The sequence below is a fragment of the Diaphorobacter sp. B2A2W2 genome, assembly GCF_056730635.1.
Genome location: NZ_JBWZOR010000004.1, coordinates 168568 through 226238 on the forward strand (window position 1 = coordinate 168568; position 57671 = coordinate 226238).

Below are 57671 nucleotides of genomic sequence, written 5' to 3' on the forward strand. Positions count from 1 at the left end.
GCGCAGGGCAGGCCGGCCGCCCGCGTGGCAGCGTCTGGGGCATGCGCAGGCTTCGCTTCCATACTGATAGCTGCTAGCGCCCGTATTTATTGGGCTAGGGGCCAAAAACACCTTTAAACCCGTCGCAACACCTCTGTGACGGGATGGAGCCCCTGCGCGCCCAAAAAGCTGAACTCGTTCAAGGACAGGCCGGTTTTTGCCGAATAACATTACGTTACACGTCCTTGACATCTCTTTGTCTCGCCCGCCCACTAGGCGGTCTCGCGGACAAGGAAAGGTTCCCGCTATGACCTCGCTTTCTCAGCGCCTGCCGCTGCTTTACAAATTCCTCATCCTGGGCCTCGCCGGCATCCTCATGAGCGCCGTGCCCACCTGGCTGTTCGTGAGCGGCGCGCTCGACGACCTGGCGCGCGCCCGCCACGAGGCCCGTGGCGCCCCGCCGCTGCTGGCGCTGCACAAGGTGGTGCAGGGGCTGCAGGTGCACCGCGGCCTGTCCAACGGCATGCTGGGCGGCGACGAGACGCTGGCCGCCCGGCGCCCGGCCGCCCGCGATGCGGTGAACAAAGCCTTCACCGAGGCCACCGCCCGCTTGGACGCGGCGCAAGTGCCCGCGGCCCAGCGCGACGCCTGGCAGCGCGCCCAGCAGGCCTGGCAGCAGCTGGAGCCGGCCGTGGCCGCGCGCTCGCTGCCGGCCGCGCAAAGCACGGCGCAGCACACGGCGCTGATCACGTCGCTGCTGCAGACCGGCGAGCAGCTGCTGCACAGCTACGAGCTGCAGCTGGACCCCGACTTCGCCACCAACGCGCTGATCCAGGCCTCGCTGGTGCATGCGCCGCAGCTGGGTGAGAAGCTGGGCGTGATGCGCGCCCAGGGCGCGGGCTTCCTGGGCCGCGGCGGCGAGCTGCCGCTGGAGGCCAAGGGGCTGCTGCAGTCGCTGCGCCAGCGCGTGGTGGAGCTGCAGGGCGACACGCTGCGCAACCTGGCGCGCGCCACCGAGGCGAGCCCTGCCTTTGCGGCCACCCTGGGCGCGCCCGCGCGCACGCTGGACGCGCAAATCACGGCCACGCTGGCCCTGGCCGACAAGGCCCTGCTGCAGGCCGACACGCTGACGCTGCCCGCGCAGGAGTATTTCGACACCTACACCCGCACCATCGACGCGCTGTACGCACTGAACGCCCAGGCCATGCAGGGCGTGGACGAGGCCCTGCAGGCGCGCATCGACCGCCTGCGCGCCACGCTGGCGTGGCAGGCGCTGGCGCTGCTGGGCACGCTGGCGGGCGCCACGGTGCTGATGCTGGTCTTCGTGCGCTCCATCACGCAGCCGGTGGCGCAGGCCGTGGAGCTGGCCCGCGCCGTGGCGCGCGGTGACCTGTCGGGCAGCGACATCGCCCACGGCAGCAACGAGATGGGCCGCCTGATCGCCGCGCTGTTACAGATGCGCCGCCAGCTCACCGAGGTGGTGGGCCGCGTGCGCCAGGGCGCGGAGGGCGTGGCCACGGCCAGCGCGCAGATCGCGCAGGGCAACACCGACCTGGCAGCCCGCACCGAAAGCCAGGCCAGCGCCCTGGAAGAGACCGCCGCATCGATGGAGCAGATGACCGCGACCGTGCGCCAGAACGCCGACAGCGCCGCGCGTGCCAGCGAGCTGGCCACCAGCGCCAGCGGCGTGGCCGCGCAGGGTGGCGAGGTGGTGGCGCAGGTGGTGCAGACCATGCACGGCATCCACAGCTCGTCCGGCAAGATCGCGGACATCATCGGGGTGATCGATTCCATCGCGTTCCAGACCAACATCCTGGCGCTGAACGCCGCCGTGGAGGCCGCACGCGCCGGCGAGCAGGGCCGCGGCTTTGCCGTGGTGGCCAGCGAGGTGCGCAGCCTGGCGCAGCGCAGCGCGGGCGCTGCGCGCGAGATCAAGGAGCTGATCTCCGCCAGCGTGCATGACGTGGAACGCGGCAATGCGCTGGTGGAGCGCGCCGGCAAGACCATGGAGGATGTGGTGACCGCCGTGCGCCGCGTCAACGACATCATGGGCGAGATCAGCAACGCCAGCCGCGAACAGTCGCTGGGCGTGGCCCAGGTGGGCGAGGCCGTGAGCCAGATGGACCAGACCACGCAGCAGAACGCCGCGCTGGTCGAAGAGATGGCCGCCGCCGCCGCCAGCCTGCGCAGCCAGGCGCAGGAGCTGGTGGAGGGCGTGGCGGTGTTCAAGCTGGGCGAACGACCGCACGCCGTTGCGCTACCCAATTAATAGCTGTTAGCGCTTATCCAGAAAGGGTTTGAGGCCACTTTGCCTCAAACCCGCAATCGCCTCAGGCTTGCAGACGCGCCATCTCGGCGTCCACCGCGTCGTGGCGCTGCAGCATGGCGGGCGAGGGTTGCTTGCCCAGCTTGCTCACCAGCACCACGGCCAGCGCGCCCAGAACGAAGCCGGGCACGATCTCGTACAGCCCCAGCCAGCCGCCCTGCTTCCACACCACCACCGTCACGGCACCGACCACGATGCCGGCCAGCGCGCCGTTGCGCGTCATGCCGCGCCAGAACAGCGACAGCAGGATGACCGGCCCGAATGCCGCGCCGAAGCCCGCCCAGGCGTAGCTCACCATCGACAGCACGCGGCTGTTGGGGTTGCCCGCGATGACGATCGCCACCACGGCGATGGCGAACACCATCGCCCGGCCCACCCACACCAGCTCGCGCTGCGTGGCGTTCTTGCGCAGGAACACGCGGTAGATGTCCTCGGTCAGCGCGCTGGAGCACACCAGCAGCTGGCACGACAGCGTGCTCATCACCGCCGCCAGAATGGCCGCCAGCAGCAGGCCGGCGATCCAGGGGTTGAAGAGCTGGCGCGCGATCTCGATGAACACCGTCTCGGCATTGGCCTGCACGCCGGCGGCCTGCTGCGTGTGCACCGCGAAGTACGGGATGCCGACCAGGCCCACGGCCACCGCGCCGCCCAGGCACAGCACCATCCAGGTCATGCCGATGCGGCGCGCGCGCGGGATGGAGGCCACCGAATCCGCCGCCATGAAGCGCACCAGGATGTGCGGCTGGCCGAAGTAGCCCAGGCCCCAGGCCATGAGCGAGACCACGCCGATCACGCTGGCGTTGTGCATCAGGTCGAGCTTCTGCGCACCGATCATCTCGGTGAGGCTCTGGCCGGCCTGCAGCTCGCCGGTGACGGCAAAGTAGGCCACCACGGGCGCCAGGATCAGCGCGGTGATCATCAGCGAGGCCTGGATGGTGTCCGTCCAGCTCACCGCCAGGAAGCCGCCGATGAACACGTAGGCGATGGTGCACAGCGCCCCGACCCACAGGGCTGTCTGGTAGGGCAGGCCGAACATGCTCTCGAACAGGCGCGCACCCGCCACCACGCCCGAGGCGCAGTAGATGGTGAAGAACACCAGGATCACCGCCGTGGTCACCAGGCGCAGCACGTTGGCGCCGTCCTCGAAGCGCGAGGCCAGGTAGTCGGGCAGCGTGAGGGCGTTGTTGGTGCGCTCGGTGTACAGGCGCAGCCGCGCGGCCACGAGGCGCCAGTTGAGGTAGGCGCCGATGGTCAGGCCGATGGCGATCCACGCCTCGCTCAGCCCGCTCAGGTACACCGCGCCGGGCAGGCCCATGAGCAGCCAGCCGCTCATGTCGGACGCGCCGGCCGACAGCGCGGTGACGAAGCTGCCCAGGCTGCGCCCGCCCAGGATGTAGTCGGAGAGGTCGGTCGTCGCGCGGTAGCCCAGCCAGCCGATGAACAGCATGGCCAGCAGGTAGATGCCGAAGGTGATGACGGTCGGGTCTAGCAGGTTCATGAAACGTCCAGGCCCGCGGGGCGCGCTGCGCGCCGCGAAGTCCTGCCAAAAAAAGTGGAGGAGAAGCCGGCGCGGAGGCCGGGGGCTGCCGTGCCGACAAGCGCCGGCCAGCGAAGTGGCGCGATGATTCCAGAGCCCGCGCCCAATCATTCGCCATAAAGCCGCGCTGGCGTAGTGAAACACTCCGCCGCGGCGCGCAACTGTAACTGCCGGCGGCGCAAAACCTCAGGGTTACTACTGATTTTGGGCGGCAGACAGGTATGGCGCCAGGTAGCGGCCCGTGTGGCTGGCCGCATTGTGGGCCACCTGCTCGGGCGTGCCCTCGGCCACAACGGTGCCGCCGCCGGCCCCGCCCTCGGGGCCCATGTCGATGACCCAGTCGGCGGTCTTGATGACGTCCAGGTTGTGCTCGATGACGATGATGGTGTTGCCCGCGTCGCGCAGCTGCAGCAGTACCTTGAGCAGCAGGGCGATGTCGGCGAAATGCAGGCCGGTGGTGGGCTCGTCCAGGATGTAGAGCGTGCGGCCGGTGTCGCGCTTGGAGAGTTCCTGCGCCAGCTTCACGCGCTGCGCCTCGCCGCCCGAGAGCGTGGTGGCGCTCTGGCCCAGGCGGATATAGGACAAGCCCACGTCCAGCAGCGTCTGCAGCTTGCGCGCGATCGTGGGCACGTCCTTGAAGAAGGCGTGGGCGTCCTCCACCGTCAGGTCCAGGATCTGGGCGATGTTCTTGCCCTTCCACTGCACCTCCAGCGTCTCGCGGTTGTAGCGCTGGCCGTGGCACACGTCGCAGGGCACGTACACGTCGGGCAGGAAGTGCATTTCCACCTTCACCACGCCATCGCCCTGGCAGGCCTCGCAGCGCCCGCCCCCCGAGCCCTGCGCCACGTTGAAGGAGAAGCGCCCGGGGCCGTAGCCGCGCTCCTTGGCGGTGGTGGTCTCGGCCATCAGTTCGCGGATCGGCGTGAACAGGCCCGTGTAGGTGGCCGGGTTGCTGCGCGGCGTGCGGCCGATGGGGCTTTGGTCGACATTGATGACCTTGTCGAAATACTCCAGCCCCTCGATGGTTTCGTGCGCTTCGGGCTCTTCGTGCGCGCGGTAGAGCTGGCGCGCCACGGCCTTGTGCAGCGTGTCGTTGACCAGCGTGCTCTTACCCGAGCCGGACACGCCCGTCACGCAGGTGAACAGCCCCACCGGGAACTGCACGCTCACGCCCTTCAGGTTGTGCCCCGTGGCGCCCACCACGCGCAGCGCCTGCAATTGCCCTTGCGTGGCGCGGTGCGCGGCCAGGCGCTCTTTCTTGCGCAGGCTGGCAGCCGTCTCGGGAAAGCGCGACTTGGGCTTCTTTTCGGGTTCTGGCGCTGCGGCGCTCTGTCGCAACACGGGCAGCCAGGGCGTGCGCCGCGCAGGCACCGGCAGGGTCTTGGCGCCGCTCAGGTACTGTCCGGTGAGCGATTGCGGGTTGGCGCACAGCTCGTCGTAGGTGCCCTGCGCCATCACGCGACCGCCATGCACGCCCGCGCCGGGCCCCATGTCCACGCAGTGGTCGGCGGCGCGGATCATGTCCTCGTCATGCTCCACCACGATCACGCTGTTGCCCAGGTCGCGCAGCCGGGTGAGGGTGGCAATCAGCCGGTCGTTGTCGCGCTGGTGCAGGCCGATGCTGGGCTCGTCCAGCACGTACATCACGCCGGTCAGGCCGCTGCCGATCTGCGAGGCCAGGCGAATGCGCTGCGCCTCGCCGCCCGAGAGCGTCTCGGCGCTGCGGTCCAGGCTCAGGTAGGACAGGCCCACGTCGTTCAGGAAGGTGAGGCGCGCGGCGATCTCGCGCACGATCTTGCCGGCAATCTCGGCCTTGGCGCCGGCCAGCTGCAGCGACGCGAACCACTGCAGCGCGTCCGCCAGCGTGCGGTGGCTCACGTCGTAGATGCCCAGCGCGGCCTCGCCCTCGCCCACCTTCACATGGCGCGCTTCGCGGCGCAGGCGTGCGCCGTGGCATTCGGGGCAGGGCTGGGCGCTGCGGTAGCGCGCGAGGTCTTCGCGCACCACGGCCGAGTCCGTGTCACGGTAGCGCCGCGCCATGTTGGGCAGGATGCCCTCGAAGGGGTGCTTCTTGACGATGGGCTTGCCCTTGTTCGGGCCGCTGTCCAGCAGGTAGCTGAAGGCGATCTCTTCCTCACCCGAGCCGTGCAGGATGACCTCGCGCACGCGTTCGGGCAACTCCTCGAAGGGCGTCTCCACATCAAAGCCGTAATGCCGCGCCAGGCTCTCCAGCATGGCGAAGTAGTAGCCGTTGCGCCGATCCCAGCCCTTGATGGCGCCGCTGGCGAGGCTGATGGCCGGGAAAGCCACCACGCGCGCGGGGTCGAACACCTCCTGCTGGCCCAGGCCGTCGCACGCGGGGCAGGCGCCCGTGGGCGAGTTGAACGAGAACAGGCGCGGCTCCAGCTCGGGCAGCGAGTAGCTGCACACCGGGCAGGCGAACTTGCTGGAAAACAGGTGCTCCTGGCCCGAGTCCATCTCCAGCGCCAGTACCCGGCCGTTGCCCTCGTGCCCGCCCACCCGCAGGGCGGCCTCGATGCTCTCGGCCAGGCGCTGCTGGGCGTCGGGGCGCACCTTCAAGCGGTCGATCACCACGTCGATGTCGTGCTTCTCGGTCTTCTTGAGCTGCGGCAGGCTTTCGTGCTCGTAGATCTGCCCGTCCACGCGAAAGCGCACGTAGCCCAGCGCCTGCATCTGCATGAACAGCTCGGTGAACTCACCCTTCTTCTGGCGCGCCACGGGCGCCAGCAACATGAGCTTGGTGTCCTCGGGCAAGGCCAGCACCGCATCCACCATCTGGCTCACGGTCTGCGACGACAGCGGCAGGCCGTGGTCCGGGCAGTAAGGCGTGCCCGCGCGCGCGAACAGCAGGCGCAGGTAGTCGTGGATCTCGGTCACCGTGCCCACGGTGGAGCGCGGGTTGTGGCTGGTGGCCTTCTGCTCGATGGAAATGGCCGGCGACAGACCCTCGATCAGGTCCACATCAGGCTTGTCCAGCCGCCCCAGGAACTGCCGCGCATAGGCCGACAGGCTCTCCACATAGCGGCGCTGCCCTTCGGCATACAGCGTGTCGAACGCCAGGCTGGACTTGCCCGAGCCCGACAGCCCGGTGATCACCACGAGCTGGTTGCGCGGGATGTCCAGGTCGATGTTCTTGAGGTTGTGCGTGCGCGCCCCGCGGATGCTGATGCGCTGCTCGCGCAGGGCGCGGGCGAGGTAGGAGTCATCGGCCGGAGGGGTGGGTTCGTCGGTGCGGGTCACGGGCGAGAAGGCGGAAGGGAAACCTTACATCATAGGCGGCGCCCTGCCCGGCGGGGCCTGGTCCGTGCATGGGTGGCAGAAAGTGGCGACCCTGCACCGCAGGCATGCACTTGCGCGACCCTGAGCGTACGCGCCATCCTTTTTACTTGTGTTACATCAAGTTTTCTCGGATATTTGAACAGCCCCCGCCACGAGGCGCCTCCTCCACCTGCCGTCGCTGCTCCGGCAACCCACAGCCCAAGCCGCTCTCGATGCATTTCAGCCATCAAGCTCTGCGTGATGCTGTCTCTCTGAAAACTGCCCCATGAACGCTGCCCTTTTCTTACGTCAATGCCTTCACCGCATTTCCACGCGATGGCTGGTTGCGTTCGCCATGGTTGCCACCATGCCGGCTTTCGGGGTCGGTTTGACCGCACACGCGGCGGAAACTCGCGCGGCCAACCCATCGCAGCTTGAAGGACGTAAAGAAGTGGCCCTGGTGGATACCTCGGTAAAGGACTATCAAGACCTAGCACGGGGCATTGGCGCGGGCATCGGCATTGTGGAATTCGACGGCAGCAAGGACGGATTGGCGCAGATCGCGCAATGGGCCGCCACCGCAAGCGGCTATGACGCCATCCATATCCTGTCACATGGCTCCGCCGGGGTGGTGCGGCTGGGCACAGCAGTGCTCACTCAGGAATCGCTGGCTGACGCCACTACACAAGCAGAGCTGTCCGCACTAGGGCGAGCATTGGTTACGGGTGGCGATGTGTTGCTGTATAGCTGCGACGTAGCGTCGGGCATTTCAGACCGGGCCTTTGTCAAAAGTCTGTCCGCCACCATGGGGGTCGATGTCGCGGCTTCCAGTGACGCCACGGGCGACGCCGCACAAGGCGGCAACTGGGTGCTGGAATACCAAACGGGCGCCATCGAAACCGCCAAGCTGACAGTGCGCGGGTATCCGCACCTGCTGGCCAGCACGACTTTCGACTTTGAAAGCGTCGCTCCGGGTAGTAATAGCAAAACGATTACCCAAACAATCGGTTCTGACACGATGGTGATCACGTCGACCGATAGCAACATGTTGGTTGACTCCGAGTCAAATGCGTTCGGATTCGATGTCCCCGATGCAAGCGGCAATGTCATGGCGACGGGAGCAGGCGGTTTTTACACAGAGTCACGCCTTGTCTTGACGATGTCCGGCGGAAAAACATTCGACTTGACCTCTTTCACGCTGGCCCAAGTGGGGTTTGATGGAGCGACCATCACTCTCACCACTAGTAAGGGTAGCGAAACTTTCACTGCCAATTTTGTAGGCAACTCGTGGGTGCTCAACCTTTCAACTGCGGTACATCCTGGATACTTCGTCGGGGTGAGCAGCGTGGTCATAACCACAGCTGATTCTGGGGGCATCTTTGAATGGGGCTTCGACAACATTGTTCTGAGCAACATCGTAGGACCGCCGAGCACCACCGTAGTTACCGCCGCTCTGTCGCAAGATTCTGGGCAAAGCAGCACCGACTTCATCACCAACGTTGCAGCGCAAACCATCAGTGGAACCCTGTCGGCCAATCTGGTGGCGGGCGAAAGCGTCCAGGTGTCCTTTGATAACGGCTCCACTTGGAGCAATGCCACCAGCGCTGTCGGCAACAGCACGTGGAGCACGAACGCCACGCTGGCTGGGAGCAACACCTTTCAAGCCCGGGTGGCCAACGCCAACGGCAGTAGCGCTGCTTACACCCACACCTACACTCTCGACACCACCGCCCCCTCCATCACCTTCAGCAATCTCGGGCTGTCTGCAGACACGGGCCTCAGCGCCACCGACTTCATCACCAACGCCGCCAGCCAGACCATCAGTGCCACGCTGAGCAGTACGCGAGCCGTTGGCGATATCGTCAACGGTTCGCTGGACGGCGGTGCCACCTGGTTCGATGTCAGCAGTAAGGTCAGCGGCACAACGCTGGCTTGGAGCGGCGCTACGCTGGTAAACGGCTCCAACAACTTGCGCTTCTGGGTTACTGATGCCGCGGGAAACATCGGCCCTGTCACCAACCAGAGCTACACGCTTGACACCACGGCGCCCACCACCATCATCGCCAACGCCAGCTTTTCTAACGACAACGGTTTTTCGAGCAGCGACTTCATCACCAACATCGCATTTCAGACCGTCAGCGGCACGCTGTCGGCCAATCTGGCTGCGGGGGAAACGGTCTATGTCTCGCTCAACAACGGTGCCACCTGGACCACTGCCAATGCCGCCGTGGGCAGCAACAACTGGTCACTGACTGGCGTCACGCTGTCCTCCAGCAGTACGCTGAAGATCAAGCTCACCGACACTGCGGGCAATGACGGCACTGTGTATGCGCAAGCTTATGTCTACGACACCACCGCACCCGCCACCACATTCAGCAACCTGACACTCAGCAGTGACACGGGCGCCAGCAGCAGCGATTTCATTACCAGCGCGGCCAGCCAGACGTTGGCGGCAACGCTCAGCACGGCCCTGTCTGTGGGCGACACCGTTTGGGGCTCACTGGACGGCAGTGGTACTTGGGCCAACGTCACGAGCAGTGTTACAGGCACCGTGTTGACCTGGAGTGGCATCACGCTGCTGCCGGGTGGCAACACGCTGCAGCTAAAGGTGGTAGACATGGCCGGCAACTCTGGCGCAGTGAAAAGCCAGGCCTATGTGCTGGACACCACGGCACCCGCAGCGCCGAGCACGCCCGTCCTGAGCAACGACAGTGGCGCATCCAGCAACGATGGCATCACCAATGTCGTCACCCCCCAGTTGACCGGTACTGCCGAACCGGGGAGCACCGTAAATGTGTATGAGGGCGCCGCGTTGCTCGGCAGCATTACCGCAACAGGGGGCGCGTGGAGCTTTACGGCGGGCGCTCTGGCTGAAGGCCCGCACACGATCACTGCCCGTGCGACGGACTTGGCGGGCAACGTCTCGCCGGCCTCCAACGCCCTGGTGGTCACGATCGACATCACGGCACCTGCCGTGACCTCCGTGGCGCCTCCGCCCAATGCCACCTACTACGCTGGAGATTCGCTGGACTTCACGGTGAACTTCAACGAATCAGTCCACGTCGATACCAGCGGCGGCACCCCGCGTATCGCCATCGTGGTCGGAGCCACTACCCGCTACGCCACTTATGTAAGCGGCTCGGGCACCAGCGCGCTGGTGTTTCGCCATACCGTGGTCAACGGCGACGTCGATGCCAATGGCATCACCGTCGGAGCCCTCAACGCCAATGGCAGCACGCTCAGCGACCTCGCCGGCAACAATGCCGTACTCACATTGAACGGCTTGGGCAGCACTGCTGGCGTGCTGGTCAACGGTTCACAACCCAGCATTACCAGCGTCAGCTCCAGCAACGCCAATGGCAGCTACGGCGCCGGCCAGGCCATCGCCATCACCGTCGGTTTCAGCAGCGCTGTTGTCGTGGACACCAGTGGCGGCACCCCGACGCTGGCACTCAACTCCGGCGGTACCGCAGCGTACACAAGTGGCTCCGGTACTGGCACCCTGACTTTCAGCTACACCGTTGCCGCCGGCCACACCAGCGCCGACCTCGACTACAGCAGCACTGGCGCACTGGCACTGAATGGCGCCACCATCAAGGACAGTGGTGGCATCCATGTGAATGCCTCGCTCCAACTGAGCGCGCCGGGTACGGCCGGTTCGCTGGGTGCCAACAAAAACATCGTGATTGACACCACGGCCCCAACGACCACCGTCGCCACCGCGGCGTTTTCTGCCGACACGGGCGCCAGCAGCACCGACTTGATCACCAAAGTGGCAGCGCAAACGATCAGCGGTACGCTGTCGGCCAACCTGGCCAGTGGTGAAACCGTGCAGGTATCTCTGGACAACGGCGCCACCTGGGCCACTGCGACCGCCAGTGTGGGTTCCAACGTCTGGTCGTTGTCGGGAGTAACGCTCACCGGCAGCAACACGCTCAAAGCCCGCGTCAGTGATGCCGCAGGCAACAGCGGCGCCGTCTGGTCGAGCGCTTATGTACTGGACACCATCGCGCCGATCGTTCCCACCGTGAACACTCTGGCGGCGAACAGCACCGCGCCCACGCTCACCGGCACGGCTACCTTGACCGCTGGCGAAACGCTGAGCGTTTCCGTCGGCGGCGCCACGTACGCCGTGGTACCCACGGGAGGCAACTGGAGCCTGAACCTGGCATCGGCCACGCCGGCCAGCGGCACCCTGGCGCTGGCCTACAGCAGCACCCACAGCGTCACCGCCACGGCGACTGACCTTGCCGGCAATGCGTCCACCGACACCACCACCAACGAGCTGGTGATTGGCGCTGCCCCGACCGCCCCCGCCGCCCCCTCCTTCACGAGCGTCACCGCGGGCGATCGTTCCGTCTCGCTGGTATGGAGCGCACCGGCGTCCAATGGCAGCCCCATCACGGGCTACCAGGTCACGGGCACGCCCTCGGGCAGTTGCTTTACCACAGGGGCGACTTCCTGCACCGTGACGGGGCTGACCAACGGCACGTCGTACACCTTCACGATGACAGCCACCAACAGCGTTGGCACCAGTGCGCCATCGGCAGCTTCCAGCGCCGTGATCCCACGTCTGCTGACCGTCAGCGGCAGCGCGCCGGACATGCCGGGTATCGCAACGGCAACGCTCAGCGGAGGCGGCGCAAGCTGCACGCTCGATCCGACCAGTGGCTTCGCCAGCCTCTCGAACCCCGCCCCGGCAGGCAAAACCATGCTGTATGGGGAATACGCATTCCAGGCCAGCGGGTGCACGGCATCGGTGACGATGACGCTCGAATACCCCCAGCCCTTGCCGCAGGGAGTGCAGTTCTGGAAATATGGCCCCGCCACGGTCGGGACAACCAGTTCCACCTGGTTCCCGTTGGCGGGAGTGACACTGAGTGTCGATCGCAAGACCGTGAGCTACACCATCACCGACAACGGAGTGGGTGATTCAGACCCCGTGGCAGGGGCCATCCGAGATCCGTTTGCGCTCGTTGCTGGCCCTGTCGTGAGCGACCCCGCCTCCATTCCGGTGGATGCGCCTTGGGCGCTGGGGCTGCTGTCGGCCGCGCTGGGTGCGCTGGGCTGGCGCAGACAGCGCCGCTTGGCGCGGCGGTGTTGAGACACGCGCCAGTAGCAGAAATGGGTCGAAACGGTACGCTCTCAAAAACATAGCTACTACCGCTTATCCATCAAGCGCTACAGGCATTTTTACTTGCATCTTTCGAAAAGGCCCGGCCCAGCGGGGGTGCCGTTGGGCAGCCCCCTTGGCCCCTGGCTTTCACAGGTTCAGGCATGCAGGACGCCAATCGGTGAAAATCGCCTTTTGCTTTACTGGCCTCAGTGCACGCCGTGCCGGATTCTTCTTTTTCCCAGTCGGATGCTGCTGCAGCCCGATCGACGCCCGCCCCTCAGCGCATGACCCCACTCGAGCGCCGCGCCAGCGTGAGCCTGGCGCTGATCTTCGCGCTGCGCATGCTGGGCCTGTTCCTGGTGCTGCCCGTGTTCGCGCTGGAGGCACGCAAGTACCCGGGCGGCGACGACCCCGCCCTGGTGGGGCTGGCCATGGGGATCTACGGGCTCACGCAGGCGGTGCTGCAGCTGCCGCTGGGCATGGCGTCGGACCGCTTCGGGCGCAAGCGTGTCATCGTCCTGGGGCTGCTGGTCTTTGCCGCGGGCAGCCTGCTCGCCGCGCTGGCCGATTCGGTGATGGGGCTGCTGGTGGGGCGCGCGCTGCAGGGTGCGGGCGCGGTGTCCGCCGCCGTCACGGCGCTGCTGGCCGACCAGACACGCGACGCGGTGCGCACCAAGGCCATGGCACTGGTGGGCGCCAGCATCGGGCTGATGTTCGCCATCGCCCTGGTGGCGGCGCCGCTGCTGGCCGCGCACATCGGCCTGGCCGGCCTCTTCGGCCTGACCTGCGCGCTGGCGCTGGGCGGCGTGGCCGTGGTGCTGTGGATGGTGCCGCCCGAGCCGGTGCAGCATGCCGACGCACCGCGCGGGCGCCTGGCCGACGTGTGGCGCCATGCCGACCTGCTGCGCCTGAACCTGGGCGTGTTCGTGCTGCACACGGTGCAGATGGCCATGTGGGTGGCCGTGCCGGCCCTGCTGGTGCAGGCCGGCTTGCCCAAGGACGCGCACTGGCAGGTGTACCTGCCGGCCGTGGTGCTGTCCTTCGTCGCCATGGGCGGGCTGTTTGCCATGGAGCGGCGCGGGCGGCTGCGCGCGGCGCTGCTGGTCGCCATTGGGCTGGTGCTGGTGGTGCAGATGGGCTTTGGCCTGCTGGCGGCCGGAGGGGCTGCGCCATCGCTGATGCCGGTGGCGGCGCTGCTGTTCATCTTCTTCTGCGGCTTCAACGCGCTGGAGGCCACGCAGCCCAGTCTGGTGTCGCGCATGGCGCCGGCCAACCTGCGCGGCGCGGCGCTGGGCGCCTACAACACGCTGCAGTCGCTGGGCCTGTTCGCGGGCGGCGCGCTGGGCGGCGCGCTGGCGAAGTGGGCGGGCGCGCCGGGATTGTTCACCGCCACCGCCGTGCTCACGGCCCTGTGGTTGCTCATCACCTGGCCGCTGCGGCCGGTGGGACGCGGCGGCGGCCACTGATTTTTTCACCCTCCGGCGCACCGGCGGCGTGCAAGCCGCTATGCTGCGCACCTGCGGCCTCGCAGGGGTCGCCTGTTGGACTCATCTGGCCCGGAACCCTTCCCTGCCGTCCGGGCTAAGCACAAGGATTTTTCATGGCATCCGTGAACAAAGTCATCATCGTCGGCAACCTGGGGCGCGACCCCGAGATGCGCACCTTCCCCAGCGGCGACCAGGTCGCCAACGTGCGCATCGCCACGACGGACCGCTGGCGCGACAAGAACACCGGCGAGAACAAGGAAGCCACCGAATGGCACAGCGTGGTCTTCAACGGCCGCCTGGCCGAGATCGTGGGCCAGTACCTGCGCAAGGGCTCCCAGGTCTACGTGGAAGGCAGCCTGCGCACCCGCAAATGGACCGACCAGAGCGGCCAGGAGCGCTACACCACCGAAATCCGCGCCGACACCATGCAGATGCTGGGCAGCCGCCAGGGCATGGGCGGCGGCCAGGGCGGCGGCTATGACGACAGCGGCTACGGCGACAACGGCGGCGGTGGTGGCGGCTACGAGGCCCCGCGCCGCGCCGCACCCGCGCCGCGCCCCGCCCCCCCCGCGGCCCGCCCCGCCCCCGCGCCCGTGGCACAGCCGCCGCGCGCCGCATCGGGCTTTGACGACATGGACGACGACATTCCGTTCTGATTCGGCCTCGCACCAAGCACAACGGGCGCCCCAGGGCGCCCGTTTGCTATTGCAGTGATAGCTGCTCGCGCTGGATGGACAAGCGCTGCAGCCCAAAAACACTCAAATCAGTGCACCACCATGAGCGAGAACGGCCAGACATAGGCCTGCATCGTCACGTACAGGCCCACCAGGCAGGCCAGCGCGATGGAGTGGAAGAACACGTAGCGCAGGATGTCGCCCTCGTGGTCGAACCAGCGGGTGGCGGTGGAGGCCACGACGATGGACTGCGCGTCGATCATCTTGCCCATCACGCCGCCCGAGCTGTTGGCTGCGCCCATCAGGTTGGCCGACAGGCCCAATTGCTCGGCTGCCACCTTCTGCATGCCACCGAAGAGCACGTTGGAGGCCGTGTCCGATCCCGTGAGCGCCACGCCGATCCAGCCCATGAGCGTGCCAAAGAACGGGTACAGCACGCCGGTGTTGGCAAAAGCCAGGCCCAGCGTGGTGTCGGTGCCCGAATAGCGCGTGAGCGTACCCAGCGCCAGCATCAGCACGATGGTGAGCAGCGAGTAGCGCACCAGCCAGAAGGTGCGGAAGAACGTGGTGACGATGGCCACCGGGTTGTACTTCATGACCAGCGCGCTCACCACGGCCGACAGCAGGATGCCAGTGCCGGTGGCCGACAGCAGGTTCAGTGTGTAGACGGCGGCCTCCTTGTGCGGCGCGGGCACCACGGGCGGCACCTTCTCGATCAGGTTGTGCAGCCCGGCCATGGGGAAGGCCGGCGCGAAGATGCCATTGAGCCAGGCCTTGACCGAGGGCAGGCCCCAGATGAACACGAACACCGACAGGATGACCCAGGGGGTCCAGGCGGCCACCAGCGCCTGGGTGCTGTGGCGCTTGACCGACTGCGGCGGCTTGGCTTCTGCGGCGCTGGGGTCATGCCCGCGCAGCGAGGGCGACGTCCACACCGTCTTGGGCTTCCACACGCGCAGGAAGGCCACCAGGCAGACCATGGAGACGATGGCGGCGATGATGTCCACCAGTTCCGGCCCGATGTAGTTGGACACCAGGAACTGAGGAACGGCGAAGGACACACCCGTCACCAGGATGGCCGGCCAGATTTCCATCATGCCCTTGCGGCCGGCGAAGGCCCAGATCAGCCAGAACGGCACCAGCAGCGAGAAGAAGGGCAGCTGGCGGCCGATCATGGCCGTCACCTCCATCAGGTCGTAGCCGTGCACCTTGGCCAGCGTGATCACCGGCGTGCCCAGGGCGCCAAAGGCCACCGGCGCCGTATTGGCGATCAGCGACAGGCCCGAGGCCGCCAGCGGCGAGAAGCCCAGCCCGATGAGGATGGCCGCCGTCACCGCCACGGGGGTGCCGAAGCCGGCCGCGCCTTCAAAGAACGCGCCGAAGCAAAAGGCGATCAGCAAGAGCTGGATGCGGCGGTCTTCCGTGATGCCCGACAGCGAGTCCTGCAGCACGGCGAAGCTGCCGTTCTGCTCGGTGAGCTGGTGCAGGAAGATGATGTTCAGCACGATCCAGCCAATGGGCAGCAGGCCGGTGAAACCACCGAACAGCGCCGCACGGCCGGCCATGTCGCCCGGCATGCCGTAGACGAAGACCGCCACGAGCAGCGCCGTGATCAGGCCCATGCCTGCCGCGATATGCGCCTTGATGTGGAAAAAGCCCAAGGCCGCGAGCATGACCACCACCGGCAGCGCGGCCAGTGCGGTGGAGATGACCATATTGCCCAGTGGGTCGTAGATTTGTTGCCAGACCATAGCCTGTGCCCCCTGTTGTTGTCCCGGTTTTGGAAGGAGAAATGCCTCGCACGCCCAGTACCGGAGGTCAACCGGCTGGAGCGGCGCGGACGAGACTGTAGAAAGCCCGCCCGCGACGCAGCGTGAAAAAACCGGAGACCGGTGCTGAAGCAATTTCACACCATAGCAAGGACGCAGGTCCGGCATCCCGGCTATTCGGGTATCCCCTGATGCCGCCTACGCCCCCCGGGCGGGCTTTCAGCCGTTCACGGCCGCAATCACCCCACCGCCCAGGCACACCTCACCGTCGTACAGCACGGCCGACTGGCCCGGCGTCACGGCCCACTGCGCCTCAGGGAAGTGCAGGCTGAAGGCGTCGCCCTGTGCGGCCAGCACCGTGCAGGCGGCGTCCTGCTGGCGGTAGCGCGTCTTGGCGGCGCAGGCGCCTGCTGCGGGCGGATGGCCGGCAATCCAGCTCGCGTCCTGCGCATCCAGGCGGTGCGACAGCAGCCACGGGTGATCGTGGCCCTGCACCACGCGCAGGGTGTTCGTCTCCAGCTCCTTGCGGGCCACGAACCAGGGCGCATGGTCGCCCGCGCCGCGCTGCGCGCCTTTTTCCTTGACACCGCCGATCCCCAAGCCCTGCCGCTGCCCCAGCGTGTAGAACGACAGGCCCACGTGGCGGCCCAGCTTGCGCCCGCGGTCGTCCAGGATGGGGCCGGGCGCATGCTGGATGTAGCGGTTGAGGAACTCGCGGAATGGCCGCTCGCCGATGAAGCAGATGCCGGTGGAATCCTTCTTCTTGGCGTTGGGCAGGCCGATGTCGGCAGCGATGCGGCGCACCTCGGTCTTGTGCAGCTCGCCCACGGGGAACAGCGTCTTGGACAGCTGCGCCTGGTTCAGGCGGTGCAGAAAGTAGCTCTGGTCCTTGGATGGGTCCAGCCCCTTGAGCAGCTCGAACAGGCCCGTGGCCGGGTTCTGACGCACGCGCGCGTAGTGGCCGGTAGCGATCTTCTCGGCGCCCAGGCGCATGGCGTGGTCCAGGAAGGCCTTGAACTTGATCTCGGCGTTGCACAGCACGTCCGGGTTGGGCGTGCGGCCGGCCTGGTACTCGCGCAGGAACTCGGCAAACACCCGGTCCTTGTACTCGGCGGCAAAGTTGACGTGCTCGATCTCGATGCCGATCACGTCGGCCACGCTGGCCGCGTCCAGGAAGTCCTGGCGGCTGGAGCAGAACTCGCTGTCGTCGTCATCTTCCCAGTTCTTCATGAAGATGCCGACCACCTCGTGGCCCTGTTGCTTGAGAAGATGCGCCGTGACGGCGGAGTCCACGCCCCCCGACAGGCCCACCACGACCCGGTGTTTTTTCATCGCCGGGCCGCCCCAAGATGAAAAGCGGCCCCCTTGGGGGGCAGCGACCACACGAAGTGGGGAGCGTGGGGGGCATGTTTCATAGGTGTGCGATTATCCCAGCCCCCCCCGGCCGGGCGGCGCCTGGGGTCAACCGGGTGTTGGAGACGATGGAACTGCGGCAATTGCGATATTTCGTGCGGGTGGTGGAGCTGGGCTCCATGAGCCGCGCCGCGCTCGACCTGAACCTGGTGCAGTCCGCGCTGAGCCAGCAGATCACGCGGCTGGAGGGTGAGCTGGCCACGCGCCTGCTGCACCGCACGCCGCGCGGCGTGGCCCCCACCGAGGCCGGGGCCGCGTTCTTCCGCGAGGCGCAGCTCACCCTGCGCCATGCCGAGCAGGCCGTGCGCGCCGCCCAGCAGGCGCGGCTGTCGGGCACCGTCACCGTCGGCCTGGCGCCCACCACCTCGGCGCTGTTGGGGCTGCCGCTGATGCAGGCCATGCGCGCGCGCTACCCCGACGTGCGGCTGCACATGGTGGAGGGCATGTCGGGCCACCTCTCGGCCATGCTGCATGCGCGCGAGCTGGACCTGGCCGTGCTGTTCGACTCGCGCCTGCACCAGGCGCAGCTGGCCGGGCGCACCCAGCGCTGGCAGGTCCAGCCGCTGCTGGAGGAAGACCTGTTCCTGATGCGCGGCGCCGCCGCCCCGCGCTTGGCCGCCGAGGTGGCGATCACCGAGCTACGCGAGGAGCCGCTCATCCTGCCCACCGGCCCGCACGGCCTGCGCAGCACGCTGGACACGGCCTTTGCCAGCGCGGGCATCGCCCCGCATGTGGTGCTGGAAGTGGACTCGCTGGCCATGGTGATGGCCGCGGTGGACGCCGGCCTGGGCTCCACGCTGCAGCCCTGGGCGGCGCTGGGCCGCTACCCGGACGCGGCCACGCGCTTTCAGTGCGCGCGCCTCACGGGCGCGCCGGCGCGGCGCGTGAACCTGCTGTGCAGCCTGCCGGACGAAGAGCTGTCCCCCGCCGCACTGGCTGCGCGCGTGGTGCTGCTGGACTGTGCCCGCGGTCTGGTCACCGAGGGCCGCTGGATCGGCACCTCACTGCTGGCGCAGGCACCGGCAGGGGTTCCCGCCCCGTAGCGGCTGCTTCCGTGCGTCGCGCCCGGGCGCGCAGCCATCACCGTTCGTGATACCCCCATACCCGCCCGCGGCTGCACGGCTGGCGGGCCGCTGCCTACAGTCCACGCTCGACTGCTGCGCCCCTCGCCCCGGGGTGCGCCCCCACGAGCGAAATCTATGCAATCTCCCCCGATGGACACCGATGTCCTGGTCATCGGCGGCGGCAACGCCGCCCTGTGCGCCGCGCTGATGGCCCGCGAGGCCGGCAGCCGCGTGCTGCTGCTGGAATCGGCCCCGCGCGCCTGGCGCGGCGGCAACTCCGCCCACACCCGCAACCTGCGCTGCATGCACGACGCGCCGCAGGACGTGCTGGTCGATGCCTACCCTGAAGAGGAGTACTGGCAGGACCTGCTGAAGGTGACCGGCGGCCAGACCAACGAGCACCTGGCGCGCCTGGTGATCCGCGCGTCCAGCACCTGCCGCCCCTGGATGCGCCGCCACGGGGTGCACTTTCAGCCCGCGCTGGCCGGCACGCTGCACGTGGCGCGCACCAATGCCTTCTTCATGGGCGGCGGCAAGGCGTTGGTGAATGCCTACTACCGCAGCGCCGAGGCGCTGGGCGTGCAGGTGCGCTACGAATCGCCCGTGGAGCGCATCGAGATCGAGAACGGCACCTTCCAGGCCGCTTGGGTGAAGGGCCAGCGCATCACCGCCAAGAGTTGCGTGCTGGCCGCCGGCGGCTTCGAGTCCAACCGCGAATGGCTGCGCGAGGCCTGGGGCCAGAACGCGCGCGGCGAGTGGCCGGCGGACAACTTCCTGATCCGTGGCACGGCCTACAACAAGGGGGTGCTGCTCAAGCACCTGCTCGACGACCACGGCGCCGACCGCATTGGCGACCCCACGCAGGCGCACATGGTGGCCATCGACGCACGTGCGCCGCTGTACGACGGCGGCATCTGCACGCGCATCGACTGCGTGTCGCTGGGCGTGGTGGTGAACCGTGATGGTGAGCGCTTCTACGACGAGGGCGAGGACTTCTGGCCCAAGCGCTATGCCATCTGGGGCCGCCTGGTGGCGCAGCAGCCGGGGCAGATTGGCTACTCCATCATCGACAGCAAGGCCATCGGCCGCTTCATGCCACCGGTGTTCCCCGGGGTGAAGGCGGACAGCCTGCCCGCGCTGGCCGAAAAGCTCGGCCTGCCCGCAGAGACCTTCATGCGGACGCTGAACGCCTACAACGCCGCCTGCCGCGTGGGCCAGTTCGACCACACCACGCTGGACGACTGCCATACCGAGGGCCTGACGCCCGCCAAGACTCACTGGGCGCGGCCCATCGACACCGCGCCGTTCTACGGCTACGCGCTCAAGCCCGGCGTCACCTTCACCTACCTGGGCCTGCACACCGACGACACCGCCGCCGTGCGCTTCGCCGACCAACCCAGCCGCAACCTGTTCGTGGCGGGCGAAATGATGGCCGGCAACGTGCTGGGCAAGGGCTACACCGCGGGCGTGGGCATGTCGATCGGCACGGCCTTCGGTCGCATCGCCGGGCGCAACGCCGCGCTGGCCGCCGCGGGCCAGGCTGCCGCGCACGGCGCGGTGAACGACGAGGGCTGAACACCATGCAAACCCTGAAATCCCTGACCGACGAAGCGATAGGCCTGGCCCAGGGCGGGCCCACCCGCGTGATTCCCATCGTGCCCGCGCCGGCGCAGAGCGCCGCCGAGACCGAGGTGGCGCGGCAGATGCAGATCTGCAACGCCTGCCGCTACTGCGAGGGCTTTTGCGCCGTGTTCCCGGCCATGACGCGCCGCCTGGACTTCACCCAGGCCGACGTGCACTACCTGGCCAACCTGTGCCACAACTGCGGCGCCTGCCTGCACGCCTGCCAGTACGCGCCGCCGCACGAATTCGCCGTGAACATCCCGCAGGCCATGGCCCAGGTGCGCGGCCAGACCTACGCCGACTACGCCTGGCCGCCCGCGCTGGGCCGGCTGTACCGCCGCAACGGCCTCACGCTGTCGCTGGCCCTCGTGGCCGCGCTCACGCTGTTCCTGGTGCTGGGCGCCGCGCTGCAGGGCGGCGGGCTCGGCGCGCTGTGGGGCGCGGACCTGGGCGGCAACTTCTACCGCCTGTTCCCGCACAACCTGCTGGTGGGCCTGTTCGCGCCGGTGTTCCTGTTCGTGGTGTTGGCCTTGTCCATGGGCGTGCGCCGCTTCTGGAAGGACGTGAAGCCCGCCACCAGCGGCGCCGACGTGAGCGCCCCCGCCGCCACCGAGGCCGCGCACGACGTGCTGCGCCTGAAGTACCTGGACGGCGGCCATGGCGACGGCTGCCACAACGAGGACGACGCCTACACCCTCAAGCGCCGCCGCGCGCACCACCTCACGTTCTACGGCTTCCTGCTGTGCTTTGCCGCGACCTCGCTGGCCACGGTGTACCACTACGTTTTCGGCTGGCCGGCGCCCTACGAGGCACCCAGCATTCCCAAACTGCTGGGCGTGGCGGGCGGCGTGATGCTGGTGCTGGGCACGATCGGCCTGTGGTACCTGAACCGCACACGCCACCCCGCGCACGGCGACGCCGCGCAAAAGCCCATGGACCTGGGCTTCATCGCCCTGCTGTTCCTGGTGGCCGCCAGCGGCCTGGCGCTGTGGCTGGTGCGCATCACCCCGTCGGCCGCGCCCGCGCTGGCCCTGGTGCTGTGCCTGCACCTGGGCGCGGTGATGGCCCTCTTTGCCACGCTGCCCTACGGCAAGTTCGCCCACGGCGTGTTCCGCACTGCCGCGCTGCTGCGCCACACCACCGAAAAGCGCCAGCCCAACCCGATCGGGTTGGGCAGCGATTGATTGCTTCTAAAACCATAGCTGCTAGCGCTTGATGGATAAGCGCTAGAGCACCATTTGACCTACAACTAAAGGAGCCTCGCCATGAAAAAACGCACCCTGATCCAGGCCGCCGCCGTGGCCCTCACCTCCATCGCCTGGGCCGGCCCGGCACTGGCGCAGGACTTTCCGCCGGCCAAGCCGGTCACGCTGGTCGTGGGCTTTGCGCCCGGGGGCGCAGCCGACGCGGCGGCCCGCCTGATCGCCAAGAAGCTGGCCGAGAACATCGGCCAGTCCGTGGTGGTGGAGAACAAGGGCGGCGCGGGCGGCAACATCGCCCACCAGCAGGTGGCCGCGGGCGCATCGGATGGCACGGTGCTGCTGTTCGGCTCGGTGGGTCCGCTGACCATCGCGCCGCACCTCATGAAGCTGCCCTACGACCCGTTCAAGGACCTGGCGCCCATTTCCGGCGGCGTGTACTTCCCCAACGTGCTGGTGGTGCACAAGGGCGCGGGCGTGAAGACCCTGGCCGAGTTCGTGCAGCTGTCCAAGGCCAAGCCCGGCAGCGTGGACTATGCCTCCACCGGCGCGGGCTCGGCCTCGCACCTGGCGGGCGAGCTGTTCAACCAGCGCGCCGGCATCGACATGGTCCACGTGCCCTACAAGGGCGGCGCACCCGCGCTGCAGGACCTGCTGGGCGAGCGCGTGACCAGCTACTTCGCCGCGCCGCCCACCGCCATGCCGCACGTGGAGGCGGGCAAGCTGATTCCGCTGGCCACCACCGGCCTGACGCGCCCGGCCTACCTGCCGAACATCCCCACGGTGGCGGAATCGGGCTTCCCGGGCTTTCAGGCACTGAACTGGTATGCCTTCGTGGCCTCGGGCAAGACGCCCGCGCCGCTGCTGGACCGCTGGAACAAGGAGATCGTGAAGGCGCTCAACGACGCCGGCGTGAAGGAGGCCCTGAACAAGCACGGCCTGTCGCCCCACCCCACCACGCGCGCCGAGCTCGCCAGCTTCATGAAGAAGGAATACGACCAGTGGGGCGCCATCGTGCGCGAGCGCAAGATCACGGCGCAGTGAGCGCCGCTGCCACGCACTGACGGCTTCTGGACTCAGCCGCCCGCCAATACCTTGTAGAGGTAGGAGCGCGAGATGCCCAGCTCCTGTGCCGCACGCTTCTTGTTGCCGCCATGGCGCGCAATGGCGTCGAGGATGGCCGCGTGCTCCAGGCTCCTCAAAGGCATCGCCGCAGGCGCAGGCGGCGCCATGGGCGGCTGCGCCGGCCGGGCCGGCAGATCCTGGTGGCGGGCAAAGTTCTCGACGCTCAGCAGCTGGCCGTCGCAGAACACCAGCGCCTCCTCGACGCGCTGGCGCAGCTGGCGCACATTGCCCGGCCAGCTCTGCTGCGCCAGGTAGCTGATGACGCCCGGCGCTATGCGCGGCAGGGCGAGGCCATTGCGCTCGCAGAACGACTCAGCGAAGCGCTGCATCAGGGCCGGAATATCCTCCACGCGCTGGCGCAGCGCCGGCACCTGCAGCACGACGCCGCTCAAGCGGTAGTACAGATCCAGCCGGAAGCGCCCGCTGTCGATCAGTGCGCGCAGGTCGCGGTGCGTGGCGGCGACGATGCGGAAGTTCACGCGCCGCCCTTCGCTTGCGCCCAGGCGCTGCACCTGCCGGTCCTCCAGCACGCGCAGCAGCTTGACCTGGATCTCCATCGGTATGTCGGCGACCTCGTCGAGGAACAGCGTGCCGCCCTCGGCCTGCTCCAGCTTGCCGGGCTGGCCCTGCCTCTTGGCGCCGGTGAAGGCGCCGGCCTCGTAGCCGAAGAGCTCGGCCTCGATCAGCGTCGCAGGCAGCGCGGCCAGGTTCAGGCTCACCAGCGGCGCCTGGGCATCGCGCCCGCGCGCATGCAGGGCCTGGGCCACCAGCTCCTTGCCGCTGCCGCTTTCGCCGAGGATCAGCACGGGCACGTCCAGCGGCGCCACGGCGTCGATCTCGCGCGCCAGGCGCTGCATGGGCGCGCTGCTGCCCACCATGGCACCAGGGGAGGGCGTGCGCTTGAGCTGGTGCAGTTCGCGCTTGTAATGCTGCACCTCATCGTGCAGCTGGTTCAGGCGCTGCTGCATGCGGTTGAGCGCCGGCATGCCGCTGAAGCTGACCTGGCCCACCGCGCCCACCAGCGCGCCGCCCTCGAAGACCGGCATGCGGTTGACGATGCGCGTCACGCCGGGGCCGAGCTGCAGCATTTCGCCGATCTCGGCCTTGCCGCTGCGGGCCACCTGCGGCAGGCGCGAGTTGGGGATCACCTCCTCGGCCCTGCGGCCCATGGCCGCGCCCGGCGCCAGCCCGAGGAACTTCTCGTGCACCGGGCTGATGTAGCGCATCAGGCCCTCGTGGTCGGCCACGGTGATGGCCTGGTACGGGTTGGTGAGGAACATGTTCAGGATGGCGAATGCAAACGGCACGGACGCCACGAAGTCGAGCAGCGCGGCCGATGCGTCGGCCGGGCGCACCAGGGCGACTTCCACGGCCTCGTCGCCCAGCGCCACCACCGCGTAGCGTGCGCTGGCGCCGCGCCCACCGGGCACATCGACATGGAACAGTGTGCCCGGCCCCGGCTCGCGCGCGGCCCGCTTCTCAGTCACGGCGGCGCACAGCAGCGGATCGCGCGCCAGCCCAAGCCGCGCCACGGGTGCGGGCTCACCGCGCTGCCAGACGAGGACGCCAAGCCGCTGCTCGGAAAGAAAGACTGTCTGCATCGGTATCGGTAGTGTGTTTTTGGCGGACACATTGTCCTCGGCGTCCACTGTTTGTGTCCACAAAAAGGACACTTATTCTGGCCACCAAAAAAACCCAATAAAAATCAATCATTTGCGAACTGGCATGGGTTGTGCTTTGTCTTGTGCACAGGAGGCAATGACATGAGTTGGCAACCCGAAGTGGATGAGATCGCATACCGCCATGCGCTGGCGGCGAAGATGGGCGGAGACGACAAGGTGGCGCGCCACAAGGCCGCGGGCAAGCTGACGGTGCGCGAGCGCATCAGCGCCTGCACGGACCCGGATTCCTTCACGGAAGTGGGCTCGCTCACCGGCTCGGGCCAGTACGACAGCCTGGGCCGCTTGGTGGAGTTCACCCCGTCCAACCTGGTGATGGGACGCGCACGCATCGGCGGGCGCCCCGTGGTGGTGGTGGGCGACGACTTCACCGTACGCGGCGGCGCCAACGACGGCGCCGTGGGCGACAAGCTGATCTTTGCCGAAAAGATGGCGCACGACCTGCGCCTGCCCATGGTGCGTCTGGTGGACGGCACGGGCGGCGGCGGCTCGGTGCGCAACATCGAGACCAAGGGCTATACCAGCGTGCCGACCATGAAGGTCTGGAGCCAGGTGGTCGAAAACCTCTCCACCGTGCCCGTGGTGTCGCTGGCGCTGGGCTCGGTGGCCGGCATGGGCGCGGCGCGCGTGGCGTCCAGCCACTACTCGCTGATGGTCAAGGGCACGGCCCAGCTGTTCAACGCCGGGCCGCCGGTGGTGGCGCGCATCGGTCAGAACGTGACCAAGGAGGAGCTGGGCGGCAGCCAGATCCACACGCGCAACGGCGTGGTGGACGACGAGGTGGCCAGCGAGGAGGAGGCCTTCGAGCGCGTGCGCCGTTTCCTGTCCTACCTGCCGCCGTCGGTGCACGAGCTGCCCGCGCGCGGCGAGGTGCGGGACGATGCCGCGCGCCGCGACGAATGGCTGCTCTCGGCCATTCCGCGCGACGGCCGCAAGGTCTACAAGATCCGGCCCATCGTCGAATGCCTGGTGGACCAGGGCTCGTTTCTGGAGATGGGCCGCCAGTGGGGCCGCGCCATCGTCACGGGCCTGGCACGCATCGACGGCTGGCCCGTGGCCGTGGTGGCCAGCGACCCGTATTTCTACGGCGGCGGCTGGGACGGCCCCTCGGCCGAGAAGTTCACGCGCTTCGTCGACCTGGCCCAGACCTTCCACCTGCCGGTGCTGAACCTGGTGGACATCGCCGGCTTCCAGATCGGCGTCGAGGCCGAGCGGGCCGGCATCATGCGCTACGGCGCGCGCGCGCTGGCCGCCGTCTACCAGGCCACGGTGCCCTGGTGCAGCATCATCGTGCGCCGCGCCTATGGGGTGGCCGCCGCCGGCCACCAGCACATGGGGCGCTTCAATTTCCGCTATGCCTGGCCCTCGGCCAACTGGGGCTCGCTGCCCATAGAGGGCGGGCTCGAGGTGGCCTACAAGGCCGAGATCGAAGGCGCCGACGACCCGATGCAAAAGCGCGCCGAGATCGAGCAGCGCGTGCGCAGCCTGACCTCGCCGTTCCGCACGGCCGAGGCCTTCGGCATCGACGAGGTGATCGACCCGCGCGACACGCGCCGGCTGCTGTGCGAGTTCGCCAACCTGGCCGCGCCGCTGCGCGAGGCCGGGGCGCCGCGCTTTGGCCTGCGCCCCTGATCCATACCAAAAACCATAGCTGTCAGCGCTTGATATGCAAGCGTTGGAGGCCGATTCCACTAAAACCCCAAGGAGACACAATGACCGCAAAACACTGGCAACCGACACGCCGCGCCACCCTGGCGCTGTGCCTGGCCGCATCGTGGCTGGCCGCCGCGCCCGCACATGCTCAGGCTGACAACTGGCCCGCCAAGCCCATCCGCATCGTGGTGGGCTTTCCGGCAGGCTCGTTCACCGACACCATTGCCCGCGCCGTGTCGGATCAGCTCAGCAAGCAGCTCGGCCAGCCAGTGATCGTGGATAACAAGCCCGGCGCCAACGGCGCCATCGGCGTGGGCGAGGTGGCCCGCTCCGCGCCCGATGGCTACACGCTGCTGGTCACCAACTCCAGCAGCATCACCATCAACCCGCAGATCTACAAGAAGATCACCTACCAGCCCAAGGACTTCGCGCCCGTCACCATGCTGCTGGACGCGCCCTTCATCCTCACCGCCAACCCGGACTGGGCCAGCAAGCACCAGATCCGCAGCGCGCAGGACGTGATCGCCTACGCCAAGCGCAACCCCGACAAGATCAGCTACGGCTCGGCCGGCCCCGGCAACATCGCCCATCTGGCGTTTGCACAGTGGAGCAACCGTACCGGCGTCAAGACCACGCATGTGCCGTACAAGAGCGCCTCGCAGGCGCAGCTGGCGGTGCTCAGCGGCGAGCTGGACACCCAGTTCGACACCTGGAGCGCGCTGCCGCAAATCGCCGCCAGCAAGCTGCTGCCGCTGGCCGTCACCGCGCCCCAGCGCATGAAGCAGCTGCCCAACGTGCCCACCATGGCCGAGGCCGGCTACGCCGACTTCAACGTCACCTTCTGGGCCGGGCTGTTCGCGCCGGCCGGCACGCCGCCGGCCATCGTGGACAAGCTCTACGAGGCAACGAAAAGCATGCTCCAGAACGAGCATGCGCGCAACGTGCTCAGCAAACAGGGCGACATGGTGATGCTGGCGCCCGAGCCCTTCGGCCAGCGCATCGCCAAGGAGGTGGCGGACTGGAAGCAGGTGATCCAGCGCGAAGCCATCGCGCTGGATTGAAAAGGAGCCAGGCATGTCTGTGCTGTACGCACTGAGCCCCCGCGCCGTGGCCATCCTCGGCGCGTCGGACAACCCCATCAAGGCCGGTGGCCGGCCCATCGATTACATGCGCCGCCACGGCTACGCGGGCCGCATCTTCCCGATCAACCCGAACCGCAGCGAGGTGCAGGGCCTGCCCGCCTACGCATCGCTGCGGGCGCTGCCCGAGGCGCCCGACGCCGTGGTCATCAGCCTGCCCAGCGAAGACGTGGCCGCCGCCATCGACGACTGCGTGGCCGTGGGCGCCAAGGCGGCGGTGATCTACTCGTCCGGCTTTGCCGAACTGGGCGATGCGGGCCGCGCGCAACAGGCCGATCTGCTAGCCCGCGCCCGGCGTGGCGGGCTACGCCTGTTTGGCCCCAATTGCCAGGGCGTGGCCAACTTCGCCAGCGGCGCCATCCTCAACTTCTCGACCATGATCAACGAGAGCCCGCCGGGCGACGGCCCCGTGGCCATCGTCAGCCAGAGCGGCGCGGGCGCGGCCATTCTCTACGGCGGGCTGCGCCGTGCGGGCATAGGCGTGCGCTACATGGTCTCCACCGGCAACGAGGCCGACATCTGCGCCGCCGAGGCCGTGCGCGCCGTGGTGCAGGACGAGCGCATCCGCCTCGTCGTGCTCTACGTCGAGACCTTGCGCCAAAGTGCCTACCTGGCCGAGGCCGCGCGGCTGGCGCGCGAGCGCGGCGTCACCATCCTGGCCGTCAAGGCCGGGCGCACCAGCGCCGGCCAGGCCACGGCCAGCTCGCACACCGGCGCGCTGGCGGCCGAGGACGCGCTGGCCGATGCCTTCTTGCGCCAGCACGGCATACCGCGCCTGGCGGACTTCCGCGAGCTGATCGACTACGCGCCGCTGTTTCTCTCGCAACCCGCCGCGCGCGGCCCCCGGGTGGTCAGCATCAGCAATTCCGGCGCCACCTGCGTGCTCGCGGCGGATGCGGCCGAGGAGTTCGGCCTGGCCGTGGAGCAGTTCGACGCCGCCACGCTCGCAGGGCTCCAGCAGGCCCTGCCGTCCTACGTGACGGCGCGTAACCCCATCGACATGACCACGGCCCTGCTGGGCAAGCCCGAGACCTTCGGCAACACGCTGCGGGCGCTGTCCGGCAGCGGCGCGGCCGACCTGGTGCATGTGGGTTTTCCGATCGGCGGCGAGGGCTACGACTTTGCCGATTTCGCCGCCCAGGCCAGCCGCTTCGCACAGGACAGCGGCATGCCGATCGCCGTCAGCGTGAACCAGGACTGGGTGGCCCAGGCCTTCCAGGCCCAGGGCGTGCCTACCTTCTGGAGCGAGCGCGCCGCCATGCGCGGCCTGGCGCTGCTGGCCGAGCAGGCGGGCGCTGCCGCCCAGCCCCCGGCCATTTCCGCACCCAAGGCAGCCGCATCCACCACGCTGAACGAACCTTCCAGCCTGGCCCGGCTGCAAGCCGCCGGCCTGCCGGTGATGCGCCATACGGTCGCCACCAGCGAGGAGCAGGTGCGCGCCGCCTTCGGCACGCTGTCCGCGCCGCTGGTGGCCAAGGGCGTGTCGGCCGACCTGGCGCACAAGTCCGAGCATGGCCTGGTACGGCTGAACCTGCGCGAGGCGGACCAGGCCGTGCAGGCCTTGCACGACTTCGCGGCCACGCTGCGCGGCCTGGGCGCGCAGGACGGCGGCCTGCTGCTGGGCGCGCAGCACAAGGCGGATTTCGAGCTGGCGCTGGGCGCGCATGTCGATGCCGAATTCGGTGTGGCCGTGATGATCGGCCAGGGCGGCGTGTTGGTCGAGACGCTCAGGGACGTGCAATTCCTGGTCGCGCCCTTCGGCCGCGCGCAGGCGCTGGCCGCCATCGAGCGCCTGGCCATCGCGCCCGCGTTCGCCGCCGTGCGCGGCATGCCCGCGGTGGCATTGGAGCCGCTGGCCGACATGATGGTGCGCCTGGGCGACTGGATGCTGTCCCAGGCGGGCCAGGTGCAGTCGGTCGATGCCAACCCGGTGCTGGTGGCGCGCGGCGCGCAGGCGCCCGTGATCGTCGATGCCGTCGTCGCCATGGCGCTGGAGGGTGCCGTATGACCGAGGCTCGCCTGCCCCGCCGCGTGCTCGTCGCCAACCGGGGCGCCGTGGCCGCGCGCGTGATCCGCACGCTGCGCCACATGGGTATCGAATCGGTGGCCGTGTATTCCGAGGCCGATGCCGGCCTGCCTTATGTGGGCGCCGCCGACCGGGCCGTGGCCATCGGCCCCGCGCCCGCCCAGCAGAGCTATCTGAACCAGGCGCGCCTGCTCGACGTGGCGCGCGAGAGCGGCGCCGACGCGGTGCATCCGGGCTACGGTTTTCTGTCCGAGAACGCCGGCTTCGCCGAGGCCGTGCAGCGGCAGGGCCTGTGCTTCATCGGCCCATCGCCGCGCTGGATACGCGAACTGGGCCACAAGACGCAGGCGCGCGCCTTCATGGCCGGGCAAGGCATGCCCCAGGCCGCCAGCTCGCCGGTGCTGGCGAGCAGCGATGAGGCGCTGGCCGCGGCCGCGCGCATCGGCTACCCGGTGCTGGTCAAGCCCGCCGGCGGTGGTGGCGGCATCGGCATGCTGCCCGCGCGCGATGCGCAGGCGCTGGCCGCCGCCTGGGCCAAGGCCAGCGGCATCGCCGCCAAGTTCTTCGGCTCGGCCGAGTTGTACCTGGAAAGGCTGATCGAGGCGCCGCGCCACATCGAATTCCAGGTGCTGGCCGACCGCCACGGCGAGGTGCGCATCCTGTTCGAGCGTGACTGCTCGGTGCAGCGCCGCCACCAAAAGGTGCTGGAGGAAGCCCGCCCCGTGGGCATTCCCGAGGCGCAGCTGGCCGACATGCGCTTGCTGCTGTCGGGCCTACTGGCGCGCATCGGCTACGACGTGATCGGCACGGTGGAAATGCTCTACACACCGCAAGACGGCTTCGTGTTCCTGGAAATGAATACCCGCCTGCAGGTCGAGCATGCAGTGACCGAGGAGATCACCGGCATCGACATCGTCGAAGCCCAGATCCGCCTGGCTGCCGGCATGCACATGCGCCAGGTGCTGCCCGGCCCGATGCAGGCCAGCGGCCATGCCATCGAGGCGCGCATCTATGCCGAAGACCCGGTGCGCTTCCTGCCCTCGCCGGGGCCGCTGGCACGCTTCGAACTGCCCACGGGCGACGGTATCCGCGTGGAGACCGGCTATGCCCAGGGCGCGTCCGTCACGCCGTTCTACGACCCCATGATCGCCAAGCTCGTGGCCCATGGCCACGACCGCAGGGACGCCATCGCGCGCCTGCAGGCGGCGCTGGCACAGACCCGCATCGAGGGCGTGAAGACGAACATCCCGTTCATCCAGCGCATCCTGGCCCACGCCGACTTCGTGGCTGGCCGCATCGACACCGGCATCGCCCAGCGCGTGCTGAGCCCCCAACCTTGAAGGAACCCGCCATGACCACCATTGCAAGCCCCATCGCCGGCCTGGTCGCCGCCATCGAAGCCGCCGAAGGCGCCGCCATCGACGCCGGTGCCACCCTCATCATCGTCGAGTCGATGAAGATGGAAATCCCCGTCGAGGCCGAGGCCGCCGGCATCGTGCGCAAGCTGCTCGTCGCCGTAGGCGAGCAGATCGCCGAAGGCCAGGCCGTTGCGGAGATCGAATGAGCGCCACCGCACCGCCTGACGAGCTGCAGGCCGCCGCGCTGGCGCGCGGCTACTTCGGCATCGACGTGCCGTTCATGCGCCACATCGGCCTCACGCCTGTGAGCCTGGCACCCGGCCTGGCGCGCACGCGCCTGCCGCTGCGGCCGGAACTGGCCAACAGCCGCGGCCATGGCCACGGCGGCGCGATGATGAGCGCGCTGGACTTCACGCTGAGTGCCGCCGCGCGCTCGCACGACCCGCTGGGACTGGGCGTCATCACCATCGAGATGAACACCCACTTTCTCGCCACGGCCACGACCGACCTGCTGATCGAGGCCCGCATCCTGCGCGGCGGCGCGCGCACCGTGTTCTGCGAGGGCAACGTCATCGACACCGCCGGCAATGTGGTCTGCACGGCGCGCGCGGTGTTCAAGCTGGTGGCGCTGGGCTGATCCCGCTCATTGAAGCGCCGCCAGACGCCATCAGCGCGGCGGCTGCAGCACGCTGGCATCCGTGTGGATGAGCTCCAGCGGCGCGCGCCGGCCGGCCAGGTAATCCTCGACGGACTGCAGCACCAGCGGGCTGCGGTGGCGCGCGCTGCAGCTGCGCAGCTCGTCGGGCGTGAGCCACACGGCGCGCAGGATGCCGTCGTCCAGCGACCGCCAGGCGTGGTGCGCGCCCACATTGCCCGCAAACGCAAAGCGCAGGTAGGTGATGTCATCCCCCGTGCGCGTGCGCGTGAAGCGGTTCAGGTACACGCCCACCAGCGCCGTGGGCTCGAAGTCGTAGGCCGTCTCCTCCAGCACCTCGCGCACGCAGGCCTGGATGGGCGACTCGCCCGGGTCCAGGTGGCCCGCGGGGTTGTTCAGCCGCAGCCCGTCGGCCGTGTCTTCCTCGACGAACAGAAAGCGGCCCTCGCGCTCGACGATGGCGGCCACGGTGACGTTGGGTTTCCAGCGGTTTGGCATGGCCGCGATTATCACCAGCGCATGTGGACACTTTCTGACGGCTTGCGCTGGGTCAAGTTCCGGCGCGCCCCGAACGCGCAGCGCTCGGGATAATCCCCACCCCATGCTGCAGCGCATTCGCCACCACCGACGCCTGGGCTCCGCGGTCCTCGCGGTGTTCGTGTGTGCGTGGCTGGTGGCGCTGTGGGCCAACGTGCAGGTGCGCCAGGCGCTGCCGGCAGTCGACCTGGCGCACCTGGACGTCTGCTTCGCCGCACCTGCGGGTGGCCCCGCGCCACACGCCGACCCGGCTGCGCACGACAGCCACCATGCCGACCCCGGCTGCCTGCTGTGCATTGCCCTGGCCACGCCGCCGGCGCTGACGCTGGCCGCCCTGCGCCCGCCCGCCCCGCGCGTGCACCCCGCACAGCGCAGCCGCGCGCCGGCCGTGGCGGCCTGGCGCGCCCAGGCGCCGCTGCCCCCGCGCGGCCCGCCTTCCACCCACGCCTGACTGCAACCACCCGCCGGCCCGTGGGGCTGGCGCCTTCCGTTGTTTGCCTGCGCGCTGATCTGCCGCCCCGCGGCCGAGCAGCGCCGGGCGTGGATTTCTCATGACTGCACATTCCTTCCGCGCGCCTGCCTTGCGGTGCGCGCCCCTGTCCTCGCACCTCACCCCCTGCGCGCTGGCCTGCGCGCTGCTGCTGGCCGGCCCGGCCCTGGCCGCGAACGACGCCGTGAACAACGCGGCTGCGGCCCCCGAGCACACGCTGCGCGACGTGGTCGTCACGGCCGTGCACGACCACTCGCCCGTGCAGGTGGTGGCCGACCCCAAGCAGCCGCGCCAGCCCGTGCCGGCCAGCGACGCGGCCGACTACCTCAAGACCATCCCGGGCTTCTCGGCCATCCGCAGCGGTGGCTCCAACGGCGACCCGGTGTTCCGCGGCCAGTTCGGCTCGCGCCTGCCGCTGCTGACCAACGGCACGCAGCTGCTGGGCGCCTGCCCGGGGCGCATGGACGCGCCCAGCTCCTACATCTCGCCCGAGACCTACGACACGCTCACCGTCGTCAAGGGGCCGCAGACCGTCGTCTGGGGGCCGGGCACCTCGGCCGGCGTGGTGCGCTTTGACCGCGAGCGCCCTGACTTCACCGAACCCGGCGTGCGCCTCAGCGCCAGCGTGCTGGGCGCCAGCGCCGGGCGCAACGACCAGAACGTGGACTTTCAGGCCGGCAACGCGCAGGTGTACGTGCGCGTGACCGCCAACCATTCCCACGGCCAGGACTACAAGGACGGCGACGGCCGGCGCGTGCCCTCGGCCTGGGACAAATGGAACACCGACGTGGCGCTGGGCTTCACGCCCGACGCCGACACGCTGCTGGAGCTGAGCGCCGGCACGGGCGACGGCGAGGCGCGCTACGGCGGGCGCGGCATGGACGGCACGCAGTTCAAGCGCGAAAGCTGGGGCCTGCGCTTCGAGAAGCGCCACCTCACACCCTGGCTGGCCAAGCTGCAGGCACAGGTCTACGGCAATCGCGCCGACCACGTGATGGACAACTTCACGCTGCGCACCTTCCAGCCCGGCGGCAGCATGTCCATGCCCATGGCCAGCAACGTGCGGCGCACCACTGAGGGCGCGCGCGTGGCCGCCACGCTGCAGTGGCAGCCCGACTGGCAGCTGGAGACGGGCCTGGACGCACAGCGCAGCCCGCACGACAAGCGCAGCGGCACGCCCAGCGTGCCCTACGACAGCAAGCCCTGGATGCGCGACGCCAAGTTCGAGAACCCGGGCGCATTTGCCGAGCTGTCATGGCAGGCCCAGGCCGACACGCGCTGGGTGGGCGGCCTGCGCCTGGACCGCGCCGAAGCCTGGCGCTACCCTGCCCCGAGCGGCATGGGCGACATGGCCCCGGCGGCCGGCGCGGACCACCGCACGCGCTCGGCCATGCCCAGCGGCTTCGTGCGCTGGGAACGCACGCTGGCGCCGCAGGGCGCGCTGGTCTACGCGGGCCTGGGGCACGTGCAGCGCTTTCCGGACTACTGGGAGCTGATCTCCCCCGGCAACAGCGCGGCCAGCGCCGGCAACGCCTTCGCCACGCTGCGCCCCGAGAAGACCACGCAGCTGGACATGGGCGCGCAGTGGAAGGGCGCGGACTGGCAGCTGTGGACCTCGGCCTATGTGGGCGTGGTGCGCGACTACATCCTGTTCGACTACACCGGCATGAAATCGGCCGTGCGCAACGTCGACGCCCGCACCGCCGGGCTGGAGCTGGGCGCCAGCCAGCGCCTGGGCACGGCGTGGACGGCGCAGGGCACGCTGGCCTACAGCTGGGGCCGCAACACCAGTGAAGGCCGCCCGCTGCCGCAGATGCCGCCGCTGGAGGCGCGCCTGGGCCTGGAATACGCCCAGGGCCCGTGGAGCGCCGGCGGCCTGTGGCGCCTGGTGGCCGCGCAGCACCGCCATGCCAACGGCCAGGGCAACGTGGTGGGCCGCGACCTGGGCGCAAGCGCCGGCTTCGGCGTGCTGTCGCTGCACGCGGGCTACCGCATCAACGCGCAGCTGAAGCTTGCCGCCGGGGTGGACAACCTGCTGGACAAGAACTACGCCGAGCACCTGAACCTGGCGGGCAACGCCGGCTTCGGCTACCCGGGCGGCGTGCGCATCAACGAACCCGGCCGCACGCTGTGGCTGCGCGCGGACCTGCAGTTCTAGGCTTCGGATGTAATTAAAAAGATAGCTGGTCGCGCTTGCTGCATGGGAGTTTCAGGCACAAAACATGCTGAAATCCTTTGATGATAAGCGCTAACAGCTATCGTTTTTACAGTGCCTGCGCCATGTACACCGCGCCGGCGCCGTAGCTGTCCAGGTGGCGCCGCTGCGCGGCGTCCTGCACGGGGTGCACGGCGTAGCCCTGGCGCGCCCAGTAGGCCTGCGATCCCTGCACCGACACCAGCGCCGTGTGGCGCAGCCCCGCCGCGCGGGCCCGCGGCAGCAGCCGCGTAAGCAACGCACGCGCCAGGCCCCGGCCGGCGCAGGCGGGCAGCACCGCCATGTCGTGCAGGTACAGCGTGTCGGGCGCCGGCACGGCATCGAAGTCGCCGTGCAGCGGCGTGACCTTGCCCAGCAGCGAGTGGTAGGCCGCCAGGTAGGCGGCCACGCGCCCTTCATGCTCCAGCACCAGCGAGCAGTTCACGGGGCTGGCCAGGCGGCGGGCAAACACCTCGGCGCTTTCGACGTAGGCGTCGCCGTAGCAGGCGCGCTGCACCGTCAGCAACGCGGGCAGGTCGGCCGTCGTGAGGGCGCGCGGCGCGCCGGTCATCGCTGCGGCGGCAGGGCCTTGGACGGGTGCGGCAGGTAGTCGTCCAGCGACAGACCCTTCTCTTTCAGCAGCCCCTCCAGCACCGGCGCCAGGCGGCCCAGGCTTTCCTGCACCGCTTCGCGCACGGTATCCACCACCACCTGGGTGCTGCGCTCGATCTCGATGTTCAGGCGGTCACCCACCTGCACGTCCTCGAACACGGTGGCGCGGCGCGTCTCGGGGATCAGCCAGACCTCGAACCAACCCTCGGCGCGGTCCACCTCGGCCACGGTGAGGCTGGCGCCGTGGAGGGCGATGTAGCCCTTGGCGAACACGTAGCGCCGAAACGCCTCGGGCACGGCCACGCGCCACACCAGGTTGTTGTCCAGTTCGCGCCGCTGCACCAGCTGCCCGGTGAAGTCGATGTGGCCCGACAGGGGGTGGCCGCCGATCTCGGCGCCCTCCTTGGCGGCGCGCTCCACGTTCACGCGGTCGCCCACGGCATAGCTGCCCAGCGTGGTGATGTTCAGGCTTTGCAGCATCACGTCGAACGTGGCGCGCGTGGGCGAGAGGATCTCGGTCACCGTGAGGCACACGCCGTCCGTCGCCACGCTGGCGCCGATGGCGAGGTCCTGGCAGAAGCCAGCAGGGAATTCGAGGGTGAAGGTGCGCAGGCCGGCGCGGTCGTCGATGGCGGCGATGCGCGCGGTGGCCTGGACGATGCCTGTGAACATGGCGCGGATTCAGATAGCGGAAGACTCCGGGATTGTGCCAGCCGCACTCACGCAGCGCCGCCGCCCTCCGCCGCCGGCAGGCACAGGCGCAGCCGCGCCCCTCCCAGCGGCGAGGCCAGCGCCTGCACGCTGCCGCCATAGGTCTGCGCCAGCGCGCGCACGATGTCCAGCCCCAGGCCCGAGCCGGGGCGCTGCTCGTCCAACTGCACGCCGCGCTCGAACATGCGGTCGCGCAGCGCCTCCGGAATACCGGGGCCGTCGTCGTCCACGGTGAAGCACAGCAGATCGCCCTCGCGCCGCACGTCCACCACCACGCGCGTGCGCGCCCATTTGCCGGCGTTGTCGATGAGGTTGCCCAGCAGTTCGTACAGATCCTGCTCCTCGCCGCGAAAGGCGCCGTCCTGCGCCTGCGGCGCCAGCTCGAAGGCGAGCTGCCGGTCGGCATGCAGGCGCTGCATGGTGCGCAGCAGGGCCTGTACGGGCGCCAGCACCGGCGTGCGCAGCCCCGTGGCGCGCACGGCGGCGGCGGCACGGGCGCGGGCGAGGTGGTAGTCCACCTGGCGGCGCGCGCTGGCCACCTGCTCGGTCACCAGCTGCGCCAGCGGCGTGCTCTCTTGTGCCGCGGCATTCGCCAGGATGGACAGCGGCGTGTGCACCGCATGCGCCAGATTGCCTGCCTGGGTGCGCGCGCGCTGCACCATGTCGGCGTTCTCGGCCAGCACATGGTTGAACTCATTGACCAGCGGCTGCAGCTCCTGCGGGAAGCACCCCTCCAGCCGCGTGGCGCGCCCGCCGCGCACGGTGGCCAGTTGCTCGCGCAGCAGTTGCAGCGGGCGCAGGGCCAGCTGCAACTGCACCGCCACGGCGATGGCCAGGCCCAGCGCCAGCAGGCCCAGTGCGATCAGCAGCAGGTGGGTGAAACGCTGCAGCGGCTCGGCCAGCAGGGCGGTGTCGCCCGCCACGACCAGGCGCAGCGGCGGGGCGTCGTCCTCGGGCAGCTGCAGAGTGCGCGCCACGGACAGCAGCGCATGGCCCTGCGCATCGTGCAGCTGCAGCACGCGGTAGCCGCGCGCAGGGTAGTCGCCCGGCACGGGCGGCAGCGCCAGCACCTGGTCCCACAGCGAGCGCGAGCGCGCCACGGCGGCCTGCGGCGCCGCGCCCACCTGGTCCACCTGCCAATACAGGCCCGACAGCGGCTGCGCCAGCCGCGCATCACCGGCCAGCGGCGCCACGGCCGTGCCGCCCTGCGGGGTCCATTCCACCGAGGCGCTGAGCTGGTCGAGCTGCACCACCAGTTGCGCCTGTAGCTGCTGGGTGATGTGGTCTTGGAACAAGGTGCGCAGCGCCCAGCCCGCGAGCGCGACGCTGAGCAGCATCCACGCCAGCGTGCCCGCCAGCAGGCGCAGGCGCAGAGAACCGCCCACCCTCATGCCGTGGCGTCGGCCTCGGCCAGGCGGTAGCCCAGGCCGCGCACGGTCTCGATGCTGCCCGGCGGTAGCTTCTTGCGCAGGCGGCCCACGAAGACCTCGATGGTGTTGGAGTCACGATCACTGTCGTGTGGGTAGATGTGCTCGGACAGCTCGGTGCGCGACAGCACCTGCCCCTTGCGCTGCATCAGGAGCGAGAGCAGTTTGAACTCATGGCTGGTGAGCGTGAGCGGCTGGCCGTCCACCAGCACGCGCGCCTGGCGCGTGTCCAGCCAGATCGGGCCGCACTGCCACTGCGCGCTGGCGTGCTCCCCCAGGCGGCGCAGCAGCGCACGCAGGCGCGCGAGCAGCTCCTCCATGTGAAAGGGCTTGGCCAGGTAATCGTCTGCGCCCGCGTCCATGCCCGCCACTTTCTCATGCCAGGCGGCGCGCGCGGTAAGGATCAGCACCGGCATGTTGCGCCCCGCGGCGCGCCAGCGGCGCAGCACCGACAGGCCGTCCAGCACGGGCAGGCCCAGGTCCAGCACCACGGCGTCAAAGTCTTCCACCTCGCCCAGGTAGTGGGCCTGCGCGCCGTCGCTGGCGGCTTCCACCGTGTGGCCCGCCGCGGCGATCGCCTGCACCAGTTGGTCCCGCAGCGTAGGTTCATCTTCCACGACGAGGATGCGCATCAATGTTCCTTGCGTTTGATCTGCAGCACACGTCCATCGACCGCGTCGATCTTAAGCTTGGCCATGCGGCCGTCCTGCTGCAGCAGGCGGATCTCGTAGATGAAGCGACCGTCATCATGCTCGAACTCCACCTTGAGCACCTGGCCCTGGTACTCGCGCTCGACCTTCTCGAGCACCGTACGCAGCGGCAGCACCTGGCCGCGCTCCAGGGCCTGGCGCGCCAGGTCATGGTCGCCATGGCCGCGCTCGGCGGCCTGCGCGGCAGTGCCCGCGGTGGCGGCGGCCACCGCAAGGGCCATCAGGACGAAGGGGCGGCGCAATGCGTTCATGGGCGTTTTTTATACGTGCACGGCGATGAATGTCGCATGAACGCGGCCTTCAGCACGAGTTCATCGTGGCTTTTCCAGAATCGTTGCCAAGCCGCTCGCCACACACCCGTGGCGGGCCACTTGCTCAACGTACAAGAAGGAAACGCCATGCGCATCAAGATCGTCCTGGGAGGCTGGCTGCTGGCCATCACCCTGGCCTGGCTCGCGGTACTGCCGCCCGAGTTGGGCGTCTCTCCCCTTGTGGATGCACAGGGGGCGGCCACTGGCTGGTGGCAGCTGCGCCAACAGGCGCTGTATCTCTCGGGCCTGTGGAGCATCGGCCTGATGGCATTGGCCATGGTGCTGGCGCTGCGCCTGCCCTGGCTGGAGCGCCCGCTGGGCGGCATGGACCAGGTCTACCGCCTGCACAAGTGGGCCGGCATCAGTGCGGCGCTGACGGCCGTCCTGCACTGGGGCGCCGATGAATCCAGCGACTGGATCAAGGGCCTGTGGGGCCGTGCCGGCCGGCCGGCACGCGACGCCGTTCTGCCCTGGCTCACCGACGCCCGGGGCTTTGCCAAGGACCTGGGCGAGATGGCTTTTTACCTGCTGCTGGCCATGGTGGCCATCACGCTGCTGACCCGGCTGCTGGCCTACAAGCCGTGGCGCTTCCTGCACCGCGCCATGCCGCTGGTGTTTCTGGCGCTCACGCTGCATACCGTGGCGCTGATGCCGCTGACCTTCTGGACGCTCCCGCTGGGCCTGCTGATGGGCACGTTGCTGGCGCTGGGCAGCCTGGCCGCCGTGTGGTCGCTGGCCGGCTGGATCGGCCGCGCACGCAGCCACGCCGGCCACATCCATGCGGTGCGCACGCTGGGGGATGGCGGCGCGGCGGCGCCCATTGAGGTGATCTGCGCCCTGCCGGTAAGCTGGCCGGGCCACCGCGCGGGGCAGTTCGCCTTCGTGCGCTTTGATGCGTCGGAAGGCGCGCACCCCTTCACCATCGCCAGCGCACCGGGCAGCCTGGGCACCAGTGCGCAAGGCGAGCCATTGCTGCGTCTGGTCATCAAGCCACTGGGCGACTACACCCGCACCCTGGGCCGACGCCTGCAGGCCGGGCAGCGCGTGGACATCGAAGGCCCCTACGGCCGCTTCGACGGCCGGGGCCGCCACCGCCGCCAACAGGTGTGGGTGGCGGGTGGCGTCGGCATCACGCCTTTCCTGGCGCTGCTGGAAGCCCGGCAGCCGGGCGCCACGCCGGCGCCCTCCAAACTGCAGCCGGTGCAGATGCACTACTGCACCCGCGACGCCGCCACCGATCCGCTGCTGCCGCGCCTGCGCACGCTGTGCGCGCAGGCCCAACCACCGGTCACGCTCACGGTGCACGGCGACGCCCAGGGCCAGCGCCTCAGGCCCCAGGACCTGGAAGCCACCCCCGGCCCGCTGGACATCTGGTTCTGCGGTCCGCAGGGTCTGGGCGATGCGCTGCACGCGCACGCCAGCGGCCCCCGCCCGTGGCGCGTGCACCGCGAGTCCTTTGCCATGCGTTGATCCACCGAAAGGAGCTTTCCATGAAACACCCGACCTCGTTGCTGGCCTTGTGCCTGGCCCTGGCAGCAGCCCCTGCGCTGGCGGACGATGACTGCGAGGCCCCCGTGCAGCACTGGCAGTCACGCGACGCCGTGATGCGGCACGCGGCCGCGCAGGGCTGGCAGGTGCAGCGCCTCAAGATCGATGACGGCTGCTACGAAGTGCGCGGCCGCGACGCCCAGGGCCGTGCCTTCAAGGCCAAGCTGGACCCCCAGACGCTGCGCGTGGTGAAGATGAAACTGCGCGATGACAGCCATGAACCTGAGCGCGAACGCCGTCGCGAGCGCGATCGCACCCCGGCCCGCGATGCGGCTCCCGCCCAGGACGCCGCGGCACCCGTCACAGCCCCCCAAAGCCACGTACTGACGCCCGGCACCACGCCACGCGGCCAGATCGAATGACCCTTTGAATCGTCCACACGCTCTTACCGGAGAACCTCCATGTCCAGCACCAAACCCCTGCTGACCACCGTGGCCGTCGCCTGCGCGCTGACCCTGCCCGCATTGGCACACAGCCGCGAGGTCACGCTCTCGACCACCCTCAAGAACTACGGCGGCGATGGCGCCTACCTCGCCGTCTACCTCACCGACGCCAAGGGCGCCTACGCGGGCACGCTGTGGGTGGCCGGCGGCAAGGCCAAGTACTACAAGCACTTGGCCGACTGGAACCGCCTGTCCGCCAAGGACGGCAAGCGCCTGCAAGGCGTGACCGGCGCCAGCGTGGGCGCGGGCCGCACGCTCAAGGTGACGGCCGACCTGGCCGACGCGCTGCTCGACGCGGGCTACGAGATCCGCATCGACGCCGCCGCCGAGGACATGCGCGACAGCCCGTCGGAGATCCGCGTGCCCCTGTCCACCGCCCAGGCAGGCAAGCCGCAGGCGGGCAAGCAGTACATCCAGTCGTTCACCTACCAACTGAAATAAGCGAGGGGGCATCCATGGTTTGGCGGCAGATCCACCGCTGGTTGGGCCTGGTGGCCGGCGCGCTCGCGCTGGTGCTGGGCATTACGGGCACGCTGTTGGCCCTCGACCCGCTGCGCAACGCTTGGCAGGCGGCTTCCCCGGCGCAGGACCTGCCCGTGGCAACCCTGGTGCAGCGCGTACAGACCAGCGTGCCCGGCGCGGAGGAAATCCGCCACCTGCCCTCGGGCGGCATCGTGGTACACGCCTTCGACAACGGCCAGGCCCAGGCCCTGCGTGTGGACCCCGCGGACGGCCGCGTGCTGGGTGGCTACGAGCCCTCGCTGCTGCCACGCTGGGTGAAGAACCTGCACCGCTCCCTGCTGCTGGGCGACGCCGGGCGCATGACCGCGGCCGTGGTGGCGCTCGCCATGCTGGTGCTCTCGGTCTCGGGGCTGGTGTTGCTGCTGCGCCGCATGGGCGGATGGCGGCAACTGGCCGGCCCGGTGCGCGGCACGCTGGCGCAGCGCCTGCACGTGCTGGCGGGACGGGTCATCCTGTTGGTGCTGGCGGTGTCCGCCGCTGCTGCCCTGGTCATGAGCGCCGCCACCTTCGGCCTGCTGCCGCTGGATGCCGTGGCAGAGCCCGACGTGGCCTCCGTACAGGGCAGCCAGGCCGCCCTGCGCGCCGACCAATTGCCCCTGCTGCAGGAGCTGCGCGTTCAGGACCTGCGCAAGCTGAATCTGCCGGCGGCCGACGATCCGCAAGACACCTGGCGCGTGACCACCGCGCAGGGCCAGGGCTGGGTAGACCGCTACAGTGGCCAGACCCTGGCCTGGCAGGACGCCACGGCGGCGCAGCGCGTACACGACTGGGCGTTGCTGCTGCACACCGGCGAAGGCGCGTGGGTCTGGGCGCTGGTGCTGGGCGTCATGGGAGCCAGCATCCCGCTGTTCTGGATCACGGGCGTGGTGTTGTGGTGGCAGGCCCGTCGCAGCCGCCCCCGCATGGCCAACAACAGCCCGCTCGCGCAAGCCGACAGCCTGGTCTTCGTGGCCAGCGAAGGCGGCACCACCTGGGGCTTTGCCCAGGCCCTGCATGCCGCACTGGTCGCCACAGGCCAGCGCGTGCACACCACGGCACTGGAGCACTGGCGCGTGCCACCGACCGCACGCCAGGTCTATGTGCTGGCGGCCACCTATGGCGACGGCCAGCCGCCGGCCCATGCGGCGCGCGCGCTGGACGCCATCACGCGCCAGCCCGTCACGGGAGCGCAAGTCACGGTACTGGGCTTTGGCGACCGGCAGTTCCCCGCCTTCTGCGCGTATGCCGAGGCGCTGGAGCAGGCGCTGCGCGCGCAGGGCTGGCCCACGCTGCTGCCGCTGGAGCGCATCCACCAACAGTCCGCGCAGGAGTTCGCACGCTGGGGACGGGCCTTGTCGCAAGCACTGGGTCTGCCCCTGCAGATCGACTACCAGCCGCGCCTGCCGCGCACGGTGGCACTGACGCTCGCCGCGCGACAGGACTTTCCGGGCGGCGCGGGCGAACCCGCGGCCATCCTGCGCTTTGCCCTGCCCGCCCGCGGCCTGCCCCGCTTCGCCGCGGGCGACCTGATCGGCATCGTCGCGCCCGGCCAGGCCGTGCCGCGCTACTACTCGCTGGCCAGCGGCACGCGCGACGGCTTCGTGGAAATCTGCGTGCGCCGCCTGCCCGGCGGCGTGTGTTCCAGCCACCTGCATGCGCTGCAGGCGGGCGACAGTGTGCAGGCGTTCATCCGCTCCAACCCGGGCTTCGTGCTGCCCGCGGGCCGCGCGCCGGTACTGCTGATCGGCGCGGGGACGGGCGTGGCGCCACTGGCAGGTTTCATACGCGACAACACGCGCCACCGCCCCATGCACCTGTACTACGGCGCGCGCCATCCCGAACGGGACTTCTACTTCGGCACCGAGCTCCCGTCCTGGCAGGCCGACGGCCGCCTGGCCGGGCTGCACACCACGTTCTCCCGTACACCGGGCGGTGGCTATGTGCAGGAAATCCTGCGCCGCGATGCCACGCAGGTGCTTGCACTGATCGCGCAGGGCGCCCTCGTGCGTGTGTGCGGCAGCCGCGCCATGGCCCAGGGCGTGGCACAGGTGCTGGATGCGCTGCTGGGCCCGCAGGGCCAGAGCCTGGCGCAACTGAAAGAGCAGGGACGCTATGCCGAAGACCTGTTCTGACCCGCGGCGGCTGGCGCTGCATGGCCCCACCATGGGCACGCGCTGGTCGGTTACCTGCGATGCGGCGCCGGACACCGATGTGCAGGTGCTGCAAACCGCGCTGGCCGCCGCCGTGCAACGGGTGGATGCGCAGATGTCGCCCTGGCTGCCGGGCAGCGATCTCAACCGCTTGAACCACGCCCCCGTGGGGGCCTGGGTCACGCTGCCCGCTGAAATCCTGGAGGTATTGGTTTGCGCGCTGGACGTCTGCCGCCTGAGTGCGGGCGCCTTCGACCCGGCCGCGGGTGCGCTGGTCGATGCCTGGGGCTTTGGAGCGGTGCGCGACGCTCCCGACGCCGAGGCGATCCGCACAGCCACCAGCGCGGCACCTGTCGCGCGCACCCCCACGAACGAGGCGCTAGAGCTGGACAGCGGCATGCTGCGCGCCCGCAAGCACGCACCCGTGCACCTGGACCTGTGCGGGATCGCCAAGGGCTACGCCGTGGACCGCATGGCCGACGTGCTGCGGCAGAACGGCGTACCGCACGCCCTGGTGGCGCTGGACGGCGAGCTGCGCGCCGTGGGCGGCCAGGCCGATGGCCAACCCTGGGCCGTCGCGGTGGAAAGCCCCGAGACCGGCCGCCGCGCCGTGCACAGCGTGGTCGAACTGCAGGACCTGGCTGTGGCGACGTCGGGCGACTACCGGCACTATCTCCAGGTAGGCGACGCGCGCTTGGCGCACACCATGGACACGCGCCGTGGCGCCCCCGTGCGCAACGAAGTCGCCTCTGTCACGGTGTTGGCACGCCAGTGCATGCACGCCGACGCCTGGGCCACCGCGCTGCTGGTGGCCGGCCCTGGCGAAGGGCTGGCGCTGGCCCAGCGCATGGGGTTGGAGGCGCTGTGGATGCTGAGGCGCGGCAATGGACTGGTCACGCTGGGGCTGGGCCGGTTCGGCTCGGGCGCACCGGCGAGCGGGGCATGAACGGCAGGTGAATCCAGCGTTCAGCACTGATTCACCGCCTCCCGCGCAGACTGCAGGCACAGTCACTTTCGGCTGCAATCACCGGCACAAAGGAGTTCATCATGCGCACCACCTTCTCTCTCGCCGCGATCGGAATGCTGGTGGCCGCCCTCGGAGCCCCCGCATTTGCCAGGGACCGCGACCACCACCAGGACCGCCGCCACCCGCGTGAGCGCGCCATGGTCACGCGCTGCGACGACAACGCAGGCCAGGGCATGCAGGCCATCTCCAACAATGCAAGCGCCCAGGAGCGCGCCCACGGGTGGCAGTATTTTTCGGACCCTGCCGCCTGCCGCGCCGTCGTCATCAGCCCCCAGGGCGACTACTACTTCAGCCGCGGCAGGGGCCTGCGCTGGGTGGCCGCGGCGCAGACGGAGGTCTGACGGGACGAGGCAAGGAGCTGGAACCCACGGGGCCGCTTATGCACCGCCGGGCTCCACGCCATTCCACGCCGCAGCCTGCAGGCTTTCGGGCAATTCATGCGCCAGCGCCTGGTGCTCGCGCTCATGGTGATGCTCCAGCACATGCCGCAGCGCATGCGCCGCATCCAGCAGCCCCAGCACCGCAGCGCGGCGGGCCTGCTCGCCCTGCGGCGCCTGCTGCGCCATCGCCCGCACCTTCAGCAGGTACTCGTCGGCCAGCAGCGCGATACGGTCGTGCTCCACCAGGTACACCCGCGCGGCCCAACGGGCACCCGGCGGCACATGGGGCAGTAGCCGCGTATTTTCGATCTCGATGTGCTGGGCCAGGTCGGCGCGCCAGCGCTGCAAGCGCTGCAGCGCGCTATCGAAATCCGCACCCACGACATCCAGCAGATGGGCGTGCAGCTGCGCCTCCAGGCGCTCATGCTGATGTTCAAAAAAAGGAGGGGAACTGCTCACTTGCATAGATCAGGAATGGCGCAAAGACTGGCGCTGGGGTTATACACCGCGGCCTCGCGCGCTCCGGCCTGGCAGCATGCATGGAATCCGAATCTTGATTTTTGCCAAGGAATGGGCCCATGGGCCATTCCCCCGCCTCGGCCCATTGCAACACCGGCTCACGAGGCGAAAGATCGCCGTGACCCAACCCGATCGATTGATGGGGGGCGCCAGTGATCACGGCACACTCTTTGCCCCGTGCCACACAGGGGCCGGCGATCCAAAGTTCACACCCATTTCCCCGGCGCAAGCACCTACACTGCCGCCATCCCTTGTACTTCTGGCGCGCTCTTGCATGGCAGAACAGTCCTCCTCACATCGCCACGGCCTGCAGGGCCTGAGCAGTGCCGAAGCCGCCGAACGCCTGGCACGCGACGGACCGAACCAGTTACCCGGCAACGCCCCCAAGTCGACGTTCGCCATCGTGCGCGAGGTGCTCACCGAGCCCATGTTCCTCATGCTGCTGGCGGCGGGCGGCGTCTATCTGGCACTGGGCGACAAAGGCGAGGCGCTGTTCCTGCTCAGCTTCGTCTTCGTGGTCATCGGCATCACGCTGGTGCAGGAGCGCCGTACCCAGCGCGCGCTGGAGTCGCTGCGCGACCTCTCCGCACCCCGCGCCCTCGTGCTGCGGGATGGAGCGCAACTGCGCATTGCGGGACGGGATGTGGTGTGTGGCGATCTGCTGGTGCTGCGCGAAGGCGACCGGGTCGCCGCCGATGCCCAGTTGCTCAGCGGCCAGCTGGAAGTGGATGAATCCCTGCTCACGGGCGAGTCCGTACCCGCCGCCAAGCACCCCCGCGCCAGCGAAAGCGCGTCCACCCTGCAGGCTGACACCGATAGCGACCGTGTGTTCGCCAGCACCGTGGTCACCCGCGGAACGGGCCTCGCGCGGGTGCATGCCACGGCGGGGCATACCGCCGTGGGACGCATCGGCACAGACCTGGCGACCACGCAGACGCCGCCCTCGCCGCTGCAGCAGCGCTCGCGCCGGCTGGTGCGCAGCCTGGGGCTGCTGGCCCTCGCGCTGGCAGGCGCCCAGGTGCTGCTGGGCTGGGGCTGGGCGGGCCGCCCGCTGCTGGACAGCCTGCTGTCGGGCATTGCCCTGGCCATGGCGCTGCTGCCCGAGGAAATCCCGGTGATCCTCACCGTGTTCTTGGCGCTGGGGGCATGGCGCATCGCCCAGCGGCAGGTGCTGACGCGGCGCATCACGGCCGTGGAGACCCTGGGCGCGGTCACCGTGCTGGCCGTGGACAAGACCGGCACCTTGACGGTGAACCGCATGGCCGTGGCCGAGCTGGCCACGCCCACGCTGCAATGGCGCGCCGAGGGCGCCCAAACGCTGCCCGAGGCGCTGCAACCACTGGTCGAATGGGCCATGCTGGCCACGCCGGGCGATCCGTTCGACCCGATGGAGAAGGCCATCCAGCACTTCGGCCTCACCTGGCTGCAGGGGACCGAGCATGTGCACGACGGGCGCGAGCCCGAGTTCGCATACGACCTGTCGGGCGAGATTCTGGCCATGACCCGCGTGTACGCCACCGGCGCGCCCCAACGGCACCTGCTGGCCACCAAGGGGGCGCCCGAGGCCGTGGCCGACCTGTGCCACCTGGATGCGGACCGGCGTGCGGCGCTGCGCCGGCAGGTGGAAGACCTGGCCGAGCGCGGCCTGCGCGTGCTCGGCGTGGCTCGCGGGCAGTGGACGAGGGAGGGCGCCTCGCCGGGCGAGCCACCGGCATGGCCCGGCAGCCAGCACGACTTCGACTTCGAGTTTCTCGGCCTCGTGGCGCTGGCCGATCCGCCCCGGCCCGAGGTGCCCGAGGCCATCGCCCAATGCCGCAGCGCGGGCGTGCGCGTGGTGATGATGACGGGCGACCACCCGGCCACCGCCCGCGCCATCGCGCGGCAGGTGGGCCTGTCCGAACGGCCGCAGGTGCTCACTGGCGATGAGCTGCAAGCGCTGGACGACGCCACGCTGCGCGAGCGCCTGCGCCACACCGACCTGTGTGCGCGCCTCAAGCCCGCGCACAAGCTGCGCCTGGTGCAGGCCCTGCGCGCCGATGGTGCCGTGGTGGCCATGACCGGCGACGGCGTGAACGACGCCCCCGCGCTCAAGGCCGCCGACGTGGGCATCGCCATGGGCGAGCGCGGCACCGATGTGGCGCGCGAGGCCGCGGCCCTGGTGCTGCTGCAAGACAGCTTTGCGCACATCGTCGCCGCCATCCGCCAGGGGCGGCGCATCGACGACAACGTGCGCAAGGCCACACGCTTCGTCTTCGCCGTGCACGTGCCCATCGTCGCGCTGGCGCTGGTGCCTACCCTGCTGCACTGGCCCGCGCTGCTGCTGCCGGTGCACATCGTGCTGCTGGAGCTGCTCATCGACCCGGCCTGCTCCGTCGTCTTCGAGGCCGAGCCCGAGCAGGCCGACACCATGCAACGCCCTGCCCGCCCGGTGCAGGACTCGCCCTTTGCCCTGCGTGCGCTGCTGTGGCCCCTGGCACAAGGCCTGGGCGTGGCCGCGCTGCTGCTGGCGGCGCAAGCCTGGCTGCATGCCCAGGGCTGGGAGGCCGCCCAGGGCCGCGCCGTGGTGCTGGGGACGCTGCTGGTGTGCGTGCTGCTGCTCATCCAGGCGCAGCGTGACCCAACGCGGCCGCTGCTGGTGCTTCAGGCACGCGCCAACCGCTGGCTGGCACCCATGGCGGCGGCCGTGGGGCTGCTGCTGGCGGCGATGCTGGGCATTCCGGCGCTGCGCGACCTGATGGGTCTGGCCCCCGCAGGCCTTGCAGCCTGGGGCGCCGGCGCAGGGGTGCTGGTCTTGAGCGTGGTCTGGCTGGAAGGGCTGCGGCGGATCGCCCGCCGCAAAGAGAACGCCCGCTGAAGCGCGCGTGCGCAAAGCAACGATGGCTCAGCGCTCCGTGCTTTGCCTACCAGCGCACCGCCAGCCCCGCCGCATGGCCGCGCGTGAAGGCTTCTTCGAACACCGAGTAGCCCGACCAGTCGGCGTGCGCGAACAGCAGGCGCTGCGTGCCCGGCGTGGGCGGCACGGGAACACGCTCTCCATTTAATAGCTGGTAGCGCTTGCCAGACAAGCGCGAGAGGCCGATTTGGCTTAAAAATGCCTGCGTGCCCGGTACGGGGATGGACATGGCATGGCCGTAGCGTGTGATCTCCATGCGCGTGGCGCGCTCGGGCAGGTCCGGGTGGGGTACGGCCAGGGCCGCCAGGATGGCGCTGCGCCAGTGCGTCCAGGGTTGCTCTGCCAGCTGCTGGCGGGCGCCCGGCACGTCGCCCAGCGCCTGGTAGTAGGTGAGCACCGTGGGGCCGCTGGCGGCGGCGCGCGGGTCCAGGCGCTGGTGGCCGGCATGCACGTAACCCAGCCCGCCGGGCACGGGATCGGCGTAGAGCACGTTGTCCCACGCGGGCGCGGCGCCCTCGCGGTCGGCCAGCGGCGCGCTCACATGGATATTGGCCACCAGCCACGGCGCCCACTGCAGGCGGCGCGCGGCCTGGGCAAGGAAGTCCGGCGCAGGCTGCACCACGCGCGCGGCGACGTACACCGGCAGCGCCACGATGCAGCGGCGCGCCTGCCAGCGCTCCATGCTGTCGGTGGCATGCAGGTACACATCCACCTCCACGCCGCGGCGCGTCTCAGCGATGCGCAGCACGCTGGCACCGGTGCGCAACTGACCGCCCTGCACCAGCGGCGCGGCCAGGCGCTGGGTGAGCCAGCCGTTGCCCTCGGGCCAGGTGAGCACGCCCTCGCGCTCATCGCCGGCATCGGCCTCCAGGCCCGGGGCATGGAAGCCGTGGCGGCTGGCGAAATAGTGGATGCCCGCCCAGGCCGAGACGCGCGCCGTGCCGGCGCCATAGTCGTCGCGGCAGCAGTAGTCCAGGTACCAGCGCAGGTGGGCGTCATCCAGGCCCTGCTGCGCCAGCCACGCATCGAAAGTCATAGCATCCAGCGCTTGATGGGCGGGCACCAACGGCTTATTGGGCGCCCAACTCTTGAGCACCGGCATGGTGAAGCGCACGCCGCGCGAAAGCGCGGCCACCTGCTCGGCAAAGCGCCGGTACTGCGCCAGCGTGGACTCCCCCACCCCGGCGACGGGCAGCAGGCCCTCCTGCCAGTGGCCCTGGAAGTAGAGGCGCTCCTGCGGGCTGTGGCTCAGGTGGCGTTCGTCATACCGCCAGCGGCCGGCCACGCGCTGGCGCAGGCCCAGCTCCTCCAGCAGGTCCTGCACCTCGCGCGCATGCTCGCCGGGCACGGGCAGGTAGTGCGCGCCCAGCGGGCAGGCAATGCCGTTCACGCTGCCGGCGCGGCTGTTGCCGCCGGGCTGGTCCTCCATCTCCAGGCACTGGAAGTCATCCACACCCGCCAGGCGCAGCGCACGCGCGGCCGCCAGCCCCGCCACCCCGCCACCGGCGATCACCACCTGGGTGCGGCGCACGATGTCGGGCGTGTAGGGCGCGCCCTCGGCCAGCCGGTCGCGCAGCGCATGGCCGCGCGCCATGTCGATGCCGGTGTAACCGCCCAGCACGTCGGCCGGCGCAGGCTTGTCGCAGCCGGACAGGCCGAGCCCCGCGGCCAGGGCGGCGCCGGCCTGCAGCAACTGGCGCCGGCGGGGAGAGAAAGGAGTGTGGGCGGGGTGGGACATGGGCCGCCCACTGTACGGCATCGGCCCCGGCCGGGTTCGTCAGACACCGCCGGCAGGGGCAGGGTCGTCCCGCAGCATCGGCCCAGGGATCAGTGGGCGACCTGGCCCCACTCCTGTTCGTAGGTGTGCACCAGCACCTGGTTGGACAGGCGGTTGACCTCGGCGGGCACGCGCGCCATGTCCCGCGGGAAGTCGAACAGCAGGGGCAACGCGGCCGCGTCCAGGAAGCGCAACCCCGCGGGCAGCTCGGCAGGCACGCGCCAGGGGCGGCGGCTGGCGATGACGAAGCCCCATTCGCCAAAGCTCGGCACATGCGCGTGGTAGGGCCGCGCCTGCAGGCCCACGGACTCGATGGTCGTGACCACCGTCCAGAAGCTCCTGCGCGCCACCAGCGGCGAGGTCGTCTGCACCACCGCGTAGCCGCTGGCGGCCAGGCGCTGGTCCAGCAGGGCGTAGAAGCTGTTGGTGTAGAGCTTGCCGATGGCGAAGTTGGTGGGGTCGGGAAAGTCCACCACGATCACGTCATAGGTGTCATCTCCCTGTTGCAGCCACTGGAAGGCATCGGTGTTGACGATGGTGAGCTTGCGTGACGCCAGCGCATCGCCGTTCAGCTGCCGCAGCGTGGGGTGGCTGCCGAAGAGCTGCGTCATCGCCGGGTCCAGCTCCACCAGCGTGACCGACTCCACCGAGGGGTACTTGAGCACCTCGCGCACGGCCATGCCGTCGCCGCCGCCCAGCACCGCCACGCGCTTCGGATGACCGTGCGCGGCCATCACGGGGTGCACCAGGGCCTCGTGGTAGCGGTATTCGTCGCGCTCGGCGAACTGCAGGTTGCCGTTCAGGTACAGGCGATGCCCCGCGCGCCCGTGCGTGACCACGATGCGCTGGTAGGGCGAGGCGCTGCTGAGCACGATGCGGTCCTGGTAGAACTTGTCCTCGGCGAAGCGGGTGATGTGCTCGGCCCCCAGCAGCCCCGCCAGCAGGGCCGCCAGCACCAGCGCACAGGCCAGCGCGTGCGCGCCAAAGCGCCGCAGCTCATGCCGGAACAGCCACAGCGCCCACACGGCCACGGCCGCGTTCATGAAGCCGAACAGCAGCCCCGTGCGCACCAGCCCCAGTTGCGGCACCAGCAGCAGCGGAAACGCCATCGACACGGCCAGCGCGCCCAGGTAGTCGAAGGTGAGCACCTGCGAGACCAGGTCCTTGAGCTGCACGTTGCGCTTCAAGATGCGCATCACCAGCGGGATCTCCAAGCCCACCAGCGTGCCCACCAGCAGCACCATGCCGTACAGCAGCACGCGGAACGCGCTGGGCACATAGGCATTGGCCAGGAACAGCACAGCCGGCAGAGCACCCCCGATGAGCGCCACCAGCAGCTCGATGCGCAGGAAATGCGCGGGCAGCTGCCGTTCGAAGTAGCGCGACAGCCACGAGCCCACGCCCATGGCGAACAAATAGGTGCCGATGACGGTGGAGAACTGCAGCACCGAGTCGCCCAGCACATACGACGCCAGCGCCCCGGCCGCCAGCTCGTACAGCAGCCCGCAAGCGGCGATCACGAACACGCTGGCCAGCAGGGCGACGTCGATGGGGCGCGGGGCGGAAGTGCTGGCGTCCTTCATGGGAGTGCGCGAGCCGTGGGCGTGACCGACGCCAGCAGACGCCGCGCGAGGGCCTGGGCCGGCTGCGCCGCCCCGCCGCGCTGGCGTCGTCCCCCTGCCCGTACCGCGCAGCGATGCGAGAGCGGGGGGAAGCGGCGCAACCGCTCAAGGGGGTGTTTCAATGGATCGCCGCCGCCACGATGATGCTGATGCCTAAGCACATGGCGGCCACCACCATCGCCAGGGCGCGGTTCTGCTTTTCCACGATCTCGGCCCACAGGTCGGTGGGCGTGATCTTGTCGATCAGCCAGAAGCACAGCCAGAAGATGACCACGCCGATCAGCGCGTAGAGGATGGACCCGAGGAAGGCCGCGGGCCGAAGCCATTCGATTCCCATCATGGCGTTTGCTCCTTGGAAGGGTTGAGAGAAAAAGAGGTCAGAAGATTCGTCATTTATGGCCGCCGCCCGTGCTGTAGCCACCGAACGAGCCACCCGAGCTGCGGTAGGTGCCGCCTGAAGAGCCCGAGCAGTTGCTCATGAGCACCAGCAGGATGATCAGCACGATGAGGATCAGGATCACCGTGCCGCAGCCGATGCCAGAGCCCGCGGCGACGGGCCCCGCGTCCTGGCGGCGAAACAGCGCCGCCTTGTCGCCCAGCTTGAAGGCCTGGGCCACGGCGCTGCTGTCCATGCGGCTGCCGTGCGACCAGGTGACCTCGCTGCGCGACTGCTCGCGCGACAGCAGGCCCTTGCCGTTCACGGCGGCAAAGTCGCTGTTGCTGGTCTTCTGGCCGCGCTCCACGGGCCAGTAGAACTCGCCCGCCACATAGTTGGTCTCGGCCTGGTAGGTGGAGGTCAGGCGGTACTGCGTGCCCAGATAGGTGGCGGTGGGCGCGCCCGGCTTGTGCTGCGGCGCGCCCGTGGCGGGGCGCACCAGGCTCCAGCCATCGCTGGCGTCCACCAGGAACAGGAAGCCCCGCTGGCGGTGGTACAGCAGGTACTCCTCCCAGCCGAAGTGCTCATCATCCCCGGGCTCCACGCCCGTGCGGTGCTGAAAGCCCACCACCTGCCATGGCGCACCCTCGAACTGGCCCACGCTGCCCAGCGGGATCAGCGGCTGCACCGGTTCGTACTGTGCGGCGTGGCGCAGCTCGCCACCCAAACCCGCGCTCAGGTCGATCAGGCTGTGGCACGACGGGCAGGTGCAGCTCTTGGTGCTGGACAGCTGCACCTGCACCGGCGCGCCGCAATGGGGGCAACTGAACTGGCGGCCCTTTTCCTCCTTGGCGGACTCGTCCTTCAGGCCCTGGAACTGCAGATCCTCCAGCCGCACCGCCCGGCCGCGCTGCACCTGGGGGGGCTGGGTGCCGTAGTCGATGGAGAGCACCTCGCCGTCGGCCGAGCGCAGCTCCACCACCTGGAACGGCGTGCCCAGCGGCGGCAGCTTCGGCACCTCGCCCTCGGCCGCGACGAGTTGTGCGCGCACATTGGCCGCCACGCTGAACGGCTGGCCGGCCACGGCCGTGGTCATGCCGACGCGAAAGCGCTCGGCTTCGGGCAATTCCCGCCCCAGCGTGGCCGGGTGGGTGAAGACATAGGCGCCGTTGTCCTCGCTGAGCGTGGCGGTGCTGCCGTCCTGCAGGAAGGCAACCCACTCGGTCCAGCGGCCTTCCTCGCCCTGGTATTGCAGCCGGCCGATCAGCGTGAACGGCAGCGTCTGGCCGTCCAGCGCGATGCGTCCGCTGGCCATGAGCTGCAGCGGGCTGTGGTCGTCGAAGACCTCGGCCATGCGGCCCAGGCGCTGCAGCACCTCGCCGCTGCGCACCACGGTGCTGTGGCAGTAAGCGCAGATGGCATGGGTGGATTGCGCGCTCTTGAATTCGACCGGCGCGCCGCAGCCCGGGCAGGGCGCGCGGTAGGTCCGCTGGGTGCCGCTGTCGGCCATGCGTCGTGGATCTAAGGTGTTTTTGGCCTCCAGCGCTTGTGTAGCAAGCGCTGGCAGCTACTAAAAAGAGAGTGTACGCGCGTCAGATGAGCTTCTTCAACAGCTCCGCCTTCTTCGCGTCGAACTCCTCCTGCGTGAGGATGCCCTTGGACTTGAGCTCGCCCAGCTTCTCCAGCGTGGCCATCACTTCCTCGGGCCGCACACCCACCGGCGCGGCGGCAGGCGCGGCCTGCGGGGCCGATGGCGCAGCGCCGCCCTGCAGGCCCTGTTGCAGGTTCTGCGCCAGCACCTGGCCCAGCGCCACGCCGGCGCCCAGGCCCATGGCGTCGCCCGCCACGCTGCCGCCACCGTTTCCACCACCCGCTGCGCCTTCGGCGAACTTCGGGATGGCCTGCGCCGTCTGGTACTGCATGAACTTGCCCATGTCGTTGCCGACCATGCCCATGCCGATCTTCTGGTCGAGGATCTTCTGCAGCTCTTCGGGCAGCGAGACGTTCTGCACCGTCATCGATTCGAGCTTCAGGCCGATCTTGGCGAACGCGGGTTGCAGTTCGTGCGCCAGCGCGTCGGCAAACATCACCTGGTTGGCCGCGAGGTCGAGGAACGGCAGGCCGCTGCCCGCGATGGCGTTGCTAATGTTCTGCAGCACCAGGCCGCGCAGCTGGCCCTCCAGGTCCGCCGAGGGGTAGGACTCGCGCGTGCCCGAGATCTCGGTGTGGAACAGCTTCGGGTCCGCGATGCGGTACGCATAGTTGCCGAAGGCGCGCAGGCGCACCGCGCCGAAGTCCTTGTCGCGGATGGTGATGGGCTGGGGCGTGCCCCACTTCTGGTCCACCTGCTGGCGCGTGCTGAAGAAGTACACGTCGCTCTTGAACGGCGACTGGAACAGCTTGTCCCAGTTCTTCAGGTAGGTCAGCACCGGCAGCGTCTGCGTGGTCAGCTTGTAGGTGCCGGGGCCGAACACGTCGGCCACCTGGCCTTCGTTGACGAACACCGCCATCTGCGACTCGCGCACCACCAGCGTGCCGCCGTTCTGAATTTCCATCCCCTCCATCGGGAAGCGCCAGGCCAGCGTGCCATCGCCGTCCTCGGTCCACTGGAGGATGTCGATGAACTGCTTCTTGATGAAGTCCATGAGGGCCATGCGGTGCTCCCGTTCGGGTCGGTTGAGAGGTTGAAAAAAGAGAGCGGCCATCATATCCGCGGCGATTCGACAGTTTCTATCTGCAACTTAGCCACGAACAATTGGCCAAACCAAATGCGAATGACTAGCATTCTCCACATACCGCTACAGGAGAACACCATGTCCCGCATCCGCATCGCCGCCCGCCACAACCTGCCCACGCTGGCCAAGACCGGCAGCTATTACGTGATCCACATCTGCGTGGCCGCCCTGGTGGCGTATGCCGTCACGGGCAATCTGATTGCGTCGCTCACCCTCAGCCTGCTGGAGCCCACGGTGCAGGCTGTGGCCTTCTTCTTCCATGAAAAAGCCTGGGAGCGCGCCCGCCAGCGCCGCGAGGCACAGGCACACGCCCCTGCGGAGGCCGCCCATGCGCATGCCGCCTGAGACCCCGGCCCACCTGCGGTCGGAGTCGTTTACCGACTGGCTGGCGCAGCAACTCGCGCACCTCGCCCGGGCCGCATGATGGGCTAGCGGGTTGCGATTGCTCTTATTTGTGTAGCTATTAGCGCTTGCCAGATAAGCGCCAGAGGCACTTTTCGTCTAAACCGACAGCGTCACGCCCGCACGTCCAGCAACGCGCCCGCCATCTCGTCGGCGCGGCGCAACACCAGCAGGTTGGCCTGGAAGGCATAGGTGGCACTGATCTGCTCCACGGCTTCGGCCTCCAGCGCCACGCCTGTCGCGGCGGCGGGCGCGGCCACACGCGCCTGCACGCCACCCGGCGCCGGTGCGGCCTGCTGGTCCACCGTCTGGCGCCGAAAGCCCGGGGTGTTCAGGTTGGCCACGTTGTGGGCACTGCTGTCCAGGCGCAGCTGCGCGGCCTGCAGACCGGATTGGGCGATGGCGGCAAGGGTGGTCATATGCCTTGCATTATCGGCAGCGCGGCCCGGCGCTTGAGCGGCCCGGGCGGGCCGTCAGGCCCCATGCGCCTGCAGCAGGCAGCGCTGCAGCAGTTGCGCGGCCCGGCTGGGCGCGGGTGAGCGGCGCACCAGGCTGACGAAGCGGCAGTCGTAGCGGAACACCGCGGGCCGCACGGGCTGCATGCGGCCCTGGCGCTCGAAGCTCTCGGCATAGTGGTCGGGCAAAAAGCCCAGAAAGCGCCCCGACAGCACCAGCGTGGCGATGGACTCCTGGTCAAACCCCGTGGCAGCGCGCGTCAGGCGCGCCTCGTGGCTCAGCTCCATGTTGGGCGAGTGGTAGCCCAGCCCCGCGAACGGGTAGCGGCGCACGGCGTCCCAGTCCAGATCGTCGTGGGGTGCGCCGAACAGCGGGTGGCCCGCGCCGCAATACAGCAGCATGGTCTCGCCGAACAGATCGGAATAGACCAGGCTCTGCGAGCTGCGGTGGGCGGGGATGATGCCCACCTGGAAGCTGCCGTCGATCACGCCGCGCTCGATGGCGTTGATCGACCCCACATGCAGCTGCAGCTGCACGTCGGGCGCTTCCGCCGTAAAAGTGGCGATGGCGTCGCCGATGCGCGCGGCCGGGTTGCTCGCCGTCTTGTCGAACACCGCCACCGCCAGCTGTCCGCCCATGCGGTCGTGGATGTCGTCGATGCTGCCCAGAAAGCCGCGCACCGAGGCCAGCAGGCGCAGCGTCTCCTCATACACCCGCTGTCCCTCGGGCGTGAGCGCAAAGCCCGCGCGCCCGCGCCGGCACAGCGTCAGGCCCAGGCGCGTCTCCAGGTCCTTCACATGGCGGCTCACGGTGCTGGTGCCAATGTTCAGCTCCAGCTCGGCCGCGGCCATGCCGCCGCACTCGACCACGGCCTTGAACACCTGCAGCAGGCGCAGGTCCATGTCGGACAGCTGCCCCAGCACGGCGCGCGGACGGCGGGCGTTTTTTACTTGCATGGATTGCTAAGTGAATGTGGATATTTGTTGCTTCAACGGATTATTACCGTGACCAACAATGCGCGCATTCCCTTCAGGAGATCGCCATGAGCTTCGCCGTCATCGACCCCAACCCCGCAGCCGCCGTACGCACCGACGCCGCCTGGCTGGAAGCCCACTGGATGCCCTTCACCGGCAACCGCAACTTCAAGGCCCAGCCGCGCATGATCGTGAGCGGCCAGGGCGCCTACTACACCGACGCCGAAGGGCGCAAGATTTTTGACGGCCTCTCGGGCCTGTGGTGCTCGGGCCTGGGCCACGGCCGCACGGAGGTGGCCCAGGCCATCGGCCGCGCCGCCGCCACGCTGGACTATGCCCCGGCCTTCCAGTTCGGCCACCCGGCCTCGTTCGCACTGGCGAACAAACTCAAGGAACTGACGCCCGCCGGGCTGGACTATGTGTTTTTTACCGGCTCCGGCTCCGAGTCGGCCGACACCTCGCTCAAGATGGCGCGGGCCTACTGGCGCGCCAAGGGCCAGGGCACCAAGACGCGCCTGATCGGCCGCGAGAAGGGCTACCACGGCGTGAACTACGGTGGCATCTCGGTCGGCGGCATCGTGGGCAACCGCAAGCTGTTCGGCCAGGGCGTGGAGGCGGACCACATTCCCCACACCCAGCCGCCGGCCGGCACCTTCCAGAAGGGCATGGCCGCGGACGGCGGCCGCGCGTTGGCTGACAAGCTGCTCGACGTGATCGCGCTGCACGACGCATCGAACATCGCCGCCGTGATCGTGGAGCCCTTCTCGGGCTCGGCCGGCGTGGTGATCCCGCCGAAGGGCTACCTGGAGCGCATCCGCGAGATCTGCACGCAGAACAACATCCTGCTGATTTTTGACGAGGTCATCACCGGCTTTGGCCGCTGCGGCACCTGGACCGGGGCGGAGGCCTTCGGCGTAACGCCCGACATCCTGAACTTCGCCAAGCAGGTGACCAACGGCGCCCAGCCCCTGGGCGGCGTGATCGCCACCAAAGAGATCTACGACACCTTCATGGCGCAGGGCGGCCCCGAGTACATGCTGGAGTTCCCGCACGGCTACACCTACTCGGCCCACCCCGTGGCCTGCGCGGCGGGCAACGCGGTGCTCGACATCCTGCAAAAAGAAGACATGCCCGGCCGCGTGAAGGCGCTGGCGCCCTACTTCGAGAACGCCGTGCACGGCCTGAAAGGCGCCAAGCACGTGGCCGACATCCGCAACTACGGCCTGGCCGCCGGCATCACCATTGCCGCCCTGCCCGGCGAGCCCGCCAAGCGCCCCTACGAGATCGCCATGAAGTGCTGGGAGAAGGGCTTCTACGTGCGCTACGGTGGCGACACCATCCAGCTCGCGCCCCCGTTCATCAGCACCCAGGCCGAGATCGACCGCCTGGTCAGCGCCCTGGGCGATGCCCTGCACGAGACCGCTTGAACTCCTGTTTTGATAGCTTTTAGCGCTTGATGGATAAGCGCTAGAGCCCGTTTTAGCTTAGAACATCATGCACCACGACAAGAACGTCACCACCACCGTCGGCCACCTGATCGACGGCAAGATCGTTGCCGACACCGAGCGCACGCAGCCCGTGTTCAACCCTGCCACCGGCCAATCGACCACCAGCGTGGCGCTGGCGAGCCAGGCCACGGTGGAAGCCGCCATCGCCTCGGCCGAGGCCGCCTTTCCCGCCTGGCGCAACACGCCGCCGCTGAAGCGCGCCCGCGTTTTAGCCAAGCTGAAAGTACTGCTCGAAGAAAACGCCGACAAGATCGCCGCGCTGATCAC

At 69.2% G+C, this 57671-nt stretch carries 45 protein-coding genes (1 of these 45 running past the window's edge); 26 read left to right on the forward strand and 19 right to left on the reverse strand.

Annotation, left to right across the window (positions count from 1 at the left end):
• Positions 1-286 precede the first annotated feature (286 nt).
• Positions 287-2248 (forward strand): methyl-accepting chemotaxis protein, encoded by a 1962-nt coding sequence (locus AC1PPL_RS09455; RefSeq protein ID WP_479973141.1) that lies wholly within the window; start codon positions 287-289, stop codon positions 2246-2248.
• A 61-nt stretch (positions 2249-2309) separates the two neighbouring features.
• Here AC1PPL_RS09455 and putP read toward each other — a convergent pair whose 3' ends face one another.
• Positions 2310-3803: a sodium/proline symporter PutP gene (putP, locus tag AC1PPL_RS09460; protein ID WP_011807144.1), complete on the reverse strand. Its 1494-nt coding sequence runs from the start codon at positions 3801-3803 to the stop codon at positions 2310-2312.
• A 234-nt stretch (positions 3804-4037) separates the two neighbouring features.
• A complete protein-coding gene (gene uvrA, locus AC1PPL_RS09465; RefSeq protein ID WP_479973142.1) occupies positions 4038-7103 on the reverse strand; it encodes an excinuclease ABC subunit UvrA in 3066 nt (1021 codons plus the stop codon).
• Between the two features lie 304 nt (positions 7104-7407).
• Between uvrA and AC1PPL_RS09470 the strand changes: the two genes are divergently transcribed.
• From AC1PPL_RS09470 to ssb, 3 genes are all read left to right on the forward strand, one after another.
• On the forward strand, positions 7408-12225 hold the full coding sequence (locus AC1PPL_RS09470) for an Ig-like domain-containing protein (RefSeq protein WP_479973143.1): 4818 nt from the start codon (positions 7408-7410) through the stop codon (positions 12223-12225).
• A 296-nt stretch (positions 12226-12521) separates the two neighbouring features.
• On the forward strand, positions 12522-13703 hold the full coding sequence (locus tag AC1PPL_RS09475; RefSeq protein WP_088888644.1) for an MFS transporter: 1182 nt from the start codon (positions 12522-12524) through the stop codon (positions 13701-13703).
• A gap of 134 nt (positions 13704-13837) precedes the next feature.
• Positions 13838-14380: a single-stranded DNA-binding protein gene (gene ssb / locus AC1PPL_RS09480; RefSeq protein WP_123675484.1), complete on the forward strand. Its 543-nt coding sequence runs from the start codon at positions 13838-13840 to the stop codon at positions 14378-14380.
• 107 nt (positions 14381-14487) lie between these two features.
• Here the strand turns inward: ssb and AC1PPL_RS09485 are convergent, their stop codons facing one another.
• Positions 14488-16149, reverse strand: coding sequence for an L-lactate permease (locus AC1PPL_RS09485; RefSeq protein ID WP_479973144.1), 1662 nt, complete (start codon positions 16147-16149; stop codon positions 14488-14490).
• 237 nt (positions 16150-16386) lie between these two features.
• Complete coding sequence (gene mnmA, locus AC1PPL_RS09490; RefSeq protein WP_479973145.1) at positions 16387-17499, reverse strand: tRNA 2-thiouridine(34) synthase MnmA; 1113 nt, start codon at positions 17497-17499, stop codon at positions 16387-16389.
• Between the two features lie 149 nt (positions 17500-17648).
• Here mnmA and AC1PPL_RS09495 point away from each other — a divergent pair, with 149 nt between their 5' ends.
• The 4 genes from AC1PPL_RS09495 (at position 17649) to AC1PPL_RS09510 (ending at position 22510) form a co-directional block, all read left to right on the forward strand.
• Complete coding sequence (locus AC1PPL_RS09495) at positions 17649-18623, forward strand: LysR substrate-binding domain-containing protein (protein ID WP_479973146.1); 975 nt, start codon at positions 17649-17651, stop codon at positions 18621-18623.
• A gap of 171 nt (positions 18624-18794) precedes the next feature.
• A complete protein-coding gene (tcuA, locus tag AC1PPL_RS09500) occupies positions 18795-20219 on the forward strand; it encodes an FAD-dependent tricarballylate dehydrogenase TcuA (RefSeq protein ID WP_479973218.1) in 1425 nt (474 codons plus the stop codon).
• A gap of 5 nt (positions 20220-20224) precedes the next feature.
• A complete protein-coding gene (gene tcuB, locus AC1PPL_RS09505; RefSeq protein ID WP_479973147.1) occupies positions 20225-21451 on the forward strand; it encodes a tricarballylate utilization 4Fe-4S protein TcuB in 1227 nt (408 codons plus the stop codon).
• An 81-nt stretch (positions 21452-21532) separates the two neighbouring features.
• On the forward strand, positions 21533-22510 hold the full coding sequence (locus AC1PPL_RS09510; RefSeq protein ID WP_287951848.1) for a Bug family tripartite tricarboxylate transporter substrate binding protein: 978 nt from the start codon (positions 21533-21535) through the stop codon (positions 22508-22510).
• Positions 22511-22542: 32 nt separating this feature from the next.
• On the opposite strand, the gene AC1PPL_RS09515 is transcribed toward AC1PPL_RS09510, so the two are convergent.
• Positions 22543-24192: a sigma-54 interaction domain-containing protein gene (locus AC1PPL_RS09515; RefSeq protein WP_312843492.1), complete on the reverse strand. Its 1650-nt coding sequence runs from the start codon at positions 24190-24192 to the stop codon at positions 22543-22545.
• Between the two features lie 162 nt (positions 24193-24354).
• Between AC1PPL_RS09515 and AC1PPL_RS09520 the strand changes: the two genes are divergently transcribed.
• The 6 genes from AC1PPL_RS09520 to AC1PPL_RS09545 all read left to right on the forward strand — a co-directional run bounded on the left by AC1PPL_RS09520 (position 24355) and on the right by AC1PPL_RS09545 (position 31083).
• Positions 24355-25902, forward strand: coding sequence for an acyl-CoA carboxylase subunit beta (locus AC1PPL_RS09520; RefSeq protein WP_088888054.1), 1548 nt, complete (start codon positions 24355-24357; stop codon positions 25900-25902).
• An 80-nt stretch (positions 25903-25982) separates the two neighbouring features.
• Entirely contained in the window at positions 25983-26984 is a 1002-nt protein-coding gene (locus AC1PPL_RS09525) for a tripartite tricarboxylate transporter substrate binding protein (RefSeq protein WP_088888053.1), read from the forward strand.
• 13 nt (positions 26985-26997) lie between these two features.
• Positions 26998-29070, forward strand: coding sequence for an acetate--CoA ligase family protein (locus AC1PPL_RS09530; protein ID WP_088888052.1), 2073 nt, complete (start codon positions 26998-27000; stop codon positions 29068-29070).
• Entirely contained in the window at positions 29067-30428 is a 1362-nt protein-coding gene (locus AC1PPL_RS09535) for an acetyl-CoA carboxylase biotin carboxylase subunit (RefSeq protein ID WP_088888051.1), read from the forward strand. The genes AC1PPL_RS09530 and AC1PPL_RS09535 overlap by 4 nt, the downstream gene beginning before the upstream one ends.
• Positions 30429-30439: 11 nt before the next feature.
• The gene (locus AC1PPL_RS09540) at positions 30440-30652 is read left to right on the forward strand and encodes an acyl-CoA carboxylase biotin carboxyl carrier protein subunit (RefSeq protein WP_015914633.1); all 213 of its coding nucleotides are present in this window, start codon (positions 30440-30442) and stop codon (positions 30650-30652) included.
• Positions 30649-31083, forward strand: coding sequence for a PaaI family thioesterase (locus AC1PPL_RS09545; protein ID WP_015914634.1), 435 nt, complete (start codon positions 30649-30651; stop codon positions 31081-31083). Before AC1PPL_RS09540 ends, AC1PPL_RS09545 begins: the two co-directional genes overlap by 4 nt.
• Before the next feature lie 30 nt (positions 31084-31113).
• On the opposite strand, the gene AC1PPL_RS09550 is transcribed toward AC1PPL_RS09545, so the two are convergent.
• Complete coding sequence (locus AC1PPL_RS09550; RefSeq protein ID WP_252101485.1) at positions 31114-31599, reverse strand: NUDIX hydrolase; 486 nt, start codon at positions 31597-31599, stop codon at positions 31114-31116.
• Positions 31600-31702: 103 nt separating this feature from the next.
• On the opposite strand from AC1PPL_RS09550, the gene AC1PPL_RS09555 reads away from it, so the two are divergent.
• On the forward strand, positions 31703-32089 hold the full coding sequence (locus AC1PPL_RS09555) for a hypothetical protein (protein ID WP_454536508.1): 387 nt from the start codon (positions 31703-31705) through the stop codon (positions 32087-32089).
• Positions 32090-32189: 100 nt separating this feature from the next.
• Complete coding sequence (locus AC1PPL_RS09560; protein ID WP_479973148.1) at positions 32190-34286, forward strand: TonB-dependent copper receptor; 2097 nt, start codon at positions 32190-32192, stop codon at positions 34284-34286.
• Between the two features lie 106 nt (positions 34287-34392).
• Here the strand turns inward: AC1PPL_RS09560 and AC1PPL_RS09565 are convergent, their stop codons facing one another.
• Genes AC1PPL_RS09565 through AC1PPL_RS09585 form a run of 5 tightly spaced genes read right to left on the reverse strand, consistent with a single transcriptional unit; the run spans position 34393 to position 38033 of the window.
• A complete protein-coding gene (locus AC1PPL_RS09565) occupies positions 34393-34893 on the reverse strand; it encodes a GNAT family N-acetyltransferase (protein WP_479973149.1) in 501 nt (166 codons plus the stop codon).
• Complete coding sequence (locus AC1PPL_RS09570) at positions 34890-35606, reverse strand: riboflavin synthase subunit alpha (protein WP_287803712.1); 717 nt, start codon at positions 35604-35606, stop codon at positions 34890-34892. Before AC1PPL_RS09570 ends, AC1PPL_RS09565 begins: the two co-directional genes overlap by 4 nt.
• A 47-nt stretch (positions 35607-35653) precedes the next feature.
• Positions 35654-37036, reverse strand: a complete 1383-nt coding sequence (locus tag AC1PPL_RS09575) for a sensor histidine kinase (RefSeq protein WP_479973150.1) — start codon at positions 37034-37036, stop codon at positions 35654-35656.
• Positions 37033-37704 carry a response regulator transcription factor gene (locus tag AC1PPL_RS09580; RefSeq protein ID WP_479973151.1) on the reverse strand — a complete coding sequence of 224 codons (672 nt, stop codon included), beginning with the start codon at positions 37702-37704 and terminating at the stop codon, positions 37033-37035. Before AC1PPL_RS09580 ends, AC1PPL_RS09575 begins: the two co-directional genes overlap by 4 nt.
• Complete coding sequence (locus AC1PPL_RS09585) at positions 37704-38033, reverse strand: PepSY domain-containing protein (protein WP_011807164.1); 330 nt, start codon at positions 38031-38033, stop codon at positions 37704-37706. The genes AC1PPL_RS09580 and AC1PPL_RS09585 overlap by 1 nt, the downstream gene beginning before the upstream one ends.
• Positions 38034-38180: 147 nt before the next feature.
• Here AC1PPL_RS09585 and AC1PPL_RS09590 point away from each other — a divergent pair, with 147 nt between their 5' ends.
• The 6 genes from AC1PPL_RS09590 (at position 38181) to AC1PPL_RS09615 (ending at position 44103) form a co-directional block, all read left to right on the forward strand.
• On the forward strand, positions 38181-39563 hold the full coding sequence (locus AC1PPL_RS09590; RefSeq protein WP_454536505.1) for a ferredoxin reductase family protein: 1383 nt from the start codon (positions 38181-38183) through the stop codon (positions 39561-39563).
• A gap of 20 nt (positions 39564-39583) precedes the next feature.
• Positions 39584-40003: a PepSY domain-containing protein gene (locus tag AC1PPL_RS09595; RefSeq protein ID WP_479973152.1), complete on the forward strand. Its 420-nt coding sequence runs from the start codon at positions 39584-39586 to the stop codon at positions 40001-40003.
• Positions 40004-40042: 39 nt separating this feature from the next.
• Positions 40043-40525 carry a DUF2271 domain-containing protein gene (locus AC1PPL_RS09600; protein ID WP_479973153.1) on the forward strand — a complete coding sequence of 161 codons (483 nt, stop codon included), beginning with the start codon at positions 40043-40045 and terminating at the stop codon, positions 40523-40525.
• 14 nt (positions 40526-40539) lie between these two features.
• Entirely contained in the window at positions 40540-42717 is a 2178-nt protein-coding gene (locus AC1PPL_RS09605) for a PepSY domain-containing protein (RefSeq protein ID WP_479973154.1), read from the forward strand.
• Positions 42698-43681 carry an FAD:protein FMN transferase gene (locus AC1PPL_RS09610; RefSeq protein ID WP_479973155.1) on the forward strand — a complete coding sequence of 328 codons (984 nt, stop codon included), beginning with the start codon at positions 42698-42700 and terminating at the stop codon, positions 43679-43681. The genes AC1PPL_RS09605 and AC1PPL_RS09610 overlap by 20 nt, the downstream gene beginning before the upstream one ends.
• 101 nt (positions 43682-43782) lie before the next feature.
• Complete coding sequence (locus AC1PPL_RS09615) at positions 43783-44103, forward strand: hypothetical protein (RefSeq protein ID WP_479973156.1); 321 nt, start codon at positions 43783-43785, stop codon at positions 44101-44103.
• A 36-nt stretch (positions 44104-44139) separates the two neighbouring features.
• On the opposite strand, the gene AC1PPL_RS09620 is transcribed toward AC1PPL_RS09615, so the two are convergent.
• Complete coding sequence (locus tag AC1PPL_RS09620) at positions 44140-44607, reverse strand: hypothetical protein (protein ID WP_479973157.1); 468 nt, start codon at positions 44605-44607, stop codon at positions 44140-44142.
• Between the two features lie 328 nt (positions 44608-44935).
• On the opposite strand from AC1PPL_RS09620, the gene AC1PPL_RS09625 reads away from it, so the two are divergent.
• On the forward strand, positions 44936-47515 hold the full coding sequence (locus AC1PPL_RS09625) for a cation-translocating P-type ATPase (RefSeq protein WP_479973158.1): 2580 nt from the start codon (positions 44936-44938) through the stop codon (positions 47513-47515).
• A gap of 46 nt (positions 47516-47561) precedes the next feature.
• Here the strand turns inward: AC1PPL_RS09625 and AC1PPL_RS09630 are convergent, their stop codons facing one another.
• The 5 genes from AC1PPL_RS09630 to AC1PPL_RS09650 all read right to left on the reverse strand — a co-directional run bounded on the left by AC1PPL_RS09630 (position 47562) and on the right by AC1PPL_RS09650 (position 53983).
• On the reverse strand, positions 47562-49292 hold the full coding sequence (locus AC1PPL_RS09630; RefSeq protein WP_479973159.1) for an FAD-dependent oxidoreductase: 1731 nt from the start codon (positions 49290-49292) through the stop codon (positions 47562-47564).
• Between the two features lie 89 nt (positions 49293-49381).
• On the reverse strand, positions 49382-50914 hold the full coding sequence (locus AC1PPL_RS09635) for a polyamine aminopropyltransferase (RefSeq protein ID WP_424295518.1): 1533 nt from the start codon (positions 50912-50914) through the stop codon (positions 49382-49384).
• 157 nt (positions 50915-51071) lie between these two features.
• Positions 51072-51293 (reverse strand): DUF350 domain-containing protein, encoded by a 222-nt coding sequence (locus tag AC1PPL_RS09640; protein WP_015914656.1) that lies wholly within the window; start codon positions 51291-51293, stop codon positions 51072-51074.
• 49 nt (positions 51294-51342) lie between these two features.
• The gene (locus tag AC1PPL_RS09645; RefSeq protein WP_479973160.1) at positions 51343-52839 is read right to left on the reverse strand and encodes a DUF4178 domain-containing protein; all 1497 of its coding nucleotides are present in this window, start codon (positions 52837-52839) and stop codon (positions 51343-51345) included.
• An 82-nt stretch (positions 52840-52921) separates the two neighbouring features.
• Positions 52922-53983, reverse strand: coding sequence for an SPFH domain-containing protein (locus tag AC1PPL_RS09650; RefSeq protein WP_088888037.1), 1062 nt, complete (start codon positions 53981-53983; stop codon positions 52922-52924).
• A gap of 159 nt (positions 53984-54142) precedes the next feature.
• Between AC1PPL_RS09650 and AC1PPL_RS09655 the strand changes: the two genes are divergently transcribed.
• Positions 54143-54409, forward strand: coding sequence for a DUF2061 domain-containing protein (locus tag AC1PPL_RS09655; protein ID WP_011807179.1), 267 nt, complete (start codon positions 54143-54145; stop codon positions 54407-54409).
• Between the two features lie 170 nt (positions 54410-54579).
• Here the strand turns inward: AC1PPL_RS09655 and AC1PPL_RS09660 are convergent, their stop codons facing one another.
• Both AC1PPL_RS09660 and AC1PPL_RS09665 read right to left on the reverse strand, forming a co-directional pair.
• A complete protein-coding gene (locus tag AC1PPL_RS09660; RefSeq protein WP_123675464.1) occupies positions 54580-54885 on the reverse strand; it encodes a flagellar basal body protein in 306 nt (101 codons plus the stop codon).
• A gap of 54 nt (positions 54886-54939) precedes the next feature.
• Complete coding sequence (locus AC1PPL_RS09665) at positions 54940-55878, reverse strand: LysR family transcriptional regulator (RefSeq protein ID WP_479973161.1); 939 nt, start codon at positions 55876-55878, stop codon at positions 54940-54942.
• An 86-nt stretch (positions 55879-55964) separates the two neighbouring features.
• Between AC1PPL_RS09665 and aptA the strand changes: the two genes are divergently transcribed.
• Both aptA and AC1PPL_RS09675 read left to right on the forward strand, forming a co-directional pair.
• Positions 55965-57323, forward strand: a complete 1359-nt coding sequence (gene aptA, locus AC1PPL_RS09670) for an omega-aminotransferase AptA (protein ID WP_479973162.1) — start codon at positions 55965-55967, stop codon at positions 57321-57323.
• Between the two features lie 67 nt (positions 57324-57390).
• Positions 57391-57671 carry the start of a CoA-acylating methylmalonate-semialdehyde dehydrogenase gene (locus AC1PPL_RS09675; protein WP_312792798.1) on the forward strand. Its footprint extends 1237 nt past the window's final position, so 281 of the gene's 1518 nt are visible here — the first part of the coding sequence; its start codon is at positions 57391-57393; the stop codon falls past the right edge of the window.

Bases quoted from the DNA above. Each gene is read 5' to 3' on its own strand.
- AC1PPL_RS09555 (WP_454536508.1), top strand. From the start codon at position 31,703: ATGCTGCAGCGCATTCGCCACCACCGACGCCTGGGCTCCGCGGTCCTC.
- AC1PPL_RS09535 (WP_088888051.1), top strand. From the start codon at position 29,067: ATGACCGAGGCTCGCCTGCCCCGCCGCGTGCTCGTCGCCAACCGGGGC.
- AC1PPL_RS09530 (WP_088888052.1), top strand. From the start codon at position 26,998: ATGTCTGTGCTGTACGCACTGAGCCCCCGCGCCGTGGCCATCCTCGGC.
- AC1PPL_RS09510 (WP_287951848.1), top strand. From the start codon at position 21,533: ATGAAAAAACGCACCCTGATCCAGGCCGCCGCCGTGGCCCTCACCTCC.
- AC1PPL_RS09630 (WP_479973159.1), bottom strand. From the start codon at position 49,292: ATGTCCCACCCCGCCCACACTCCTTTCTCTCCCCGCCGGCGCCAGTTG.
- aptA (WP_479973162.1), top strand. From the start codon at position 55,965: ATGAGCTTCGCCGTCATCGACCCCAACCCCGCAGCCGCCGTACGCACC.
- AC1PPL_RS09625 (WP_479973158.1), top strand. From the start codon at position 44,936: ATGGCAGAACAGTCCTCCTCACATCGCCACGGCCTGCAGGGCCTGAGC.
- AC1PPL_RS09540 (WP_015914633.1), top strand. From the start codon at position 30,440: ATGACCACCATTGCAAGCCCCATCGCCGGCCTGGTCGCCGCCATCGAA.
- AC1PPL_RS09475 (WP_088888644.1), top strand. From the start codon at position 12,522: ATGACCCCACTCGAGCGCCGCGCCAGCGTGAGCCTGGCGCTGATCTTC.
- AC1PPL_RS09560 (WP_479973148.1), top strand. From the start codon at position 32,190: ATGACTGCACATTCCTTCCGCGCGCCTGCCTTGCGGTGCGCGCCCCTG.
- AC1PPL_RS09455 (WP_479973141.1), top strand. From the start codon at position 287: ATGACCTCGCTTTCTCAGCGCCTGCCGCTGCTTTACAAATTCCTCATC.
- AC1PPL_RS09635 (WP_424295518.1), bottom strand. From the start codon at position 50,914: ATGAAGGACGCCAGCACTTCCGCCCCGCGCCCCATCGACGTCGCCCTG.
- AC1PPL_RS09520 (WP_088888054.1), top strand. From the start codon at position 24,355: ATGAGTTGGCAACCCGAAGTGGATGAGATCGCATACCGCCATGCGCTG.
- AC1PPL_RS09485 (WP_479973144.1), bottom strand. From the start codon at position 16,149: ATGGTCTGGCAACAAATCTACGACCCACTGGGCAATATGGTCATCTCC.
- AC1PPL_RS09585 (WP_011807164.1), bottom strand. From the start codon at position 38,033: ATGAACGCATTGCGCCGCCCCTTCGTCCTGATGGCCCTTGCGGTGGCC.
- AC1PPL_RS09660 (WP_123675464.1), bottom strand. From the start codon at position 54,885: ATGACCACCCTTGCCGCCATCGCCCAATCCGGTCTGCAGGCCGCGCAG.
- AC1PPL_RS09545 (WP_015914634.1), top strand. From the start codon at position 30,649: ATGAGCGCCACCGCACCGCCTGACGAGCTGCAGGCCGCCGCGCTGGCG.
- AC1PPL_RS09470 (WP_479973143.1), top strand. From the start codon at position 7,408: ATGAACGCTGCCCTTTTCTTACGTCAATGCCTTCACCGCATTTCCACG.
- AC1PPL_RS09570 (WP_287803712.1), bottom strand. From the start codon at position 35,606: ATGTTCACAGGCATCGTCCAGGCCACCGCGCGCATCGCCGCCATCGAC.
- AC1PPL_RS09665 (WP_479973161.1), bottom strand. From the start codon at position 55,878: ATGCAAGTAAAAAACGCCCGCCGTCCGCGCGCCGTGCTGGGGCAGCTG.
- ssb (WP_123675484.1), top strand. From the start codon at position 13,838: ATGGCATCCGTGAACAAAGTCATCATCGTCGGCAACCTGGGGCGCGAC.
- AC1PPL_RS09620 (WP_479973157.1), bottom strand. From the start codon at position 44,607: ATGCAAGTGAGCAGTTCCCCTCCTTTTTTTGAACATCAGCATGAGCGC.
- AC1PPL_RS09650 (WP_088888037.1), bottom strand. From the start codon at position 53,983: ATGGCCCTCATGGACTTCATCAAGAAGCAGTTCATCGACATCCTCCAG.
- AC1PPL_RS09640 (WP_015914656.1), bottom strand. From the start codon at position 51,293: ATGATGGGAATCGAATGGCTTCGGCCCGCGGCCTTCCTCGGGTCCATC.
- putP (WP_011807144.1), bottom strand. From the start codon at position 3,803: ATGAACCTGCTAGACCCGACCGTCATCACCTTCGGCATCTACCTGCTG.
- AC1PPL_RS09525 (WP_088888053.1), top strand. From the start codon at position 25,983: ATGACCGCAAAACACTGGCAACCGACACGCCGCGCCACCCTGGCGCTG.
- AC1PPL_RS09495 (WP_479973146.1), top strand. From the start codon at position 17,649: ATGGAACTGCGGCAATTGCGATATTTCGTGCGGGTGGTGGAGCTGGGC.
- AC1PPL_RS09550 (WP_252101485.1), bottom strand. From the start codon at position 31,599: ATGCCAAACCGCTGGAAACCCAACGTCACCGTGGCCGCCATCGTCGAG.
- mnmA (WP_479973145.1), bottom strand. From the start codon at position 17,499: ATGAAAAAACACCGGGTCGTGGTGGGCCTGTCGGGGGGCGTGGACTCC.
- tcuB (WP_479973147.1), top strand. From the start codon at position 20,225: ATGCAAACCCTGAAATCCCTGACCGACGAAGCGATAGGCCTGGCCCAG.
- AC1PPL_RS09595 (WP_479973152.1), top strand. From the start codon at position 39,584: ATGAAACACCCGACCTCGTTGCTGGCCTTGTGCCTGGCCCTGGCAGCA.
- AC1PPL_RS09600 (WP_479973153.1), top strand. From the start codon at position 40,043: ATGTCCAGCACCAAACCCCTGCTGACCACCGTGGCCGTCGCCTGCGCG.
- AC1PPL_RS09580 (WP_479973151.1), bottom strand. From the start codon at position 37,704: ATGCGCATCCTCGTCGTGGAAGATGAACCTACGCTGCGGGACCAACTG.
- AC1PPL_RS09515 (WP_312843492.1), bottom strand. From the start codon at position 24,192: ATGCAGACAGTCTTTCTTTCCGAGCAGCGGCTTGGCGTCCTCGTCTGG.
- AC1PPL_RS09605 (WP_479973154.1), top strand. From the start codon at position 40,540: ATGGTTTGGCGGCAGATCCACCGCTGGTTGGGCCTGGTGGCCGGCGCG.
- AC1PPL_RS09655 (WP_011807179.1), top strand. From the start codon at position 54,143: ATGTCCCGCATCCGCATCGCCGCCCGCCACAACCTGCCCACGCTGGCC.
- AC1PPL_RS09590 (WP_454536505.1), top strand. From the start codon at position 38,181: ATGCGCATCAAGATCGTCCTGGGAGGCTGGCTGCTGGCCATCACCCTG.
- AC1PPL_RS09610 (WP_479973155.1), top strand. From the start codon at position 42,698: ATGCCGAAGACCTGTTCTGACCCGCGGCGGCTGGCGCTGCATGGCCCC.
- AC1PPL_RS09645 (WP_479973160.1), bottom strand. From the start codon at position 52,839: ATGGCCGACAGCGGCACCCAGCGGACCTACCGCGCGCCCTGCCCGGGC.
- tcuA (WP_479973218.1), top strand. From the start codon at position 18,795: ATGGACACCGATGTCCTGGTCATCGGCGGCGGCAACGCCGCCCTGTGC.
- AC1PPL_RS09565 (WP_479973149.1), bottom strand. From the start codon at position 34,893: ATGACCGGCGCGCCGCGCGCCCTCACGACGGCCGACCTGCCCGCGTTG.
- AC1PPL_RS09615 (WP_479973156.1), top strand. From the start codon at position 43,783: ATGCGCACCACCTTCTCTCTCGCCGCGATCGGAATGCTGGTGGCCGCC.
- AC1PPL_RS09575 (WP_479973150.1), bottom strand. From the start codon at position 37,036: ATGAGGGTGGGCGGTTCTCTGCGCCTGCGCCTGCTGGCGGGCACGCTG.